The organism is Acinetobacter sp. WCHA39 (assembly GCF_002165385.1).
Taxonomy (GTDB): domain Bacteria; phylum Pseudomonadota; class Gammaproteobacteria; order Pseudomonadales; family Moraxellaceae; genus Acinetobacter.
On record NZ_NHRP01000010.1, the window covers coordinates 47,099 to 104,769 of the forward strand.

43 protein-coding genes, 4 tRNA genes and 3 pseudogenes (1 of these 50 cut by a window edge) are annotated in these 57,671 nt (G+C 40.8%); 14 read left to right on the plus strand and 36 right to left on the minus strand.

Annotated elements, in window-relative coordinates; translation table 11 throughout:
* The 14 genes from CDG56_RS16875 to CDG56_RS06985 all read right to left on the minus strand — a co-directional run.
* A partial coding sequence (locus CDG56_RS16875; RefSeq protein ID WP_143225694.1) for a prepilin-type N-terminal cleavage/methylation domain-containing protein occupies positions 1 to 86 on the minus strand: 86 nt, incomplete at its 3' end.
* A gap of 407 nt (positions 87 to 493) precedes the next feature.
* Positions 494 to 1,054 carry a TPM domain-containing protein gene (locus CDG56_RS06920; protein WP_087547372.1) on the minus strand — a complete coding sequence of 187 codons (561 nt, stop codon included), beginning with the start codon at positions 1,052 to 1,054 and terminating at the stop codon, positions 494 to 496.
* Complete coding sequence (locus CDG56_RS06925; RefSeq protein WP_413772783.1) at positions 1,048 to 2,055, minus strand: TPM domain-containing protein; 1,008 nt, start codon at positions 2,053 to 2,055, stop codon at positions 1,048 to 1,050. Before CDG56_RS06925 ends, CDG56_RS06920 begins: the two co-directional genes overlap by 7 nt.
* 85 nt (positions 2,056 to 2,140) lie before the next feature.
* Positions 2,141 to 2,731, minus strand: coding sequence for a LemA family protein (locus CDG56_RS06930; protein ID WP_087547374.1), 591 nt, complete (start codon positions 2,729 to 2,731; stop codon positions 2,141 to 2,143).
* 370 nt (positions 2,732 to 3,101) lie between these two features.
* Positions 3,102 to 4,523, minus strand: coding sequence for an FAD-dependent oxidoreductase (locus CDG56_RS06935; RefSeq protein ID WP_087547375.1), 1,422 nt, complete (start codon positions 4,521 to 4,523; stop codon positions 3,102 to 3,104).
* Positions 4,524 to 4,594: 71 nt separating this feature from the next.
* Positions 4,595 to 9,073 carry a glutamate synthase large subunit gene (gene gltB, locus CDG56_RS06940; RefSeq protein WP_171295118.1) on the minus strand — a complete coding sequence of 1,493 codons (4,479 nt, stop codon included), beginning with the start codon at positions 9,071 to 9,073 and terminating at the stop codon, positions 4,595 to 4,597.
* 463 nt (positions 9,074 to 9,536) lie between these two features.
* Complete coding sequence (locus tag CDG56_RS06950; RefSeq protein WP_087547377.1) at positions 9,537 to 10,403, minus strand: hypothetical protein; 867 nt, start codon at positions 10,401 to 10,403, stop codon at positions 9,537 to 9,539.
* Between the two features lie 19 nt (positions 10,404 to 10,422).
* Positions 10,423 to 11,505, minus strand: a complete 1,083-nt coding sequence (gene aroB, locus CDG56_RS06955; RefSeq protein WP_087547378.1) for a 3-dehydroquinate synthase — start codon at positions 11,503 to 11,505, stop codon at positions 10,423 to 10,425.
* Between the two features lie 24 nt (positions 11,506 to 11,529).
* Positions 11,530 to 12,096, minus strand: a complete 567-nt coding sequence (gene aroK / locus CDG56_RS06960) for a shikimate kinase AroK (protein ID WP_087535970.1) — start codon at positions 12,094 to 12,096, stop codon at positions 11,530 to 11,532.
* A gap of 10 nt (positions 12,097 to 12,106) precedes the next feature.
* Positions 12,107 to 14,284, minus strand: a complete 2,178-nt coding sequence (pilQ, locus tag CDG56_RS06965) for a type IV pilus secretin PilQ family protein (RefSeq protein ID WP_087547379.1) — start codon at positions 14,282 to 14,284, stop codon at positions 12,107 to 12,109.
* Positions 14,285 to 14,300: 16 nt separating this feature from the next.
* Positions 14,301 to 14,828, minus strand: coding sequence for a pilus assembly protein PilP (locus CDG56_RS06970; protein WP_087547380.1), 528 nt, complete (start codon positions 14,826 to 14,828; stop codon positions 14,301 to 14,303).
* Positions 14,828 to 15,574, minus strand: coding sequence for a type 4a pilus biogenesis protein PilO (locus CDG56_RS06975; RefSeq protein WP_087547381.1), 747 nt, complete (start codon positions 15,572 to 15,574; stop codon positions 14,828 to 14,830). The genes CDG56_RS06970 and CDG56_RS06975 overlap by 1 nt, the downstream gene beginning before the upstream one ends.
* Entirely contained in the window at positions 15,571 to 16,215 is a 645-nt protein-coding gene (locus tag CDG56_RS06980; RefSeq protein ID WP_087543715.1) for a PilN domain-containing protein, read from the minus strand. The genes CDG56_RS06975 and CDG56_RS06980 overlap by 4 nt, the downstream gene beginning before the upstream one ends.
* Entirely contained in the window at positions 16,215 to 17,273 is a 1,059-nt protein-coding gene (locus CDG56_RS06985) for a pilus assembly protein PilM (protein ID WP_087547382.1), read from the minus strand. Before CDG56_RS06985 ends, CDG56_RS06980 begins: the two co-directional genes overlap by 1 nt.
* A gap of 162 nt (positions 17,274 to 17,435) precedes the next feature.
* On the opposite strand from CDG56_RS06985, the gene ponA reads away from it, so the two are divergent.
* Positions 17,436 to 19,988, plus strand: a complete 2,553-nt coding sequence (gene ponA / locus CDG56_RS06990) for a penicillin-binding protein PBP1a (RefSeq protein WP_087547383.1) — start codon at positions 17,436 to 17,438, stop codon at positions 19,986 to 19,988.
* 19 nt (positions 19,989 to 20,007) lie between these two features.
* On the opposite strand, the gene CDG56_RS06995 is transcribed toward ponA, so the two are convergent.
* The 8 genes and pseudogenes from CDG56_RS06995 to CDG56_RS07030 all read right to left on the minus strand — a co-directional run bounded on the left by CDG56_RS06995 (position 20,008) and on the right by CDG56_RS07030 (position 29,237).
* On the minus strand, positions 20,008 to 20,826 hold the full coding sequence (locus CDG56_RS06995; RefSeq protein WP_087547384.1) for a putative RNA methyltransferase: 819 nt from the start codon (positions 20,824 to 20,826) through the stop codon (positions 20,008 to 20,010).
* 58 nt (positions 20,827 to 20,884) lie between these two features.
* Entirely contained in the window at positions 20,885 to 22,003 is a 1,119-nt protein-coding gene (mraY, locus tag CDG56_RS07000; protein ID WP_005156607.1) for a phospho-N-acetylmuramoyl-pentapeptide-transferase, read from the minus strand.
* On the minus strand, positions 22,004 to 23,413 hold the full coding sequence (locus CDG56_RS07005) for a UDP-N-acetylmuramoyl-tripeptide--D-alanyl-D-alanine ligase (RefSeq protein WP_087547385.1): 1,410 nt from the start codon (positions 23,411 to 23,413) through the stop codon (positions 22,004 to 22,006).
* Between the two features lie 22 nt (positions 23,414 to 23,435).
* Complete coding sequence (locus tag CDG56_RS07010; protein WP_087547386.1) at positions 23,436 to 24,935, minus strand: UDP-N-acetylmuramoyl-L-alanyl-D-glutamate--2,6-diaminopimelate ligase; 1,500 nt, start codon at positions 24,933 to 24,935, stop codon at positions 23,436 to 23,438.
* 3 nt (positions 24,936 to 24,938) lie between these two features.
* Positions 24,939 to 26,772, minus strand: a pseudogene (gene ftsI / locus CDG56_RS07015) (penicillin-binding protein PBP3).
* A 10-nt stretch (positions 26,773 to 26,782) separates the two neighbouring features.
* Entirely contained in the window at positions 26,783 to 27,121 is a 339-nt protein-coding gene (gene ftsL, locus CDG56_RS07020) for a cell division protein FtsL (RefSeq protein WP_004660120.1), read from the minus strand.
* Entirely contained in the window at positions 27,121 to 28,044 is a 924-nt protein-coding gene (gene rsmH / locus CDG56_RS07025; protein WP_087547387.1) for a 16S rRNA (cytosine(1402)-N(4))-methyltransferase RsmH, read from the minus strand. Before rsmH ends, ftsL begins: the two co-directional genes overlap by 1 nt.
* Before the next feature lie 197 nt (positions 28,045 to 28,241).
* Positions 28,242 to 29,237: a sulfate ABC transporter substrate-binding protein gene (locus CDG56_RS07030; RefSeq protein WP_087547388.1), complete on the minus strand. Its 996-nt coding sequence runs from the start codon at positions 29,235 to 29,237 to the stop codon at positions 28,242 to 28,244.
* A 467-nt stretch (positions 29,238 to 29,704) separates the two neighbouring features.
* Here CDG56_RS07030 and CDG56_RS07035 point away from each other — a divergent pair, with 467 nt between their 5' ends.
* The 7 genes from CDG56_RS07035 (at position 29,705) to CDG56_RS07065 (ending at position 33,723) form a co-directional block, all read left to right on the plus strand.
* Positions 29,705 to 29,950: a DUF4179 domain-containing protein gene (locus tag CDG56_RS07035; protein WP_372616323.1), complete on the plus strand. Its 246-nt coding sequence runs from the start codon at positions 29,705 to 29,707 to the stop codon at positions 29,948 to 29,950.
* A gap of 105 nt (positions 29,951 to 30,055) precedes the next feature.
* Positions 30,056 to 31,564, plus strand: coding sequence for a glutamate--tRNA ligase (gene gltX, locus CDG56_RS07040; protein ID WP_005156634.1), 1,509 nt, complete (start codon positions 30,056 to 30,058; stop codon positions 31,562 to 31,564).
* A gap of 58 nt (positions 31,565 to 31,622) precedes the next feature.
* Positions 31,623 to 31,698, plus strand: a tRNA-Ala gene (locus tag CDG56_RS07045).
* 26 nt (positions 31,699 to 31,724) lie between these two features.
* Positions 31,725 to 31,800 (plus strand) — tRNA-Glu (locus tag CDG56_RS07050).
* A gap of 117 nt (positions 31,801 to 31,917) precedes the next feature.
* Positions 31,918 to 33,324 (plus strand): amino acid permease, encoded by a 1,407-nt coding sequence (locus CDG56_RS07055; protein WP_087547389.1) that lies wholly within the window; start codon positions 31,918 to 31,920, stop codon positions 33,322 to 33,324.
* A gap of 210 nt (positions 33,325 to 33,534) precedes the next feature.
* A tRNA-Glu gene (locus CDG56_RS07060) sits at positions 33,535 to 33,610 on the plus strand.
* A 37-nt stretch (positions 33,611 to 33,647) separates the two neighbouring features.
* Positions 33,648 to 33,723, plus strand: a tRNA-Glu gene (locus tag CDG56_RS07065).
* Between the two features lie 42 nt (positions 33,724 to 33,765).
* Here the strand turns inward: CDG56_RS07065 and CDG56_RS07070 are convergent.
* Both CDG56_RS07070 and CDG56_RS07075 read right to left on the minus strand, forming a co-directional pair.
* The gene (locus CDG56_RS07070) at positions 33,766 to 34,701 is read right to left on the minus strand and encodes a hypothetical protein (RefSeq protein ID WP_087547390.1); all 936 of its coding nucleotides are present in this window, start codon (positions 34,699 to 34,701) and stop codon (positions 33,766 to 33,768) included.
* A 172-nt stretch (positions 34,702 to 34,873) separates the two neighbouring features.
* Positions 34,874 to 35,104: pseudogene (locus tag CDG56_RS07075) on the minus strand (hypothetical protein); the annotation flags it as partial.
* 224 nt (positions 35,105 to 35,328) lie between these two features.
* On the opposite strand from CDG56_RS07075, the gene CDG56_RS07080 reads away from it, so the two are divergent.
* Positions 35,329 to 35,667, plus strand: coding sequence for a hypothetical protein (locus tag CDG56_RS07080; protein ID WP_087547391.1), 339 nt, complete (start codon positions 35,329 to 35,331; stop codon positions 35,665 to 35,667).
* 31 nt (positions 35,668 to 35,698) lie between these two features.
* Here CDG56_RS07080 and CDG56_RS07085 read toward each other — a convergent pair whose 3' ends face one another.
* The 6 genes from CDG56_RS07085 to ettA all read right to left on the minus strand — a co-directional run bounded on the left by CDG56_RS07085 (position 35,699) and on the right by ettA (position 44,870).
* Positions 35,699 to 36,643, minus strand: coding sequence for a cation diffusion facilitator family transporter (locus tag CDG56_RS07085; RefSeq protein ID WP_087547392.1), 945 nt, complete (start codon positions 36,641 to 36,643; stop codon positions 35,699 to 35,701).
* A 127-nt stretch (positions 36,644 to 36,770) separates the two neighbouring features.
* Positions 36,771 to 39,938 carry an efflux RND transporter permease subunit gene (locus tag CDG56_RS07090; RefSeq protein ID WP_087547393.1) on the minus strand — a complete coding sequence of 1,056 codons (3,168 nt, stop codon included), beginning with the start codon at positions 39,936 to 39,938 and terminating at the stop codon, positions 36,771 to 36,773.
* On the minus strand, positions 39,928 to 41,154 hold the full coding sequence (locus CDG56_RS07095; RefSeq protein ID WP_087547394.1) for an efflux RND transporter periplasmic adaptor subunit: 1,227 nt from the start codon (positions 41,152 to 41,154) through the stop codon (positions 39,928 to 39,930). Before CDG56_RS07095 ends, CDG56_RS07090 begins: the two co-directional genes overlap by 11 nt.
* The gene (locus tag CDG56_RS07100) at positions 41,154 to 42,572 is read right to left on the minus strand and encodes a TolC family protein (RefSeq protein ID WP_087535954.1); all 1,419 of its coding nucleotides are present in this window, start codon (positions 42,570 to 42,572) and stop codon (positions 41,154 to 41,156) included. The genes CDG56_RS07095 and CDG56_RS07100 overlap by 1 nt, the downstream gene beginning before the upstream one ends.
* A 54-nt stretch (positions 42,573 to 42,626) precedes the next feature.
* Entirely contained in the window at positions 42,627 to 43,025 is a 399-nt protein-coding gene (locus CDG56_RS07105; protein ID WP_205666451.1) for a cation efflux protein, CzcI-like, read from the minus strand.
* A 183-nt stretch (positions 43,026 to 43,208) separates the two neighbouring features.
* Positions 43,209 to 44,870 (minus strand): energy-dependent translational throttle protein EttA, encoded by a 1,662-nt coding sequence (ettA, locus tag CDG56_RS07110; protein WP_087547395.1) that lies wholly within the window; start codon positions 44,868 to 44,870, stop codon positions 43,209 to 43,211.
* Between the two features lie 297 nt (positions 44,871 to 45,167).
* Between ettA and CDG56_RS07115 the strand changes: the two genes are divergently transcribed.
* A complete protein-coding gene (locus CDG56_RS07115; RefSeq protein WP_087547396.1) occupies positions 45,168 to 46,445 on the plus strand; it encodes an O-acetylhomoserine aminocarboxypropyltransferase/cysteine synthase family protein in 1,278 nt (425 codons plus the stop codon).
* Between the two features lie 246 nt (positions 46,446 to 46,691).
* The gene (locus tag CDG56_RS07120) at positions 46,692 to 47,579 is read left to right on the plus strand and encodes an SDR family NAD(P)-dependent oxidoreductase (RefSeq protein ID WP_087547397.1); all 888 of its coding nucleotides are present in this window, start codon (positions 46,692 to 46,694) and stop codon (positions 47,577 to 47,579) included.
* A gap of 57 nt (positions 47,580 to 47,636) precedes the next feature.
* Here the strand turns inward: CDG56_RS07120 and CDG56_RS07125 are convergent, their stop codons facing one another.
* The 4 genes from CDG56_RS07125 to CDG56_RS07140 all read right to left on the minus strand — a co-directional run bounded on the left by CDG56_RS07125 (position 47,637) and on the right by CDG56_RS07140 (position 51,607).
* The gene (locus CDG56_RS07125; protein WP_227519046.1) at positions 47,637 to 48,059 is read right to left on the minus strand and encodes a hypothetical protein; all 423 of its coding nucleotides are present in this window, start codon (positions 48,057 to 48,059) and stop codon (positions 47,637 to 47,639) included.
* A gap of 40 nt (positions 48,060 to 48,099) precedes the next feature.
* Positions 48,100 to 48,417, minus strand: coding sequence for an AzlD domain-containing protein (locus CDG56_RS07130; protein WP_087543683.1), 318 nt, complete (start codon positions 48,415 to 48,417; stop codon positions 48,100 to 48,102).
* The gene (locus CDG56_RS07135; RefSeq protein ID WP_087547398.1) at positions 48,414 to 49,121 is read right to left on the minus strand and encodes an AzlC family ABC transporter permease; all 708 of its coding nucleotides are present in this window, start codon (positions 49,119 to 49,121) and stop codon (positions 48,414 to 48,416) included. Before CDG56_RS07135 ends, CDG56_RS07130 begins: the two co-directional genes overlap by 4 nt.
* A gap of 128 nt (positions 49,122 to 49,249) precedes the next feature.
* On the minus strand, positions 49,250 to 51,607 hold the full coding sequence (locus CDG56_RS07140; protein WP_087547399.1) for a Tex family protein: 2,358 nt from the start codon (positions 51,605 to 51,607) through the stop codon (positions 49,250 to 49,252).
* A gap of 339 nt (positions 51,608 to 51,946) precedes the next feature.
* On the opposite strand from CDG56_RS07140, the gene ompR reads away from it, so the two are divergent.
* The 3 genes from ompR (at position 51,947) to CDG56_RS07155 (ending at position 55,854) form a co-directional block, all read left to right on the plus strand.
* Entirely contained in the window at positions 51,947 to 52,711 is a 765-nt protein-coding gene (gene ompR, locus CDG56_RS07145; RefSeq protein WP_004657337.1) for a two-component system response regulator OmpR, read from the plus strand.
* Between the two features lie 17 nt (positions 52,712 to 52,728).
* On the plus strand, positions 52,729 to 54,192 hold the full coding sequence (locus tag CDG56_RS07150; protein ID WP_087547400.1) for an ATP-binding protein: 1,464 nt from the start codon (positions 52,729 to 52,731) through the stop codon (positions 54,190 to 54,192).
* A gap of 147 nt (positions 54,193 to 54,339) precedes the next feature.
* A complete protein-coding gene (locus CDG56_RS07155) occupies positions 54,340 to 55,854 on the plus strand; it encodes an acetyl-CoA hydrolase/transferase family protein (RefSeq protein ID WP_087547401.1) in 1,515 nt (504 codons plus the stop codon).
* 60 nt (positions 55,855 to 55,914) lie between these two features.
* On the opposite strand, the gene CDG56_RS07160 is transcribed toward CDG56_RS07155, so the two are convergent.
* Both CDG56_RS07160 and CDG56_RS07165 read right to left on the minus strand, forming a co-directional pair.
* Positions 55,915 to 57,174: an OmpP1/FadL family transporter gene (locus CDG56_RS07160; RefSeq protein ID WP_087547402.1), complete on the minus strand. Its 1,260-nt coding sequence runs from the start codon at positions 57,172 to 57,174 to the stop codon at positions 55,915 to 55,917.
* A gap of 381 nt (positions 57,175 to 57,555) precedes the next feature.
* Positions 57,556 to 57,671 (minus strand): annotated as a pseudogene (locus CDG56_RS07165) (IS4 family transposase); its annotated part runs 24 nt beyond the window's last position; the annotation flags it as partial.

Here is a 57,671-nt window from a genome sequence, read left to right on the forward strand (position 1 = left end):
GGAAGTGCAATTGCAGCCAAAATACCAATGATCGCTACAACGATCATCAATTCGATAAGAGTAAAACCCTTTTGCATTGATTTCATAACATTTCTCCAATGTATTAAATTTTTATAAGCCTTTTTAGCTACTTTGTATTTAGCATGTTCTATGCCAATCCTTAGCTTAGCCAATTTTAACTCAAAAAAACAGAGACTTAAAAGAATATTATTATTGCTACGAAATAACTCAAACACCATATTTTTGGGGATAAAGTGACAAATATTGACAGCTTTAACACTTTATTCGTCTAAATCCTAAAACTCAACTATGATTTATATCTTATAGAATTTAGATTTCATGACACAAATCACACAAAAATAATCACTTTTACTTCTTCCATTTATCAGAAGATAAAAGGGCATATTATTACAAATGATAAATTATGAAGCTTTCTTTACGCACGAATATGATAGCAATAAGCGAATCAAAGTGGATTAGCTGATAATCATATCTAATTTAAAATAATAGGCTCATCAGGTAACTCATTTTCATGATTATTTTGATTTTTGATAAAATAATGATCTAACACTTGACCAATCTCACAAATTCCGCTTTTGATGGCTTCTAAATGTTGTTTTTGAGCAAGTTGATAAACAATACGCTGACAAATCTGATTCCAAATCTCAGTTTGAGTCGCATTTTTAAGACCACGATCAATCACAATCTCAACTTTGCGCTCACAAAGGTTCAAATAAAGCAGAACCCCACTATTCAATTCAGTATCCCATACACCTAATTCGGCAAATAGCTGCTGAGCACGTAGCCGTGTGTTTTGATGATAAGCCTGTGAACAGGGTATATGCCCTTCTATTACCACTTGAATTTCACCGACATGCCCTTTCTCGGCTTGCTGAACAGCTTGTGCAATCTCTAAGCGGTCTTTTTTATTAAAAAAACGATATGCAGAAGAAATATAGAAAAAATGTTTGAACCAACGTTTTAGACTAGGTTGTGCATATTCTTCCAGTTTCGATTGCGTAATGATTTCCGTTGTATCCGTCTTTGTCACCATGAGCCTGATGCTCCTCCCCCGCCAAAGCTGCCACCGCCGCCACTATAACCGCCTCCACTGCCGCCACCAAAACCTCCTCTACCTCGCCCCCCTCCAGATAGAAAAGCTTGAAAAATAAGCTGTGCCAATGAAGTAATCAGTAGAAAGAAAATTCCGATGCCTAATAACAGGCTCATCACAAGACCAGCACCATTGACTAGTCCCGCAACAGTTGCAGCTACTGCCGCAGTGGAGGCGCTTAAACGGTTGCCAACAATGAATGAACCGACAACACCAGCAATCAGGATGAATAGCGCCATAGTTAGCGTATTATCTTTCGCTTGTTGCTCACGTAAAGCTTGTTCATGACGGTCTTTTAATTCTTGGGCAGCCTGTTGGGCAATTTCTGGATCTTGGTTTACAATACGGCCAATTTCATCCAAACCTGATGAGATTCCTTGTGCATACTGACCTTGTTTAAAAGAGGGTGTGATCTGATTACGAATAATGCGGCTCAGTACCACATCAGGTAAAACACCTTCGAGACCATAGCCTGTTAGAATCTGAATTTTGCGATCATTGACTGCAATTGCCATCAACAAACCATTATCACGTTTAGCAGAACCTAATTGCCATTTTTCACCTGTACGTAAAGCAAAATCAAAAATAGCTTCCTGTCCTGTCGTTGGTACAATAATCACCCCAATCTGAGCTTTACCCTGCTGATACAAGGTCAGTATTTTTTGATTGAGTTGCTGTACTTCAGCCTCGTTCAATATCTTAGCCTGATCAATCACAGGTTGGTTTAAAGTCGGTAAACCACGTATGGATTCACCCTCAGCCATATCATTGGCAACTTGCGGTAAAATAGGTGCTTGTTGTGCTGTAGTGTTTGGTTGTGATTGATTTTGTTGTGGCTGCTGAATCATTTTACCTGCAACAACTAAATCAGTTTCATCCGTTGCAGTCGCAACCTCAGCCCAAACTGTATGTTGAAAAAATAGTGTTACAAAAACAATCATGAGAACAGCCGAAAGCTGCTTAAGTTTTTGTCTAATTTTTTCCAACATATGGCAACTCCAAACCCATCAAGAACAATTTCAAATCTTAATTAAATGAAACTGTTGGCGCTTGTTGCGCAGATTGCTCTGCTTTAAAGTTCTCTTTGGTTTTCATACCAATGACTTTTGCTGTCATTGCTTGTGGGAACTGACGCACATATGAATTGTAATCTTGCACGGTCGTAATATAGCGATTACGAGCAACAGCGATTCGATTTTCTGTACCTTCCAATTGTGCTTGTAAATCACGGAATTGTTCATTGGCTTTTAAATCTGGATAATTTTCAGAAACAGCAATTAAACGAGATAATGCACCTGTCAATTGACTTTGTGCTTGTTGATATTTTTCGAATAGCGCTGGGTCTTCTAAAACTTCTTTATCCACTTTTAAACCCGCAACATTCGAGCGTGCTTGAGTCACCTCTGTGAGCACTTGCTCTTCATGTTTAGCATAACCCTTAACCACATTGACAAGATTGGGAACAAGGTCAGCACGTCGTTGATACTGGTTTTGTACTTCTGACCATGAAGCACTCACAGCTTCATCTTTCACTTGCAACGTATTATAACCACAACCTGTGAACAACAAGCTGCTTGCTAATACGGTTGCTAATGCGGTTTTCTTAATAACTTTCATAAAAATTTATCCTCAGGTTTTTCTTTATATTTTTTCAATAATTCATTCTAGTGTGATTTTTTGTTCGCTGTGTAACATTTATTTGTTGAAATCTTTATATCATTGCATAGAATCATCTGAGAAGTGTAACCGTTGTACTGTAACCCCCAATGCCTTGGGAAGATTTAAATAATTTTCTCTGAATTTGCATTTACAAGAGCCATCTTTATTGCCTGCACAATTTCCTGATTGGTCTTCGAGTATCATGCTGAAAAATGATCAGCGACAGGGCAAAAAGCTTACAAGATTTGCTAAAACTACCAAAAAGATAAGATGAAAAAAATAAAGCCTGCTTGAGCAGGCTTTATCGCAATCAAACTAAAAAGATGAATTAGACACCTAAATAATCCAAAATACCTTCTGCTGCTTGGCGGCCTTCCCAAATTGCAGTCACAACAAGGTCTGAACCACGCACCATATCTCCGCCAGCGAAGATTTTTGGATTAGATGTTTGGAATTTAAATTCTTGTTGTTCTGCCGCAACAACACGACCTGAACCATCTAAACTTACGTTTGCAGAACCAAACCAATCAGCAGGACTTGGACGGAAACCAAATGCAAGTAATACCGCATCTGCTGGTAAAATTTCTTCAGAACCCGGAACAGGTTCAGGACTACGACGACCACGGCTATCAGGCTCACCCATTTGGGTAGTGACCACTTTAACACCAGTCACTTTTCCATTCTCGCCCACAATCTCGATCGGTTGGCGATTGAATAGGAATTTTACACCCTCTTCATAGGCATTCTTCACTTCGCGCGCAGAACCCGGCATGTTGCTTTCGTCACGACGGTAAGCACATGTCACATCATGCGCACCTTGGCGTAATGAAGTACGGTTACAGTCCATTGCAGTGTCACCACCACCCAGAACAATCACTTTCTTACCATCAACACTGATGTATTCGCTTGGATCTTTTTCCCAACCTTGGCAACGATTGACGTTAGCAATTAAGAAATCTAGGGCATCGTAAACACCATCAAGATCTTCGCCAGGGAAACCACCTTTCATGTAGGTATAAGTTCCCATCCCCATAAATACGGCATCGTATTCAGCAAGCAGTTGTTCAATCGTTACATCAACACCGATTTCAGTATTTAAGCGGAATTCGATACCCATCCCCGTGAAGATTTCACGACGACGTTTCATCACATCTTTTTCCATTTTAAATTCTGGAATACCAAATGTAAGTAAACCACCAATCTCAGGACGTTTATCAAATACAACTGGTTTTACACCGCCACGGGCAAGGATATCAGCACAGCCTAAACCTGCTGGACCTGCACCAATAATTGCAACTTTTTTATTGGTCCATTTCACGCCAGACATATCTGGACGCCAGCCTAAAGCGAACGCTGTATCATTGATATATTTTTCTGCATTACCAATCGTGACTGCACCAAAGCCGTCATTTAAGGTACATGCACCTTCGCATAAACGGTCTTGTGGACATACACGACCACAAACTTCTGGCAAGGTATTGGTTTGATGGCAAAGTTCAGCTGCTTGAAAAATTTGACCTTCAGCAATCAGTTTTAACCAGTTTGGAATGTAGTTATGTACAGGACATTTCCATTCACAATATGGGTTACCACACCCTAAACAACGATGAGTCTGGTTTGCAGCCACTTCCGCTGTAAAAGGTTTATAAATTTCCACAAACTCTGCTTTGCGGACAGTAATATCTTTTTTCTCTGGATCTTGACGTGGTACATCCAGAAATTGAAAGTCATTATTGAGGCGTTCTGCCATGTCTCTCTCCGTGGGTAGGCGCAGTGGTGTCCTTCACCTCTGCACCTGCCTATGTCTTTGCAGTCGTGGAATTATTGTGGATCAGCTTGGGTTGTTTTCAAAAGCGATTGCAAATTAGCAGCTTTTGGTTTTACAAGCCAGAACTTACGACTATAGAAGTCGAACTCATTACGGATTTTGTATGCCCAAGCACTTCCTGTCTCTTGAATATGTTCATCAAGAATACGGAGGAGGTTTTCTTTATGATCTTCCATCGCCTCAGTCGAGATACGATTTAGGTCAATCAACTCATGGTTATAGTAGTCAACAAAGTCGTTATCAAGGTCAAGGACATAAGCGAAACCGCCTGTCATACCCGCACCAAAGTTATGACCAACTTTACCTAAGACAGTTACCACACCACCTGTCATATATTCACAGCAGTGATCGCCAGCACCTTCAATGACTGCAAAAGCACCTGAGTTACGAACAGCGAAACGCTCACCCGCAGTACCCGCAGCAAATAACTTACCGCCAGTCGCACCATACAAACAAGTGTTACCGATGATTGCAGTATTTTGTGTTTGGAACGGTGAACCTTTTGGTGGGAAGATCGAGACACGACCACCCGCCATACCTTTACCCACGTAATCGTTTGCATCACCTTCAAGTTTGATATGCAAACCACCAGCGTTCCAAACACCAAGTGACTGACCAGCAGTACCTACAAGATTCATGACTACTGGACTGTTTTCCATACCCAAGTTGCCATAACGACGTGCAATTTCACCAGAAATACGCGCACCAATCGAACGGTCACAGTTACCGACAGTGAAGTTAAACGAACCACCTGTACCTGCTTCAATTGCTGGTAACATCTCAGCCACCATTTTCTCAGCCAATACACCTTTATCAAATGGCGCATTACCTTGAACTTGGCAATACTGAGCTTTGCCTTCAGCAGCAGGATGTGATGTCAATAATGCGCTGAGATCAAGATGCGCATGCTTTTCAGTTTCGCCTGGTAAAACCTCAAGCAAATCAACACGACCAATCAAATCTTTGAGTGATGCAACACCTAAAGCAGCCAACCATTCACGTGTTTCTTCAGCAATAAACTTGAAGAAGTTGATCAGCATTTCTGGTTCGCCAATATAATGCTCTTTACGTAAATGGTCTTGCTGTGTTGCGACACCAGTTGCACAGTTATTCAAGTGACAGATACGTAGGTATTTACAACCTAATGCGATCATTGGCGTAGAACCAAAACCAAAGCTTTCAGCACCTAAAATAGCTGCCTTGATCACGTCTAAACCAGTTTTTAAACCACCATCCGTTTGAACACGAACCTTACCACGCAAGTCATTGACACGAAGTGCTTGATGCGCTTCACTTAAACCAAGTTCCCAAGGCGAGCCCGCATGGTGAATCGATGAAAGTGGAGATGCTGCTGTACCACCGTCATAACCTGAAATGGTAATAAAGTCTGCATAGGCTTTTGCCACACCAGCCGCAATCGTTCCAACACCTGGCTCTGATACTAGTTTTACCGATACCATCGCTTGAGGATTGACTTGCTTCAAGTCAAAGATCAATTGTGACAAATCTTCAATTGAGTAAATGTCATGATGCGGAGGCGGAGAAATCAAAGTCACACCCGGTACTGAGTAACGTAAACGTGCAATTAAACCATTCACTTTACCACCTGGTAACTGACCACCCTCACCTGGTTTCGCGCCCTGTGCCACTTTAATCTGTAACACTTCAGCAGAGGTTAAGTACGCAGGAGTTACACCAAAACGACCTGATGCAATCTGTTTAATTTTCGAGTTACGAATCGTGCCGTAACGTGCAGGATCTTCACCGCCCTCACCAGAGTTCGAACGACCACCAATCGTATTCATCGCAATTGCAATTGCTTCATGTGCTTCTGGAGATAATGCACCCAAAGACATTCCCGCAGAATCAAAACGAGGTAGAATCTCTTCAATCGTTTCAACTTGATCAATCGCAATCGAATCGGTTGTTTTTAACTTGAATAAGTCACGAATCGTAGCAACTGGACGGTTGTTTACTAGCTCAGCATATTCTTTAAAGTCTTGATATTGACCTGAACGAACCGCTTTATGCAATGAGTTAATCACATCAGGGTTGAACGCATGGTACTCTTTACCGAATACGAATTTGAGTAAACCACCCTGATCAATTGGCTTGCGATTTGACCAAGCTGTGCTTGCCAATTTTTTCTGGTCATTTTCTAAATCAGCGAAAGTCGCACCTTGGATACGGCTTGGTACACCAAGGAAACATTTATCCACGACTTCAGATGACAAACCTACTGCTTCAAACAGTTGGCCGCCACGATAAGAAGCAACTGTCGAGATCCCCATTTTAGAAAGAACTTTTAATAGACCTTTCTCAATCCCTTTACGGAAGTTTGCTTGCGCATAAATCGGGTCACCCAATAATTCGCCTTTCGCAACCAAATCATTAATCACGTCATAAGCTAAATACGGGTAAATTGCTGTCGCACCAAAACCTAGCAGTACTGCAAATTGATGTGGATCACGTGCGAAACCTGTCTCAACCAAAATATTTGCATCAGTACGTAAACCAACTTGAATTAAGTAATGATGTACTGCACCAGTTACCAATACTGAGTTTGCTGGCAAGAAACCTTCGCGAATATTTTTATCGGTCAAAACGATTAAAGTTTTACCATCACGAACAGCTTGTGCAGCTTCTTCACAAATACGTGCAACTGCGGCTTGTAAACCTTCGGTTTCTGCATAATTCAGATTGATATCAGCAACAGCATAACCCGCACGTTCTTTTTCAACATCACGAAGCTGCTGCATTTTTGAATGTGACAATACAGGGCTTGAAATAATGATGCGGTCAGCGTGTTCAGGGCCCTGTTCAAACACATTTTGCTCACGACCCAAACATGTTTCCAATGACATTACGATCGATTCACGTAATGGATCGATTGGTGGGTTAGTCACTTGCGCAAACTGTTGACGGAAATAGTCTGATACATGGCGAACTTGACGAGACAAGACTGCCATTGGCGTATCATCACCCATTGAACCAACAGCTTCCTGACCACTTTCTGCGATTGGACGCAAAATCTGATCACGCTCTTCAAATGTCACCATAAACATTTTTTGAGCCGCTTTTAATGCATCACCAGTTAAACCCTGATCACTCAATTGTTCTTCAAGCTGAGGATCTGCTTTCAAACGAATCGCATGGTCACGCAACCATTCACGATACGGACGCATGTTTTTAAGGTGATTGCTGACATCTTTCGTATCAAGCACTTTGCCTGTCAAAGTATCTACAACTAAAATTTGACCAGGACCAACACGACCTTTAGACACAACATCTTCTGGTTCATAACCCCATACACCAATCTCTGATGCAAGCGTGATGTAATCATTTTTGGTGATCACCCAACGTGCAGGGCGTAAACCATTACGATCCAACATACAAATCGCGTGACGACCATCTTGGATCACAAGACCTGCTGGACCATCCCAAGCTTCCATATGCTTAGAGTTAAATTCATAGAATGCACGTAGATCAGCATCTAAAGTTTCAACATTCTGCCATGCTGGTGGAACGAGCATACGAAGTGCACGGAATAAGTCCATTCCGCCACCAACAAGAATTTCAAGCATATTGTCTAGGCTTGATGAATCCGAACCAGTACGGTTTACAATCGGATTTAACTCAGTTAAACCCGGCAGTAATGGATTTTCAAACTTCGGCGTACGAGCCAATGCCCAGTTACGGTTTGCTGTAATGGTGTTAATTTCACCATTATGCGCAAGATAACGGAATGGCTGAGCCAATGGCCAACGTGGCAAAGTATTGGTTGAGAAACGCTGATGGAATACCACAATATGCGATTTTAGACGTTCATCAGCTAAGTCGGTATAGAAGTCAGCAATTGCTGCTGGCATCATTAAGCCTTTATATGTGATAACAGTTGTTGCAAGTGTGGTCACATAGAATAATGGGTCGTTTTGTAATTGTTGTTCTGCACGGCGACGAGCTAAAAATAACTTGCGGTTAAATTCAACTTCAGTCAAACCCATTGGGCAGTTCACTAGAATTTGTTCAAATGCTGGGAGTGATTGTAATGCAATTTCACCTAAAGCATCATTATTTGTTGGTACAACACGCCATGCCGCAACCGTTAAACCTTCTGCTGCAATTTCTTTATTTAAAATGTTCTTTGCATTTTGAGCTAAAGCAGGGTCAATATTCAAAAATACTGTGCCTGCAGCAAAAATCTCCGTTAGATTACTGCCTAGCTTCTGAGCTTCTTCACGGAAAAATTGTTTTGGCATTGCCAATAACAATCCGCAACCATCTCCTGTTTTACCATCCGCGGCAATACCACCACGGTGCGTCATGCAACTTAAACTGTGAATCGCAGTTTCGACCAGATGATGGCTTGATTCACCCTTCATATGGGCAATCAGACCAAAACCACAGTTATCCTTAAACTCATCAGGCTGATATAAGCCTTGAGCGGGAGCTACAGTATTAGGCGATGGCATGTGCATAGCGTACCCTTCTTTCAACATGGCTCTTTCGAGCAACAAACAATCAATTCATTTTCTGCGATATTGCCGATCAACTCATATAAAGTTCAATGCTTCGCAAAAACATTTTTCCTGGCGGATTTGCAATATACGCCTTTCTTTAAGAAGAAACAGCGTACTCAAGCATATAAAGTGTTTTCAGTTATTACACCTTCACCAATGTTTGTAAAGCACAAAAACTTTCCATTTCACTAAATTAATTGGGTGTTTAGTGTGAAAAAGTGCAATGAGCAGATAAATTAGCACCACAAGGAAGCAAAAAACATACCAATTAATTGAAAATTTACTAAATCATTAAAAAAATTAAAATAACCTTAATTTATAATAGGCTAAAGCTATATCTTATCAGGTTTTTTTGCACCAAAATAAGTCATTTCGCCTTAAAATAGCGCCAATTATGCTCAAAATTAGTGCAACACTAATTGAATGGATCTACCACATCGCGTTTAGAAGAATCTGAATTTTCTTTCAATTTTTCAGGGTTTTGTGTTGAAGATTGGCTTTGTTTGACGTTTACCACGTTACCTTGAGCATCACGCTGTGTGACTGTTGTCTGAGTTGCTATTGCAGGATCAACTGCTGGCTTTTCTGAACTAACACCCAAACTGCCTTGTGAAACCACCGCCCCTGCAGCCAACAAACTCTCGTCCACTTTAGGTAGCGCTGCGGGTTTTAACTGAATATCATAAAGCTGATTTGTCGCTGTTTTTAATTCATCAAACCCTAAATCATTCACAAACTCTGCATATTTTGATAATTGCTGGGCTTTAGGTTGCACGGATTGCGGAAGTACCAAATTCAATTGAGCAAACTGATGATTTGCTTCCTCCATATTCGGTGACATACCATAAACAAGAACATATTGTTCTGCCTGATCTTCCCCAGTTAAGCGGAAATAAATAAACTTTTTCCGATCTAATCGACTCAACAAAAAATTTTTAACAATTGCTTCATCTGAACTACGAAAGATTTCCATCGTCCATTTTTGCTGATTTTCTTTAATAAATTTAGTGCCACGAAATTCTGGTGCATGCTCATTAGAAACAACAACTCTGGTTGTTAAATCTAGCGGCTTCACCTCATTAGAAAAGGCACCTAGATGAGCAGTTGCAGTCACTTTTTCAGGTTGAATTTGAACTTCAGTTTTAGCTGGTTGATCTACCTCAACCAAAGCATCTCCATCAGTAATTCCCCAAAAGACCAATGCAGCAATCAAGCATACAATTGCAAGCGTGAGCCAGCTGTATTGTTGAATATTTTGCCAGATTGATCTAGAAATAAGCATATTTTTCTCAATATATTGATTATGAAGATTGGTTCGCAAGAATCGTTTGCTTCATTAAATCCACATCAAAATCTTTGGTAATTATCGCTTGGCCTAACTTTTTAAGTAAAACCAAACGTAATTGACCATTGAGCACTTTTTTATCATGCGACATATAAGCCAAAAATTCGTCGAGTGGAATCTGTGGACATGATATCGGTAAATGGGCACGTAGAATAATTCTTTTTGTACGCTCAACATCTTCAGCAGATATCCAACCTAGACGGTGTGACAAATCTGCCGCCATGACCATACCTGTTGCAACCGCTTCACCATGTAACCATACCCCATAACCTAGATAGGATTCGATTGCATGCCCAAAAGTATGCCCTAAATTTAGAAGTGCACGCTCACCCTGCTCTTTTTCATCATTAGCCACAATTCTAGCTTTATGTGCGCATGAGCGATAGACTGCTTCTGCGAGTAAATTCGCATCACGTGCAACAAGCGCATCCATGTTCTGTTCTAACCATACCAGAAAATCCACATCGCCTAGTAATGCATATTTAATCACTTCAGCCAAACCAGCAGAAAGTTCACGGTCTGGTAAAGTATCAAGCTGTGCCATATCCGCTAATACAACTTGAGGTTGCTGAAACGCACCCAACATGTTTTTACCTAAAGGATGATTGATTCCTGTCTTCCCACCCACACTTGAATCAACTTGAGATAATAATGTAGTTGGTACTTGAATAAAATTCACTCCGCGCTGGAAACAAGCTGATGCAAAACCAGCCATATCACCAATGACTCCACCACCTAATGCAAGCACTGTGCAATCACGATTAAAACCTGATTCCAAAAGCGCATCAAAAATTAAATTCAAATGTTCAATGTCTTTAAATTGCTCACCGTCGGGTAAGATACATTGTGCAATCTGTTTATCTAACTGGCGTAATCCATCAGCATAATGTTGCAAATATAATGGTGCGACGGTTGTATTGGAAACCAACATCACTTGTCGACCATGAATATATGGCGCTAGCAAATCTCTGGGATTTAAATTACTTCCAATAAAAATAGGATAGCGACGATCACCCAATTCAACATGTAGTGTTTGCATAAAATTAGACCAACAAGAAAATTACTAAATTTGTTTAGATAAAATAAGCTGTAGAATTTTTTGCGCTAAATCTCGCGCTGCACCCTGATTTGTTTCAACAATGAAATGCGCAACCTCACGATAAAGTGGATCTCGCACAGTTAACAAATCCCTTAATTTCTTTTCTGGGTTTTCTACTTGCAACAATGGACGATTCTTATCGCGATGAGTTCGCTGTAGCTGAAGCTCTACAGGAGTATATAGATAAACAACGATACCTCGCTGTTTTAAAAACTTTCGATTTTCCGATTGTGTTACCGCACCACCACCAGTCGCCAAAACAAGGGCAGAACGTGCAGTTAGGTCATTTAACACATTAGTTTCACGTGCTCGAAAACCAGATTCACCCTCTTTTTCAAAAATCCAAGGGATTGTAGCACCTGTTTTACGCTCAATTTCATGATCACTATCAATGAATTCACGCCCCAACAATTCTGCTAAATGTCGACCAACTGTTGTTTTCCCTGCCCCCATTGGCCCTACCAAATAAATATTTGGTAGGGTTTCAAACGCTTTGCCTTGCAACGCGCCACCTATATTAATTGCGATTATTCAAAATATATTAATGATTTCTCGTCAAAGTGTCATTAACAATTCTCGGTGTCACAAAAATAAGTAGTTCACGTTTCTTATCTGTTTTTGAATCACGACGGAATAATTTCCCAACATAGGGTAAATCTCCCAAGAAAGGCACTTTGGTCTGATTAGTAAGGTTTTCCTGTTCAAAAATTCCGCCTAATACTACAGTTTCACCATTATCAACCAATACATTGGTATCAATTGAATTTTTATTAATTGTTAATTGACCTGTAGGTGTTGGTGTGCTTGGTGCATCTTTAGTGATATTTAATTTCATCATCACTTTACCATCTGGCGTAATACTAGGCGTTACATCCAAACTTAATGTCGCATCGATAAACTCAGTTTTAGGCACTGCATTTGCACCACTACCACTTGAAGAAGCATATGGAATTTTTGTACCTGATTCTATTTTTGCTGATTGCTTATCCGCAGTCATTACTTTTGGTGTTGAAATTACTTCACCATAACCATCAGCTTGAACAGCAGACAACTCTAAATCTAGCATAAAATCAGACAGGCTAATCAAACCAAATGCAATCCGACTTGCGCCAGGTGTTACCGCTCCCAAATCAACATTTAGGTTATCAGGACGTTCAATTTCATATTTCCATCCCCCTGTATCACTATCTTTAGTAGGCTTTCTTAAGTTCCATAAAGTAGTATCACTACCACCTACTAACAAATCATTATTACTAGTAATACCTTGCGATAGAATCCCCCATTTAACACCCATTTCTTTCGTAAAATCGGTACTTGCACTGACAATACGCGCCTCTATCATAACTTGTTTTACTGACACATCTAACAAATCAATCAATTTTCGAATTTTGTCAATATTAAGTGCAGTATCATTAATGATTAAAGTATTTGTACGAGTATCTGCCACAGCACTGCCACGAGAACTTAATAGACTTTCTAAAGCTAATGAGTCAGAGTTAGCTGTTCTATTTGATGTTCCACCTTTACCATCACGAGATTCTTCAATTAATTTGAGTACATCTGCAGCTTTTGCATAACTCAACTTAATATATTCTGTTTGTATTGGAGAAAGCTTAATACTTTGTGCAATAGCTTTTGCCTCCTCTTCTTCAGATTTTATTAATTCTGAGACTGGGGCAATCCACATTACATTGCCATTACGACGTTTATCTAAATTCTTGGTCTTAAGAACAATATCTAAAGCTTGATCCCAAGGTACATCTTTCAGACGTAAAGTAATATTGCCTTGAACCGTATCGGCTGCGACCATATTTATACTAGTGAAATCTGCCAGTAACTGCAGAACTCGACGTACTTCGATATCCTGAAAGTCTAAGGATATTTTATTTCCAGTATAGACTTGCGCTTTAGCCTTCGCAGGAGACTTATCTTCAGGACGCTTAAGACTAATCGTTAATTTATTTTCCGCTTGGTAAGCCATATATTCATAACTACCAGCAGACTGAATGGTGATAACACCGTTACCTTTATCATTATAAGCATCTACACTTGCGACAGGTGTAGCAAAATCGTTGGTATTTAAACGACGAGCTAAATGCGTTGGAATTTTATTTCCCATCGTTCTAATAACAATTTTACTTCCCTGTTGCTGCACATCTACAGGTGTATTACTACCCAATAGATCAACAACAACTAATCCTTCACCTTGAGCACCGCGCTGGAAACCAATATTTGATACACCTTGCTGTGGTTGTCTGACAACCGTAGCATTACGAACAGCGTTTACTGGTTGAACTGCATTTATTTTAAGAATAAACGTGTTCCCTTCAACACGTGTCGTAAATGCTCCTGCCTCTTTTAAATTGACCACTAAACGTGAACGTTGATCATCTGCTGCAAGGTCTATAGATGATGCTTCAGCAGTTGATACAGAGATCGATTTTTGTTTTAGATTTTGTTGTGCCTTATCAAAATCTAAAATCAATCTTGAGGGTTGCTCTAATTGATATGCCTGTGGTTGTGGTGGCAGACCATCAAACATCACACGGATTTCTGTACCTTGGTCAGCCAAACTCATTGGAACAATATTCGTCATACTCACCTGTGCAGATGCAACTTGCATAATTGCAATTGCGACTGCACCCATTGAAAATTGACGGAATGCATGGCTCATAGTCTTGACTTCCCCAAATAAAGAATTTTTAAACTGTTTTTTCATTGTTATTCCCTTAATCCTAAGATATTGGCCCAATTAAAACGAGCGTCCGTGGTCTTTCAACATAACCCTCTCGCCCATCTGGCACAATCTCCACTAAATCAATTTGAGTCGGGTTGATCTTAATGATTCGCCCTTGGTTCATACCCAAATAACTACCAACCTGTACACGCTCAATCTGACCATCTGGTGTTTGAATCAAGGCGATCGTGTCATTATGCTTACCACGCATACTACCTTTCATATTCAAGGCCTCAAGAGCATAACTCTCTAAAGGTTGTGACTGCCGGTTAAGGTTAGGATAAACACGCTTACCTGCCATAATTTTTAATTCAGCAGCTAATGAACTTGGCATAAACGGACTTTTCAACTGGTGCGATGCGTAATTAAATAATGGTACTGGAGCAAATACAGGAGCAGGTTCGATAGGTAACGGTTGTTGATTACGAATATCAGCCATCTGTTGATTTACAGCATCAATACGAGAATCACAACCAACCAAGCTAATTGTAATAAATAGAGCAGATATTATTTTATAATTATTCATCAGTGCTGCCCTCCTTGAACTGCTGGAGTTGTCGTTGTAGCTGGTTGAGTCATAGATTCTTTCTCAACTTGCTCTTCAGGACTAATATAACGATATGTTTTTGCTTTAATTGAGTAGTTTACGACAGGAATGTCTGAAGCCTTTAACGAATCTGCTTTTCCAGCTTCAACAACAAAATCATGCAACGTTACGATGCGCGGCAATGCAGCAATCCCTGTAACAAAAGCACCAAAGGCGTGATAATCACCTGTAGCTTCGATACTAATTGGCTGCTCAATAAAAAACTCTTGCTTTACTTCATTTTCTAAGCGGATATTTTTAAACTTTAATCCAGAGTTCACACCAGTTAAATTAATATCTTCAACTAAACTTGGAATTTCAGTTTCTTTCGGTAGTTGTTCTAATTGTTGATTGAAATTTGCTTCCATTTCTTGTAATTGAGCTTGATATTGCTGCAAATTACGTAATTTAGAATCTTTTTCTTTAAATTCATTTAATAAATTTTGCTCTTGTGCTTGCGCGCTGGTTATATTGTCAAGTTGTTTTTTAATGACAATAAAATATCCTAGAGCAATAACTGCTAGAAAAACGAAAATCCAACAAGTGATTTTTACAGATAGAGGCCACCCCCCATAATTATTCATATCCAACGTATTAAACTGTTGGAAAAATTGCTCGAACGTCATCTTCTTTTTCTTTACAACAGCGACTTCCTGATTTAAATCATCCGATTTTTCTAAGTTCATTTTGTCACCCCTGCTGTCCCTGATGCTGCTGCTTCTAAAGTTGAGTCAGCTTCAGCTGTTGTCCCTATCTCCCCCAAATCGACAGTAACCAGAAAACTACCATAATTTTCTTCGATTCGAGGAACTAAAGAGCTTGTTGTTTTATCTTTTTTATCATCTGCCGCCAAGAAAGAATTCATAAACGCGTTACGATACCAAGGTGAAGCTTCTAGATTTCTCAAAAGCTCAGCAACGGTATTTGGACTTTCTGCTTTACCCTCAATGGTAAATTTATCACCTGTACGGGTAAATTTTGTCAAATACATTGTAGGTGGTGTTACTCGCACTAGCTCATCAACCAAACGCACTGTAATAGGACGCTGTCCTTGTAAGCCTTGAATCAACTTCATACGCTCAATGATTGCATTACGTTGTTCTTGCAAACCATCTAATGACTTAAGTTGAGTATCTAAATTCTGATTAGTACTTACAATTAGCTGATTTGCCTGCTCCTGATCATTCAGTTTATGGTCAAAGTACATCCACCCAGAAAAAACTGATACTACGCCTAATGCTGCTACCCCAGCACAAAATGCAACGAACTGTTTCTTTTTTTGTTCTCTTAGCTCATCACGCCAAGGGAGTAAGTTAATCTTTGCCATTAATCAAAACTCCTCAATGCTAAACCACATGCAACCATCAATGAGGAAGCATCATTTTCAATTTTTTTAATATCAATCTGCGGAGAAAAGCCCATTTGTAAGAATGGATTAGCAATGGTGACGCGATAACCTAGTTTTTGTTGTAACAACTTGGCTAAACCAGGAATATTGGCATTACCACCTGCCAATAAAATATGGTCAATCTCATTGAACTGTGATGATGAAAAGAAAAACTGAAGTGAGCGAGCTGCCTGTTGAACTACGGCATCTAAAAAAGGTTCGAGCACTTCCGTATCATAGTCGTCAGGCAGTGTTCTTTCTTTTTTCGCACGCCCAGCCTCTTCAAAAGACAAACCGTAACGGCTCTGAACATCCTGGGTTAGCTGTCGACCACCAAATACCTGTTCACGTGTATAGATAATTTTACCTTTCTGCATGACAGATAAGGTGGTCATAGTATGACCAATATCTAAAATACCAACTGTGTTTGCACCGATTGGCAAAGTATCTGCGAATACACTGAAAGCACGTTCCATGGCATAACTTTCAACATCAGCAATTTTTGCAGATAAATTAGCCAGCTCAAGAACTTCTACACGTGTGTCAACATTTTCTGTACGCGTTGCCACTAACAATACATTTACACGATTTGGGTTTGCTAATTTGTCAGATAAGACTTCAAAATCTAGACTTACTTCATCCAATGGGAACGGAATGTATTGCTCAGCATCCATACGAATTTGAACTTCTCGTTCATCGGCTGTCATATCTGCATCCATTTCAATGATTTTATTAATCACCATTGAAGTTGGCACAGCTATAGCCACATTCGTCGTATGCGGATTCGCAAGGTTAACGACTCTTTCAAGCGCGTCACCAACTGCTTCTGGATTGATGATGCTTTTTTCTACGACACTGTTTTCAGGCAGTGGCATCACAGCATAGCTTTCAACCCAATATCTACCGTTCTTTACAGAGAGCTCCAATAACTTAACAGTTGTCGAACTAATATCGACACCCACTAACCCCTTATTTGGTTTACGATATAACCTGAGCACAGTACATTCCTATTTATTTTTTTATCCCCAAAAATACAACTCACTAATTTGTTTTGGTCTTTAATTGATACGGATACAATATCTCATCTAACAATCCGTATGTCTAAAGGATATACTGACCATAATTAGTTTGCCATTCGCTCTTATTAAAACTTACTTATTATGAAAAAGCTATCCAGTTCTGGTATTGTTCGTCCATTTTTTTTGATGCTTATTATTATATTAGTCTCACTTCCAATGGGATTTTATGGCATGTATCTCTATCTAGCACCCTCTTTGCCTGATATGAGTTCATTAAAAAAGGCACCTTTACTAAAACCATTGCAAGTTTACACGGCAGATAATAAGTTAATTGCAGAATATGGCGGCAAACTTTCCATTCCAGTGAAATACGAACAGATTCCACCAGCGTTTATCCATGCATTTCTAGCAGCAGAAGATTCGTCATTTTTTGAACATAATGGGATTAGTTTTAAGGGCTTAGGGCGAGCACTAACAGAATCTATTACAGGGTCAGATGTACAAACTGGTGGTTCAACCATTACCATGCAGGTGGCAAAAAATTATTATTTGAGCCCAGAACGAACGCTAAAACGCAAACTAACTGAAGTTTTTCTTGCTCGCAAAATTGAGCAAAATCTTACCAAACAAGAAATTCTAAGCTCATACGTCAATAAGATCTTCTTAGGCAAAAATGCTTACGGAATTGCTGCAGCTGCACAAATCTATTACAACAAAAATATTAATCAACTTACCATTGCGCAAATGGCAATGATTGCAGGATTACCAAAAGCACCATCAAAATACAACCCTGTCGTCAATCCTGAACGCGCGCTTGAACGCCGGAATTGGATTTTAGGGCGTATGCTACAACTTGGCTATATTAATCAGAGTCAATATCAAAAAGCTGTTGCTGAGCCAATCAACCTGAATATGATTAATCGCTCTGTCAATAATGTTTTCCCGTACGTTGGCGAAATGGTTCGTTCAGAATTGGTTGAAAACTTTGGCGAGCAAGCAATTGATTCAGGATATAAGGTATATACGACGATTGATAGTAACCGTCAACGTTACGCTGAAGAATCAATTCAAGACGGTTTAGAAGCCTATGATCGCCGCCATGGTTGGCGTGGACCAGAAGCACATGACAAACCTCTTAACCAGTTTGTCCCATATGCAAATACCTATCCAGCACAAGTCATAAAAGTGAATAACAATTCTTTTGATGCTTTGATGCAAGATGGCTCAACAGTTACGGTAAATTGGGCAGGAATGTCATGGGTTCGCCCTTATCGGAATGCGAACAGCGTAGGCGGCGCTATGTCCAATGCTTCACAAATCGTTAAAGTGAAAGATATTATTCGATTACGCCCCAATGAAAACAAAACCGTTTGGTCTTTAGTACAGGTTCCTAAAGTTCAAGGTCAATTGATTGCATTGAATCCAAATGATGGCTCCATAGAAGCTGTTGTTGGCGGCTATAGTTTTTATCAATCTAAGTTTAACCGTGCGTTACAAGGGTGGAGACAACCAGGTTCAACTATTAAACCATTTGTTTATGCATTGGCACTTGAACGTGGTATGACACCTTATAGCATGGTGAACGATAGCCCCATCAGTATTGGTAAATGGTCTCCAAAAAACTCCGATGGGCGTTACTTAGGCATGATTCCTTTACGTCGTGCATTATATTTGTCAAGGAATACGGTTTCTGTCCGTTTATTACAAACTGTGGGAATTGAACGCACACGCCAACTATTTATGGATTTTGGATTACAAGAAGATCAAATTCCTCGTAATTACACAATCGCATTAGGAACACCTCAAGTACTCCCTGTGCAAATGGCTACAGGCTATGCCACTTTTGCAAATGGCGGTTATCGCATTCAGCCCCATTTTATTAAACGAATAGAAGATGCATCAGGCAAAGTAATTTATGAAGCAAATCCAGAATACGCTTGTATCCCTTGTATTAGTGATCCAAATGCCTATGCAACAGCCGATGCTATTCAAGAGCAAGATGCTGTAAATGAAATCACCAATGAAACTTTAGATGATGTATCTGCCGCATCTGAAACTGTTACATCTAACTCTCAAACAGCCGCAACGACAAATAGTAATTATCGCCAAGCGCAACGCATTTTAAAATCTAGCTCAGCTTATGATATGGCTAATATTTTACGCGATGTGATTCAGCATGGTACTGGACGAGCAGCACTTAAAATCGGTCGTAACGATTTAGGTGGAAAAACAGGAACAACCAATGATGCCAAAGATGCATGGTTTGCAGGTTTTAATGGAAAATTAGTTGCAATCGCCTGGGTTGGTTTTGATCAACCTCGTACACTCGGTCGACGTGAATATGGCGGAGTTGCTGCTTTACCAATTTGGACGAATTTCATGGCGAATTCGCTTAAAGATACGCCATCAGCTTGGGTACATTTCGATAAAGACGCGAAAGATCCAATTTCATTCGACAAATTACAACTGGAGAAAAATGAAGGGCAAAAAGAATATCGCGCTTCCCCACCGTTGGCACGCCCACTTTATCGTCCTGCTCCTGTTGCACCAACTCGCTCCGCGCAAACTGACTTCTCAGATTTACCAGATACAGCACCATCTGATGAAGAGCAAATTATTGTTCCAGCGATGGAAACAGCATCACCCCAAAAAGAACATGATGGTATTGAAAATTTAATTAATAATATTCAATAAGTAAATTTAAAAGAAGCCATCAAATTGATGGCTTCTTTCTTTTTTGGAATACATAAATTTGAAAAGCGGCTGTCACTAAGAAGTGCTGTTCTTGTTCTAAAATCATTCTTCGTTCAGGATTCGCTTTATAAGCATAAGGTGTCATAGCAATCAAATTTTTTAGCGCTTGTTGATCTAACTCGATTGCACTCTCGACAAGTTGTTGTTGCTGTAATTCAAATTGACCATCTAGCTGTTCTAAAAATTTTTCTGGTTCGTGTAAATTTACTTGCTCAAATAAAGCTTCACGCAACCTATAGAGATGTCGAGGTGCAGGTGTCACCACAATCAGATGACCATTCTCTTGAAGAACACGTGTGATCTCTTCTTGTGGAATTGGACTAAATAAACTAGTACATACGTCGATTGAATGATCCTGTACGGGCAATGTTGCACCCGTCCCAACAACCCAAGTGACTTTGGAGTTGAGTTTTGCAGCTCGTTGTACAGCTGTTTTAGCAATATCCACACCTATACAGTGTTGAGTATGCGCTTGCATCGCACTGGTGTAATAACCTTCACCACAGCCAATATCTAAAATAGTTTTCGGCCTGAGCCACTGCAACAGTTCAACAATCGCCTGCTGTAACGGCTGATAAGCACCTGTTTGCAAAAATTCACGACGAGCCAATACCGACTCTGCAGTATCCCCTGGTGTCTTACTATGCTTATGTTGTACGACATGCAGATTGACATAACCTTGTTTAGCGACATCATAATGATGGCCTTTTTCACAACGCCAAGAACGCTCAACCAAATTCAATGATTGGCGACAAACAGGACACATCAATAAATTCATCTATTTTCTCCAAACATAAAAAAAGCTGGTGATCACCAGCTTCTTTTTGAATCATGGTTTAACGCAACTTTAAGGTCATTAAGCCTAACACAACAAGGAAAATGGTAATAATCCAAAAACGAATAACAACCTGTGTTTCCTTCCAACCTTGTTTTTCATAATGATGGTGTAAAGGTGCCATCAAGAAAACGCGCTTATTCCGCATTCGTAATGAACCAATTTGTAAAAACACAGAAACGGCTTCCATTACAAAGACACCACCCATAATCGCAAAAACGATTTCTTGGCGGACCATAACAGCAATTGTACCTAGCATCGCACCAAGTGCCAAAGCCCCGACATCACCCATGAATACTTGAGCAGGATGCGCATTATACCAAAGGAAAGCCAAACCTGCGCCAACCATGGCTGAACACACCACCACCAGTTCAGAGGTATATTTTACATAGGAAATATGCAAATAATTGGCAAACCGAATATCACCTGATAAATAGGCAAATACACCCAAACCTGCTGCAACCATGACAATTGGCATAATTGCCAATCCATCCAATCCATCCGTCAGATTGACTGCATTTGACGCCCCATTAATCACTAAATAAGTGAAAACAATAAATGCTAAACCAAACGGCACCGCTGAAAGTGGAATGGAGAGATTCTTAAAGAATGGAATCAGCAAATCTAGCATATTTGCAGTATTGATTGGATTATCTTGTTGTTTTGCAATTAGATATAAAGCAATACCAGCACCTAATGATGCTACAGAAGTCCAAAAGAATTTTTTACGTGCAGGTAAACCAGCATTATCTTTATAACGAACTTTAATCCAGTCATCTGCCCAACCAACAGCACCAAAGACCACCATAACACCCAATACAATCCAAACATAAGGGTTTGATAAATCAGCCCATAATAAGGTACTAATACCAATTGAGAGCAGAATTAAGATCCCACCCATCGTTGGTGTTCCCATCTTCTTCGCATGATTTTCAGGAGCAAATGAGCTTACTGCCTGACCATATTTTAAGGCTTGTAATTTACGGATCATCACAGGCCCCAAAGCCAAGCCAATGGTCAAAGCAGTTAATACACTCAACAAAGAGCGTAATGTTAAATAACGAACCACTTGGAAAGAGCTGTTATAGCCTGCCAATTGTTCAAATAACCATAACAACATTTAAATCTTCTCCATCAAGTCAGCCATCAACGTTTCCATATGGGTATAGCGAGAACCTTTAAATAGGAAACTCATGTGCTGGGGTTGATGTGTCTCTACTAAACTCATTAAAAATGACAAAGCTTGCCCCTGATTCAGAAAAGCTTGTAATTTTTTACCGTATTGTGTGCTTCTTGCACCTTCTTGAGTGGCAGGTGAGAATTCACCCACTGCAACTACAAAATGAATACCTTGCATCGAAACCAAATCTCGGCCCAACAAATAATGTTGTTGCGCTGCTGTACTTCCAAGCTCACCAATATCCCCGATTACCATCACTTTAATGCCCGTTTGTTGAGCAAGAACTTCTGCTGCTGCACGCATTGAAGTTGGATTGGCATTATAAGTATCATCAATGAATAAGTGATTTTGGTGTTGAATAAAATTCAGACGCCCTTTGGCACCCTGTGCTTGTTCTAAGCCTTGTACAATATCATCAAGCGCAATCCCAATTGCCAAGGCAAATGCTGTTGCAGCAGTTGCATTTTGCACATTATGTGCACCTGCAAACGGTAGATCTACTGTACGGATACCCTGTGGAGTATGTAAATTGAATTTTGCTGATTGAGGATGTAATTCAACCTCTGTCGCAAACACATCGCCACCATCACCAAAACTCAACATTGAATGAGCTTGAGCATTTTCACGAATAGTCGCTGTAAAATCATCATCAGCGGGAACAACCGATATTCCGTCAGGCAAAATATGCGAATAGATTTCTGATTTAGCGCGACAAATGCCCTCACGGCCACCAAATTCACCCAAATGCGCTGTACCAATATTCAAAATCCCCGCCACATGTGGCTGCACCAGATTCGAGGTGTAATCAATTTCACCTTGGTGACTGGCACCCAACTCCATCACAGCATATTGATGCTCCTGACGCAGTTCCAGCAACATCATCGGCACACCCAAATCATTATTCAGGTTGCCACGCGTGATCAAGGTTGGTGCTAAACGGGATAAAATACTACCCAACATTTCTTTCGTGGTGGTTTTACCACTACTGCCTGTTAAAGCAATCACTTTCAACTGTGGATTTTGCTGACGGCGATACGCTCCAAGATGCCCTAAAGCCAAACGTGTATCTTTAACGACGAGTTGTGCAATATCTGCATCAATTGGGCGCTCTACGATGGCAATCTCACAACCTTGCGTCGCCACTTGTGCTACAAAATTATGAGCATCAAAGCGCTCACCTTTTAAAGCAAGAAAAACATCTCCAGCTTCAGCATGACGAGAGTCAGTCAAAATACGTTTAATTTCGCTTTGTGGAATCTTATGATTATGCCATTCACCTTGAGTCGCTTGTTGTAATTGCTCTGCTGTCCAAGGTTCTAGTGGAACGGTGCTGGTTGTTGAAGTATGCATACGCTTTATTTACCTTTTAACCTTAGTGTGCAGGATAAGCTAAATCTACAGAATGTGGCTGAGCATTAATCGCGGATTGCACTTCGACTACATCATCAAACCAGTGACGAACGCCATCTACTTCCTGATAGTTTTCATGACCTTTGCCAGCAATCACGACAATATCTCCAGCTTGAGCTTGAGCGACCACAAATTTAATCGCTTCACGGCGATCATGAATTTCATGTACGCTGTGTTCTGCAAAATCAATTCCCTGCTTCATATCAGCAAAAATCTGTTCAGGGTTTTCAGTTCGTGGATTATCCGAGGTGAGAACTACTGGATTAGCATGATCAAGCGCAGCCTGAGTCATTAAAGGACGCTTACCGCGATCGCGATCACCACCGCAGCCAAATACCGCCCATAATTGTCCAGTGACATGACGTTTCAACGTGGTTAACACCTGAATCAATGCATCAGGTGTATGTGCATAATCAACGACAAATAGACGATCCGCATCTTGAATGACTTGCATTCGTCCTGGTGCACCCTTAAGTTGCGGAACAAACTGCACTAAATCAGCAAGCGAAAAACCAGCATATTCTGCTGCAATCAAGCTCGCTAATAAATTTTCTACATTAAAATGTCCAAGCAATGGGCTTTGCACAGCAAATCTACCTGTTGGACTAATCAATGTAAAACTTGCACCACTCAAGCGATATTGCAAATGATCAATATAATAATCCGCAGAAGTTTGAGTCAAAGAATAAGTCAAAACTTTCGGTTTTGATGGATTTTCTTTCGCAGCAGCCAGCATCACGTTTGCATGTGCATCGTCGATGTTAATCACAACAACTTTTAATGTAGTAAATTTAAATAATAGCGCCTTAGCTTCTGCATAAGCCTCTAAAGTACCGTGATAATCCAAATGATCACGACTTAAATTACTATAAACCGCTATCTCAAGATCACAACCATTCAGACGACCTTGTTCCAGACCATGCGAACTCGCCTCAAGTGCAACAAAACTAGCCCCTTGTTTAGCGTAATCATGCAATGCCTGCTGTAATTGCAGCGCATCTAAAGTGGTGTGGGTTGAGGGGGTCAAGTTTGGCAAGATACCATTGCCTGTTGTCCCCATCACTGCGCAGCCTTGCCCTTGCGAACTAATTAACTCTGCAATTAATCGTGAAATCGTGGTTTTACCATTGGTACCTGTGACTGCAATACCACGTAATGACTCTACAGGATCGACCGCTTGTAAATATTGCTGCTGCAATTCACCCATAAGAAAACGTACTTCAGGGCAAACCCATTCGTTCGCAAGCCCCAAACTTGTTTCACTAATGACCGCCAATGCCCCTGCATTCAGCGCATTTTGTGCAAATTGACGGGTTTTTTCAGGTTGGCTATAACTACTTAAAGCAATAAAAATCTGCCCAACTTCAATCTTACGGCTGTCTAGACAAAAGCCTTGAAAAGGCTGAGTGAACCAAGCCGCATCGATATGAATCGGATATATCTGCTGAAAACTAATCGACATAATCTACCTACGGATTGGATTTTATAGAGGTATCAAGTGGTTTATCTAAAGGTACATTCAGTAATCGTAGCGATTCTTGCATAATTCTCGCAAAAACGGGCGCTGCAACGAGACCACCATAATAACGACCTTGAGGATTTTCAACGACGACAATCATCGCCAGACGAGGATCACTCACTGGAGCAACCCCAGCAAATAAGGCACGATATTCATTACTCGAATAACCTTTACGGTCAGCTCGTAATTTATGTGCCGTACCTGTTTTACCACCCACACGATAACCAGGAATATTGGCCTGTGTAGCTGTACCACCTGGCATAGTAACTTGCTCAAGCATCAATAACACTTGATCTGCAATCTTAGGATCAAGAACTTGCTTACCTTGGGGTGCTTGATCTAATTTTCTAAGACTTAATGGCATTTCCACACCATGGTTTGCGAGCATCGCATAACCTTGTGCAACTTGGAGAATGGTTGCGTTTAAGCCATAACCATACGCCATCGTACCCAACTGAGAGGGGTTCAACTTATCACCCGAATACAACAGCCCTGCGCTCTCGCCTGGAAATTTCACATCAGAACGATGCCCAAAACCGACACGACGGAAGAATGATGGAATCGCATCTTTAGGTAACGATAACGCAAGTTTGGCTGAACCCACGTTAGATGATTTAACAATAATACCTGTCAGGGTTAATGCACCATAGTTGTGTGTATCACGAATGGTATGCCATCCCAACTTCATTGAACCTGGTGAGGTATTCACGATTGTGTTTGGCGTGTATTTGCCACTTTCTAAGGCAGCTGCAACAGTAAATGGCTTCATCGTCGAACCCGGTTCGAACATATCGATTGCACCACGGTTACGCATTGCATCTTTGTTGGCTAAACCATTTTTATCATTTGGGTTATATGACGGCCAACTGGTCATTGCTAAAATTTCACCAGTTTTTACATCTACAGCAATAGCGGTTGCCGAACGAGCATTATTTGCAACACCAGCAGCGGTCAATTCACGATACATAATATATTGCAAACGTGAGTCGATACTGAGTGTGACATTTTCACCTGACTCGACTTCTTTAATCACTTCTGAGACTTTAAGACGATTACCTTTTTTATCCCGAATAATTTTTTGTTCACCATCGACGCCTGACAACTGTTTATTCAGTTGCATTTCTAAACCTTCAACCCCAACACCTTCACTATTGGTTAAACCAATAATTTGTGCATTCGGCTGTGGTTGCGGATAGTAACGCTTATACGTCTTTTCAGCATAAACCCCTTGAAAGTTTCGCTTGGTAATGAGGTCAGCTTGCTGCGGTGGAATTTCTTTTTGTAGTACCAAATAACGTGAGCGTGGACGAGCTTCCATTTGCTTTTTGAGATCAGCACGGTCTACACCAACCGCATCTGCCAACTCATCCAAATTCAAGTTTTTATCAGGTAATTGACGTTTTAATTTTCGGTTATGTGGATCTTTTTTTAATTCGGCTGTGATTTCATCAAATTGCTGTTTCGTTTCCCAATAGTCTCTGGGATCAATCACAATTTTCATGATCGGTGTACTAATCGCTAAAGGCACTCCGTGGCGATCACTAATCACACCACGCATTGCTTCTAGGCGTTCCGTACGCAAAATATTGGCATTCGCTTTATTTTGTAAAAAATCTTTATTGACCACTTGCACATAAAATGCACGTGCAATCAACACAATAAAGCACAGTAACACCGTGCCCCAAAGCAAATAAAATCGCCACATGTCTAAAGCAAGTGTTGGTCTTTCAGAAATGGACTGCTGTTTTTTTCGTATTGGTTTACTTCGCTTATCTGCCATACAGCATGCCTTATTTGTCTTGCTTTGAAGTCATAGGTAAAGAAATCACAACCGTTTGTGCTGCGGGTGGTGAAAACATCCGCAATTGTGTAACAGCACGAGAGCCAATCTGCGCAGTTGCACCAAACGTTTGTTGTTCAATCAGCAAGCGCCCCCATTCTGCATTCAGATCGTCTCTTTCACGCATATAAGCACTTAAATCACGATAATCATGACGATATTCAAACACTTGAAAGACCACCATCATTGCGCTTGTGAATACCATCGCAATCAGCACAGCATACACTACAACTTTTTTCAGTCCTTTCTTGCTGCTAGATATGATCTCATCATCATTCTTTTTATTCATTATCTGCCTTTCTGCTCTAAACGCTCTGCTACACGTAACCATGCACTACGTGAACGAGGATTTGCTTTTACTTCTGCTTCACTCGCACGAATACGAGACACTTTCTTTAAACGTCGCGTATCGATCTGTGCTTGAGGCATTCCCCAACCATGATCTTCCGCTAAAGTTGATTCTTTTTGAATAAATTGTTTAATCAAACGATCTTCCAAAGAGTGGAAGCTAATCACAGCCAACTGTCCTTGTACTTTCAACAATTCTACAGCTTGCGGTAAAAACGTTTCAATATCATCAAGCTCTTTGTTAATTGCAATACGAATCGCTTGGAAAGTACGCGTTGCGGGATGTTTATGCTTTTCCCACTTTGGATGCGCAACCTTAACAATTTCAGCCAATTGCGCTGTTGTGATGATTTCGCCTGCCGATTTAATCGCTTTGGCAATACGGCGACTATAACGCTCTTCGCCATATTGGAAAATAATATTGGCTAATTTTTCTTCTTCGATTTCAAGTAACCATTCCGCCGCAGTTAAACCTTGAGAATTATCCATACGCATGTCTAGTGGGCCATCTTGCATAAAGCTAAACCCACGTTCTGCTTGATCAAGTTGTGGTGAAGACACACCCAAATCGGCCATAATGCCGTCAACTTCGGTAATACCAATATTTATTAATTCCGCCTGAATATCGGCAAAACTGGCATGAATAATTTTAAACCGCGAATCTTCTTGTTCTAATTGCGCGGCAACTTCAAGTGCCTGAGGATCTTTATCAAAGGCGTAAACACGCGCATTTTGATCCAATTTGGAAAGTAAGAGCTTGGTATGCCCTCCTCGACCAAACGTTGCATCGACAAAAATACCAGTATCGCGACCTGCCAATACGCCATCAACGGTTTCATGAAGTAAGACAGAAATATGCGACATAACAATAGGATCAATAGCTAAAAATGTAACTGCACATTATCACCTTGTTTTATCCCAGTACCAAATGACTTTTTGTAGAGAATTCTTAACTTTTCATAAATAAAACCGTTTTCTTATCATTTTTTATGCAACAAAAAAGCAAATACTCCGTGTATTTGCTTTCCCATATTCAATCACAAATTTTACATATAATTTATTTACTGTTTGTCTGTATAAATTTGATCAAAAATCGCACCATTCACAAAGTGGGTTTTTTGCGCTTTTGCCCATCCACCAAATACATCGTTAATGCTGAATAGTTTGATCTTTGGAAATTGTTTCGCATATTTTGCTGCAACTTGCGGATTACGTGGACGGAAATAATGTTTTGCCGCAAGTTCCTGCCCTAAAGGTGAATAAAGAAAATTTAAATAACCGCGCGCTAAATTGCGATTACCATCTTTATCCACGGTTTTATCTACAATCGCAACTGAAGGCTCAGCCAAAATCGAAATTGATGGATAAACAATATCGTATTTATCTTTACCTAAACCTTGGGTCGCCAATAAAGCTTCATTTTCCCATGACAGTAACACATCGCCTATACCTCGCTCAGCGAATGTAGTTAAAGAACCTCGCGCTCCCGAATCAAGTACCTTGACATTTTGGTATAACTTTTTCACTAAATCACGAGCTTTAGTCTCATTACCACCGGGTTGTTTCAACGCATAGCCCCATGCCGATAAATAAATCCAACGCGGTGCACCCCCTGTTTTCGGATTTGGGGTAATAATTTCGACACCCTCTTTGGTGAGATCATTCCAATCACGGATATTTTTCGGATTTCCTTTGCGGACAAGGAAGACAACCGTTGATGTATAAGGTGCAGAATTATTTTTAAATTGTTTTTGCCAATCTTTACGAATGAGACCTGCATTCGCAATTTCATCAATATCATTCGCCAAAGCCAATGTCACAACATCAGCCTGTAAACCATCAATTACCGATCTTGCCTGTTTACCTGAACCACCATGCGATTGTTTAAAATCGACCTCTTGACCTGTACGCTGTTTCCAATATTGACCAAATGCTTGGTTATATTCTTGATAAAACTCTCGTGTTGGATCATAAGATACATTTAAGAACGTTGTAGCTGCCTGCGCTATGCTACTTAAACCCAAAGCAAGCAATGCTGCGGCGATCACTGTTTTCATTTATTATTCACTCATTTTCTGTATATCTGTGACCACTATATTTATTTAAAAATAATTTACAATCAAATAGTTATATCAATAATTTAGAAATTATTCTTTTTTTTATATATCGCAATATTAAGGATGTATTGCAGTTAAAATGCTAAGTGTTTATTCATGTTATTTTTATTTTGAGAAAAATTATCATTCTCCACTTTTTCTACACATTTGCTTGTTAGATTTGATTTGCACATATTCTAGCCATCAGGCTTACAATACCCAAAAGTGTGTTTGTTTGTTTATTATTTTTTGTAAAAAGTGTGACGTAGTTATGCTTTTTATTAAAATTTATGTTTGAATCGTATGATTAAAGCAATACTATAGTCATTTAGTTAGTCTTGTAGACTCGAAGTCATGAAGGGGATGTTACCGTGCAAGCATCAAAACTTAAAAAAACACTATGCTTAAGCTTATTTTTGGTGTTTTCTATTCAAGTTGGACATGCAGCCGCAATTAAAGAAAACAATAATATTAAAATGATAGACAAATCGTCTTCGTTAATTGTGAAAGCGCTTGATCAACAAAAACGTAATACAGCCATGTTGCCTTCAACAGATGACGAATTAAAAATGTTGAATACGATCCGTACAACGCCAACGCAAACGTTCTTTGCAAGCCAACACGAACGTTTTTCACGCTTTGTTCAGACTATTTTTCAACCGCACACATCTTGATCTTTTAAATATGTAACGCTCTACATGTTTAAATAAGCCTAGTCATGCTGTGACTAGGCTTTTTCGTTATAATAGTTTCAATTTTAATTTAAGCTTCGATAATTTATGAAAGTTCGTACCCGTATTGCGCCTTCTCCTACAGGTTTCCCTCATGTAGGTACTGCTTATATTGCGTTATTTAATTTATGTTTTGCTAAACAGCACGGCGGTGAATTTATTTTACGTATTGAGGATACAGATCAACTCCGTTCAACACCTGAATCAGAAAAGATGATTTTAGATTCTTTACGTTGGTTAGGATTGAACTGGTCAGAAGGTCCAGATGTGGGCGGCCCTCATGCGCCGTATCGTCAATCGGAACGTATGGGGATTTACAAACAATATGCCTTAGATTTGGTTGAAAAAGGACATGCTTTCTATTGTTTCGCAACAGCAGAAGACCTAGACCAAATGCGTGCAGAGCAGCAAGCACGTGGTGAAACGCCAAAATATGATGGGCGTGGCTTAAAACTTTCACAAGAAGAAGTACAACAACGCCTTGCTGCGGGTGAACCACATGTCATTCGAATGAAAGTACCTGAAGATGGTATTTGTAAGATTAATGATTTGCTTCGTGGTGAAGTGGAGATTCCTTGGGCACAAGTTGACATGCAAGTGTTGCTAAAAACGGATGGTTTACCAACTTACCATCTTGCTAATGTCGTGGATGATCATTTGATGGAAATTACCCATGTATTACGTGGGGAAGAATGGCTGCCTTCAGCGCCTAAGCATCAGTTGCTTTACCAATATTTTGGTTGGGAAATGCCAACTTTATGTCATATGCCATTGTTACGTAACCCAGATAAATCAAAACTGTCTAAACGTAAGAACCCAACTTCTATTAACTATTATCGCGACATCGGTGTATTACCAGAAGCATTATTGAATTATTTAGGTCGCATGGGTTGGTCAATGCCTGATGAGCGTGAAGTATTCACGTTACAGGACATGGTTGAAAACTTTGATGTACAGCGTGTTTCATTGGGCGGCCCAATCTTTGATGTTGAAAAACTTAATTGGCTGAACGGTCAATGGATCAAAGGCCTAACACCGGGACAACTTCTAGATCGCCTATTAACATGGAAAAGTGACCGTCAAACACTTGAAGACATTGCGGCTGCGATTCAACCTCGTATCAATCTACTCTCAGAAGCTGTGAATTGGGCTGGTTTCTATTTCAATCACATGCCACAAATCAGTAAAGAACAGTTTGAAAGCAAAAAATTGACCGAAGAACAAGTTCGTCAAAGCTTACAATTTGCAATTTGGCGCTTAGAAAGTCAGTTTACATGGAATAATGATACTGTCAGCCAAACACTGATGGATTTAGCCACTCAAATGGAAGTTAAACTTCGTGACTTTATGCCAGCATTCTTTATTGCGATTGCGGGTTCAACGAGTTCAACGCCTGTGATGCAATCTATGGTAACACTAGGTCCTGATTTGACTTTTGCACGTTTACGTCATGCCTTAGAAATCGTAGGTGGGCCAAGCAAGAAAGAACTTAAAGTTTGGGAAAAATTAAACGAATCACTCAAACTGCCGAAAAATGATGCAAATAGTGAGAATTAATTCAGTTTAATCATTGACGTGTGAGCGCATTCGCCCTAATATTGCGCTCACACAGACTGGGGTCATAGCTCAGTTGGTAGAGCGCTACAATGGCATTGTAGAGGTCAGCAGTTCGATCCTGCTTGGCTCCACCAAACTTCAATTTGTGTTGCCTCAATAAGTCCCTATCGTCTAGAGGCCTAGGACATCGCCCTTTCACGGCGGTAACCGGGGTTCGAATCCCCGTAGGGACGCCATATTTTATGCAAAATAATTAAAATTATAATTTTCAACTAAACATTCATTCATTCAGATTGCACATTTCAAAATTTTACATAAAATACCCGCTTCTCCACGCTTGGACAAATTGTGGTATGCAATCTTCCAACTCAAATGCTACCTCTGAATCAAAAACATTAAAACGTGCAATGAGCACCCGTCACCTAGTGATGCTTTCATTGGGCGGTGCAATTGGTACAGGTTTATTTTTAGGTTCTGGCGAGGTCATCGCTCAAACAGGTCCTATCGGCGCAATTATTGCCTACTTTTTAGGTGGTTTAATTGCCTATATGGTCATGCTCTGTTTAGGTGAGCTCGCAGTACATATGCCTGTGGCTGGATCTTTTGGCGCATACGCTCAAAAATATATTGGCCCAGGAACGGGTTATATGATTTCTTGGCTGTATTGGCTGACATGGACCGCAACGCTTGGTACAGAATTTACTGCCGCAGCCTTACTCATGCAAGAATGGTTCCCTCATATTTCAATGTGGATTTGGACCATTATTTTTGCAATTACAATTTTAGGATTAAATTTAAGTTCAACCCGCATTTTTGCTGAATCAGAATTTTGGCTTGCATTAGTCAAAGTCATTACCGTTATTGTCTTTATCCTTTTAGGTTTATGCGCAATTTTTGGTTTCATTCCATTCCAAGGCACTGAATCAGCACCGTTATTTCATAACTTAACGGCACATGGTTGGTTTCCACAAGGTCTTTTTCCAATTTTCACCACGATGTTAATTGTTAACTTTGCCTTTTCTGGAACTGAACTCATTGGTGTTGCCGCAGGTGAAACCAAAAATCCAGCTGAAAATGTTCCGAAAGCAATTAATGCAGCAATTTGGCGACTATTAATTTTCTTTGTGGGTACGATTGTTGTTATTAGTGCCTTACTTCCTTTCCATATAACTGGCCTAGGCGGTGATGGAGTGAGTAGCAGCCCTTTCGTAACAGTATTTAAATACATCGGTATTCCATATGCCGACGATATTATTCGCTTCGTGATTATTACTGCCTTATTATCCGCTGCAAACTCAGGTCTCTATGCGGCTTCTCGCATGATGTGGTCTTTATCTGATCAACGCCAACTACCAAGCATATTCTCAAAATTGTCTAAGAGTGGTACGCCTATCATTGCGCTAGTGGTAACCATGTTTGGCGCAATTCCCGGATTGCTATCTGAACATTTTGCCCCAGAGACAATTTTCAAGAATTTACTAGGTGTTGCTGCATTTACCATGGTCATCGTATGGATGAGTATTTGTTGGAGTCAGTTTAACTTTAGACGCCAATGGTACAAGGCTGGACATTCAGCAAAAGATTTAAAATTTGCTGCACCACTTTATCCAATCGTTCCCATCTTAGGTTTTGTTTTCTGTTTAATTACAGGCCTCAGCATGGCATATGATCCTGAAATGCAGGCTGGTTTTATTGGATGCTTACTGTTTATTGCCGCTTGTTATTTAAGTTACTACATTTTCTACCGTGATCGTAAATAAAATGACAATAGATAAAAATGCAGCTTAGGCTGCATTTTTTATTTAACTTAAATTAACTTGCTTGATAATTTTACTTTAACTTCTTTATTTTGATTATTTATTCTACGATATGTTTTATTTTTAGACACTCACAAGATTTTTTTAGATTTTCTTTGGAAAAGTGTTTGACACCCTATCCAATTCACCCTAATATACGCCCACCTCTGAAACGTCCCTATCGTCTAGAGGCCTAGGACATCGCCCTTTCACGGCGGTAACCGGGGTTCGAATCCCCGTAGGGACGCCAATATTTATTATTGTTTTCAGATGTATGCCTCATATAAGTCCCTATCGTCTAGAGGCCTAGGACATCGCCCTTTCACGGCGGTAACCGGGGTTCGAATCCCCGTAGGGACGCCAAATTCTAAAAAGCCACTGCATTGACAGTGGCTTTTTTATTGCTTACTCACTTCCAATTCCAACTTGGACTTCTAAACGCCCAGACTGAACACGTAAGCCTCGGATCTCAAATTGATCAACTAATTGTTGTACCAATTCGCGACTCTCTTGCAAAATATTAAGTCCTGGCAAAATACTAAAATCAGTCAAGCTTAATAGCTTATCGACCATCCATGAGCGGTTATTAATGAAATCAATAAAACCCGCTTCTTCAAGGTCGATATACCATAAACGATGCCCTTCTTTTTGAATCCCTGGCACATCACGAATGAGGTGATTAATCAAAAATGGGATCGGTAAGGAATTAATCACTTCAAAGCTGATATTACCAACACGTCTTGCTGCCCAATTTGTTAAAGTACCACCATGACGAATTTGTAAATCCAGATGCTCATCGACCTGACAAAGACGTAAATATTTTTCCTGCCCAATACGACATTCTAAAACATTGAATTCTAAAGACAGACGATATAGGAAACGGCGATAGTGGCCATCTAATTCAATATGAAAGCGATCATTGCCACATTCAATTTTAATATCATCAATTTCAGAACGATCCATACGTTTCCGAATTTGATTATTGAGCAGCATTTCAGGCAAATATAAGGTGAGGCTACTTTTCCCTAACGATGCACGTGCCATTGCCAAAGCCACCTGACGTGCCGCCTCACTGGTCTCGGAAACCATGTCACGTACTGAATTACGCATTCCCTCCACACCCCGTTTGGTATGGTGAGTCACATGGTCCAGAGCATCCAGGGCAGCGTCTGCAACGCCTGCTATGTTACGGGATGTGTCAGTGGCAAACTCAACCGCATCCTGCGCGTGTTGCAGGGTCTTGTTGATCAGCCGACGTGATAAAGACGGTTTTTCATGTGATGATTCTATATCTGCAGGCATAATATCGAACATTGCCTTTTTGTCATCTTGTCGATTCAAGATGTTCTCCCTCTTCCCTTTCTCAGCAACTCAATTTTGATATGAGCAACAATCTGTTTTATCAACTTATTGGCTGTTTTTATGTAGATTAGCATGCTATTTAGCGCAATTTGCGTCTTTTTGTTGCACACTTTTAAATTAATTTAATCATCCATTTTCTAAATATGTTTCATTGGTTTTCAATTAATTTGATGAGTTGTGATGTATATAGAATATCTTCATCTGTCTCATGCTGGAATTTCCATTGCTTGGGTAACGAGACTTTAAACAATCTTAAAAAGAAATTTGCACTTAAATCAGGACTCTCCATGCTAACCAACATTAGCTTGTCTTGGGTCGAAAGATGACCTTCTCCCTTTTCGATGCGAGCTAATCGTAATTTTAGAAGTTTAGTAGGCAGCATGCGATTCCTTACGCATTATTCAACATATTCAGTTCACAAATTAGCATGACTGATATTATTTTAGCGAACAGGTTTAGACGAGCTGCGACCGATATGGATTGCTCGAATCAACTTAATATTTTAAAGATAGTACAAAATAAGTAAGTTTATGTATTTGAACAACGTAGGATTTTAGCTTTTGCATAATTTTCGCTAAAATAAGCAAAATACTATAGGAAATCTTTATGCAATATCGTTGCCCTAAATGCCAAAGCGTGAAAATTATGCCTGTCAGTCAGGGCGCCAACAGCCCTCGCCCTAATGTGCCTAAAAGCTTGGTGCTTTTAGTTCCTGCTATTTTTATTTTACTGGTGTTGGTGTTAATTAGTGTTGCAATGTGGATTTTTGGGCATGGCGCTGGTCAAGGCCTGCAAATTGCGACCGTTGCAGTATTTATTGTCTGTATCATCGCGGGCATCTTATTTTGGCGAGATTTGCCTGATTTCAAAATTTCAATGCAAGCTTTTATGCAAGCGCAAAAGCATTGGAAATGCCGTGACTGTAATCACGAATGGCAAAACTAACATGTTGCTCTAAATTACAATTCACATCAGCTTAGTGCTGATGTGAATGAGTGCGTTGTTCATCTTCAACATGTTGATGAGTATGCTGACAATTCATTTCAGCATCATCTTCGATCTGCAAAGTCACTTCGGCAATACCATGTTCATGCGATAACATTTCAATCGCAGCACGATGTAGCTGATTACGATCAACATTCGGTGCAAACAAATGTACGGTAAGATGAATATTCTTCGATGTAATTGCCCAAACCTTTAATTGGTGGATACTTTCAACACCATCTAAACCCAACAGATCAGTGCGTAACTTTTCAATATCAACCTCTTCAGGTACACCTTCTAATAAAATATTGATACTTTGTCTGAGCAAAATCCATGTTCTTGGTAAGACCCAAAAACCGATCGCGACCGCAATAATAGTATCAACCCAATACCAGTTGGTGTAATAAATAATCACAGCACCAATAATGACGCCCACAGAACCTAATGCATCACTCAGCACTTCTAAATAAGCACCTTTCATGTTCAAACTTTCAGTCGCACTGGACATCAAAATTTTCATTGAAATCAAATTAATGATTAATCCAATTGATGCGACCACCAACATGCCTATACTTTGAATTTCGGGCGGTTGGGTAAATCGTTGATAGGCTTCGTAAAGAATATACATCGCCACAAAAAATAACATAGATGCATTAAATAATGCCGCCAAAATCTCAAAACGCTGATAACCGAAGGTACGCTTATCATCAGCAGGGCGTTTGGCAATTTTAATCGCAGCTAAAGCAATCGCTAATGCAGCGGCATCAGTAAACATATGTGCAGCATCGGAAAGTAATGCCAAACTCTGTGTGATGATACCTGCAATAAATTCGATGACTAAAAAAGTCGTGGTCAGTATTAGCGCAATCGTTAGTTTTTTTGCATTGCCTTCTGTAACAGCAGCATGACTATGATCATGCCCTTGATGTCCACTCATGTTGGACTCCTTATCATTATCAAAGTAAGACTGTTCAGCCCCACAGTCGACCAAAGCATGAATCATGCTTTGATCGGTTCAGATTCTTCTTAATAAAATGCTTAATTAAGAAGATAACATAAATGGATTAGATTGCGGTTTCCTGACTTTTTGCCTCTTTACCTTCATTCATCCAACGATAGACCACAGGCAAAATCAGCAATGTCAGTAAAGTGGAAGAAATAATCCCACCAATCACCACTGTTGCCAATGGACGTTGTACCTCCGCGCCTGTACCTGTGGCAATCGCCATCGGAATAAAGCCCAGTGATGCCACAAAGGCCGTCATCAGAACGGGGCGTAGTCGGAGAATCGCACCCTGCCATGTCGCTTTATGTACATTAAACTGCTCACGCAGCTCTTTGATGAAACTCAGCATCACTAAACCGTTGAGTACTGCGACACCAGAGAGCGCAATGAACCCAACACCTGCTGACATCGACAATGGGATATCTCGCAACCAAAGTGCGACTAATCCACCTGACAACGCAAATGGCACGCCACTAAATACCAGCAAGCTTTCTTTAAAGTTATTAAACACCGCCATCAACAGAACAAAGATCATCAGCAATGCCAATGGCACCACAATCTGCATTCTGGCTTTTGCCGAGGCCAGATTTTCAAACTGACCGCCATAACCAAGCCAATAACCGCTTGGTAATTTTTGCTGAGATAATTTCTGCTGCATTTCACCCACAAATGAGCCCAAATCACGGTCGCGTACGTTGGTGGTGACTACAACACGGCGCTTGCCATTTTCACGGCTGACTTGCGCCAAGCCTAAAATATTCTCCACTTTTGCCACGTCTTGCAGTTTGATCAAACCACCATTCGGTAGTTGAATCGGTAACATCGCCAATTGCTGCGGCGTACGCATCCCATCATCCAAACGCACCACAAAATCAAAACGACGGTCACCCTGTAAAATCTGCCCAACACTTTGTCCACCAATACTGGCAGCAACCAAATCCTGAATGGATTTCACCGATAAACCATATTGTGCAGCCAGTGCGTGATCGATATCGACATTGAGCAAAGGTAAGCCATCAGTCTGCTCGACTTTGACTTCACTTGCACCAGTAATCGTTCTCAAGGTTTGCGCGACTTTTTCTGCTTCTTGGTTCAGAACCTGCATATCATCACCAAAAATTTTCACCCCAATATCACTACGTACGCCTGAAATCAGTTCGTTGAAACGTAATTCAATCGGCTGAGAAAACTCACTGTTGTTGCCTGGAATTTTCTCAACATAGGCCAACATTTTGGTTCGAAGCTCGTCAATGGTTTCCGATTTATCTGGCCATTGATCACGCGGCTTTAACAAAACGATTGCATCAGAAATATTAGGGGGCATCACATCCGTTGCCACTTCGGCCGTACCTGTACGGGCAAAGATCGCCTTGATTTCTGGAAACTCTGCGAGTAATTGCTTCTCAACACTTTCCTGAATCTTCAGTGATTCTTCAATTCCTGTACTTGGTGCACGCATCAACTGTAAAGCAAAGTCACCTTCACTCAGTTGTGGCGCAAACTCACTACCGACACGCGAACCAATCGCAGCGGTGAGTATCAAAATAGTCACTGCACCGGCCACCACCACATAGCGGAAAGCATAGGCTTTATCCAGCAAGGATTTATAACCGCTTTTTAATGCCGCCATCCAACGGCTTTCTTTCTCTTTGACCTCACCGGTAACAAATAATGCCACCGCAGCAGGGACGAAAGTCACCGATAAAATAATGGCACCGATCAAGGCCAAGACCACGGTCATTGCCATTGGATGGAACATTTTCGCTTCTACACCTGCCAGTGCAAAGATTGGCAAATACACCACCATAATGATGATTTGTCCAAAAATCAGCGGACGTCTTGCCTGTTTTGCCGCCAAGAAGACTTCGGTAAAGCGTTCAGAACGGGTCAGGAGTCGACCTTTATGGTGTTGAGCCTCTGCCAGCCGTCGGATACAGTTTTCGACAATCACCACCGCACCATCGACGATAATCCCAAAGTCCAATGCGCCTAAACTCATCAGGTTGGCACTGATTTTTTGCTCCGCCATCCCTGTCAGGGTAAACAGCATAGATAAAGGAATAATACAGGCAGTAATCAATGCCGCACGGAAGTTACCTAAGAACACAAACAGGATCACAATCACCAAGATTGCACCTTCGATCAGGTTTTTCGCCACCGTCTTAATGGCTTTATCAACCAAGTTACTGCGGTTATATACCGTTTCGACCACCACCCCTTCAGGTAATGAACGTTTGATTTCCTGCATTTTGCTGTCGAGTGCTTGAGCGATGGATTTACTGTTCTCACCCATCATCATCATCGCGATACCCAGTACGGTTTCTTCACCGTTATAGGTGGCAGCACCTGTACGCAGATCATGTCCAATCGAAACTGTTGCAACATCGGCAACACGGATCGGCAAACCATTCTTGGTGCTGACCGTGACATTCTCAATGTCTTGTACGGTTTTCATCATCCCTGGAATACGTACCGTCAGCTGTTGTCCATTTTCTTCAATAAAACCCGCACCGCGGTTTTCATTATTTTCAGTGAGTACAGTTTGCAAATCGGTTAACGGAATTTGCAGTTGTTGCAAACGTTTCAGGTCTGGAGAAACCACATAGGTCTTGTTATATCCCCCAATGGTATTGATTTCAGCAACACCCGGCACACGTTGTAATTGAGGACGAACAATCCAGTCCTGAATTTCACGCAGGTCCATGGCCTGATAAGGCGTACCATCGGCCTTTTTGGCATTCGGTTCAGCTTTGATCACCCATTGATAGATCTCGCCTAGACCAGTTGAAATCGGTGACATTTGTGGATCAATATCATCAGGCAAAGCACTCTTGGCTTCCTGTAAGCGCTGGTTAATCAGCTGACGCGCCCAATAGATATCGGTACCATCTTTAAAGATCACCGTGACTTGGGACAAGCCGTAACGGGAGATGGAACGGGTTTGTTCCAAGTTCGGAATACCCGACATGGCATTTTCAATCGGATAAGTAATCCGTTGTTCAACCTCAGGGGCAGTGAATCCTCCCGCCTGACTGTTAATCTGCACCTGCACGTTAGTAATGTCAGGTACGGCATCAATCGACAGTTTTTGGTAGCTATAAATACCGACCCCGATCCATGCCACCACAAACAGCATGACCCAAATCGCATTGCAGATTGAAAACTGAATAATCCGATCAAACAGACCTTCCGCGGGAGGAAGCTGCAACTTATCTTTAGTGTCCATGCTCAGCCTCTCCCTTCTCGATCTCAGATTTCAAAAGGAAACTGCCTTGACTGACATATTGTTGCTTTTCAGTCAGACCCGATTGGATTTCCACCCACTGCCCATCACTTGAGTAATTACCCAGTTGTACAGGTGTTGGAGTGAAATGCATTTGGTCTTTCTCTTGCTTAGCGACAAAAACCGTGGCTTTACCCTCGATCTGCTGAATCGCTGCTTTGGCAACACGAAGCACAGGTTTTTTATCCGTGCCATCTAACAATACATTCACCATCAGATTAGGTCGTAATTCTTTGGCAGGTGTCAGTACTTTGGCACGAACCTGTAAACGACCTGTCTGCGTATCTGCCTCAGTCGTTAACGTTTGGATTTGTGCTTTAAAGCTATTATTGGTTTGCAGCGACTTAAACTCGATCTGCTGATCTGGTTGGACATTGATGTTATTGACGCTTGGTAAAATAAACTCAATCCAGAGTTGGTCCAGCTGATCAATCACAAATAACTGCTTATCGGCGGTAATTTGCTCTCCCACCACAATATCTTTCAGACTCACCACACCGCTTAAAGGTGCAGTCAAGACATAGCGACCCTGACTACCACTAGATGCACCCAAGGCAGATAAGCGGCTACGTGCAGCTTGTACCTGAATCTGTGCCTGACGATAGGCATTGTAGGCACGTTGATAATCCTGACGTGCAGAAACCCCTTGTTCCCAAAGTTGTTTTTCACGTTGATAATCTTGCTGTGCAAGGGTTAAAGCTTCTTGTGCAATACTTAAATTAGCCTGCTGATCTACCAGATCAGGGATAAATAGAGTGGCTAAAACTTGCCCTTTCTTGACTTGTTGGCCAAGTACCGCATTAACACTTTCCACACGCCCAGCAAAGGTTGCTGAAACATGCGCTTGCTGATCAGTATTGGTCACCAGTTTTGCTGGGTAAGCAAATTGCTGTCCGACTTCACCCACACCAACCTGAGCCAGCTTAACCCCATATTCAGTCATCTGTTTTGGGCTGAGATTTAAGCTACCTTCCTCACTTTCCGCCTGCCCAGCCTCACCTTCTGTATGTCCTTCCTCACCTTCGCCATGACTATCAGCTGCTGCATCACTGCTGGCTTTGTTCTTGCCCGTGAAAAATAATAACGCGCTCAGGACTAAGCCAACGGCAATAACCAGAATGACCCAGAACCACTGCTTTTTAGATTTATTTGTCGACATTATTCTGCTCCTACTACAGCGGGAAGGTTATTGGTATCTTTCCAGAGGGTTTGATTAATCTGATTTAAGGCATCACTTGAACTCACCATACTCAGCTCAATTCCTAGTGCTAAACTTTCTGCATCAATTTGCTTTTGCCATGCACTCTTGAGTAACTGCACTTTATTTAAACGTTGATCCTGCAATTGCATGGTGGCTTGCTGCACATCGGTAATGGCATATTTACCGACTTTGAAACCGAGCAACATTTTCTCTTGTACCGTTTCAGACAATGGAATTTGTCGTTGATTGACGAGATCGAACTGTTGTTTCAATCCCGCCAACTCTGCTGTTAAGGTCTGAATCGCATTCAAGTTCTGCTGCTTGTAAAACTGTTGCTGTTTGACCAGTAAATCTTGTTTGGCATTGGCAATTCGCAATGAATACTGTTGACGATTAAAAATATTCAACGGGATATCGATACCCACTCGGAACTTGTTATCGGTCGAATTGGTTTCTGCGCTTTTACTTTGCACCATGCCTAAATTGACGGTTGGATTTGGTCGGTTGGATACTTTTAAATAATCGATATTGGCTTTTTGACGCACGATATCGAGTTGAATAGCACGCTCAAATAAATTGTTCTGCAAATAATCTTGCAAATCATTTTGTTGTGGCCAGACATTGCTTGCCTGAGTAGAGAAGCGGTTATCGGTACTGCCCCACAGATTTGCCAATTGACGCTTTGCAGTGGCTAAAGAGAGTTCGGTTTGTTGAAACAACCGTTGATTTTCAATATGCGCCATCAAGGTACGATCTAAATCGACCTGCGCAATGCTGCCCGCTTTGAGTCTTAAGCGAGTTGCATCCAAAGTGTCCTGACTGGTTTTTAACTGTGCCTGAACCACATCATGTTCCAGCTCTAGCACCACGACTTGCGACCATAGATATTTAACTGCTAACTCAAGTTGCGCATTGTAGAGTTCCTGATTAAGGCCCACTTGAGATGCTTGTACATCGGCAAGCTTAACCGCAGCACGACGTTGACCAAAAATGTCTAATTTTTGTGAAACACCAAATTCCAACTCTTTGTCTTTGCCTGACCTAAAGTCGGTTTGCTGAATAGAAATACTTGGATTCGACCATAACCCGGCTTGTTTCACATTGGCCTCAGCGATTCCTTGCTGCGTTTGCCACACCCCTGTGCCTGCCTGATATTGTTTCACATCCTGCAAGATTTGCTCAAAATTCAGATTACGTTGTGCAGCCTTGGTTGCAGGCTGATTTGCATCAAGTAAAGATTCTGCGGCAATGGATGGACTCAAAATAGCAGTGCTTAAGGCAAGTGCCAACACTGACCACTTCAATGACAATTGAGTACGATTTTTTCGCGTATGCTGCTCAACTGCATGAATACGCTGATTTAAACTAGAAGACATATAAAGCCCCGCAAAGTAATAAGAATGCGGTGGGCTATTTTTCGGCTACCCCACCTATAGCGGGGTTGATAAAGGCGGCGGATTTAGCCCTGAAAGATGTGGAGACTGATAGAAGTTGGACCAGTAATATTTTTGTTCTACGTCCTGACTGTGCAACATCGGTTCATTTACACGTTGCTGAACTTCAGCCACCACCACATGAAAACAAGATGGCAGATGGTCATGATGATCTTGCAAGCTTAACGGCATGGGTAAATCAGAAGCATCTTGATCTGCAACTACTGCATGTTTTTCAGAAACATCTAAATTTTCAGGGATATGATGCCCAAAATGATTCAACGTACGATATTCAGTCGGCTGTTCATGCGCACAAAAAGCCGCCGCCACATTCCAAAAACTTTGGAACATGAACAAACTCAGCAAGAGTGTCATAAATACAGCAGAACGTTGCACGTTACACCAACTGTTCAAAATTTGCGTCACTATAGCAAATAAAGTACATGTAATAAAATTACATTAAACGAACTAAAACAAGATCGTCCTGAAATTTAGCTTTATCGCACAATCCTTGATTTGTATTTATAATTTCTGAAAATAAAAAAACCAGCTCGAAAGCTGGTTTTTTTAGACAGGAAATTAACCTGTAATCTTTTTATACTTTGTACGTTTAGTTGCTGCTGCATCCCCTAAACGAGACTGACGGTATGCTTCGTATTCTGCATAGTTACCTGTGTAGAATTCTGGCTGTTCATTCTCAAATGACAAGATATGCGTTGCGATACGGTCAAGGAACCAACGGTCATGCGATACTACCATTACCGTACCAGGGAATACTAAAATCGCATCCTCAAGCGCACGTAAGGTTTCAATATCCAAGTCGTTCGATGGTTCATCTAGTAAGATCACGTTGGCGCCCATCTGTAAGATTTTCGCCAGTTGTAAACGGTTCCGCTCACCACCCGACAACTCACCAACACGTTTTTGCTGATCTTGACCTTTAAAGTTAAAGCGACCGATATATGCACGTGATGCAATTTCGTAATCACCAATTTTTAAGATATCTAAACCACCAGAAACTTCTTCCCAAACGGTTTTGTTGTTATCCAAGGTGTCACGGATCTGGCCCACATAAGCCACTTTAACTGACTCACCCAAAGTCACCGTACCTGTATCAGGTTGCTGTTCGCCAGTCATCATACGGAATAGCGTGGTTTTACCCGCACCGTTTGGACCAACGATACCCACAATCGCTGTAGGAGGTACAGTAAACGTTAAGTTTTCGTACAATAGACGGCCATCGAATGACTTGCTGATGCCTTCTACTTCCACAACCTTGTTGCCCAAACGTGGACCAGGTGGAATATAAATTTCAGAGGTTTCATTACGCTGCTGGAATTCTTTGGAGTTCAACTCTTCAAAACGCTCCATACGCGCCTTGTTTTTCTTTTGCTGACCTTTGGCATTTGAACGAACCCATTCAAGTTCTTTTTTCAATGCTTTAGCAAAAGATTCTTCTTGCTTCTGTTCTTGCTCTAGGCGGGCATTCTTTTGTTCCAACCAAGAAGAGTAGTTACCTTGATAAGGAATCCCCATGCCACGGTCAAGTTCAAGAATCCACTCAGCCACGTTATCCAAGAAATAACGGTCATGCGTAATCGCAACGATCGTACCAGGGAAATCTTTCAAGAAACGCTCTAACCAAGATACTGATTCAGCATCTAAATGGTTCGTCGGTTCATCAAGAAGTAACATGTCTGGCTTAGACAGCAACAAACGACATAATGCAACACGACGGCGCTCACCACCTGAAAGCAATGATACATCTGCATCCCAAGCTGGAAGATTCAATGCATCCGCAGCAATTTCAAGCTGATTATTCAGGTTATGTGCATCCCAAGCATGGATGATCGATTCTAATTTTTCTTGCTCTTTTGCAAGCGCATCGAAATCTGCATCAGGCTCAGCATATTCTGCAAAAACCTGATCAAGACGCGCTAAAGCATCAAGTGCTTCACGTACACCATCTTCAACGTTTCCGCGAACATCTTTAGTAGGATCAAGTGGTGGTTCTTGTTCTAAGTAACCGATTTTGATTCCAGGTTGTGCACGAGCTTCACCAGAGAAATCTTTATCTACGCCCGCCATAATACGGAGCAAGGTAGACTTACCTGCACCGTTTAAACCAAGCACACCAATTTTTGCACCTGGGAAAAATGATAAAGAGATGTCTTTTAAGATTTCGCGCTTCGGCGGAACCATCTTCGACACTCGGTTCATCGTATAAATATATTGGGCCACGCAGGACTCCTCAATTGAAAAACCAATAAATCGCAAAAAGCGAAAAATAATCGCACGTATTATACGCTGAAAACGGGATTAACATGAAGTTAAGATCATCTTTGTTTCATCCAATCAAAGGATTTTCTTTTTCAAGACATTACACAATTTTGTCTTCAAAACAGAATCATGGCTTTCAATCGCTTATTATTTTGTTTATATGAATAAAAACGCAATAAATCGCATAAATTATGCACCATTTTGGATAGCTTTTCGGCTACACTCGATCAGTATTTAACTCACGTAGATGATGTAATCATGACCTATAAAGATGAAACTTTAGCCATTCATGCGGGATATTCACCAGAAGCCACTACAAAGGCTGTCGCTGTACCTATTTATCAAACCACGTCTTATGCATTTGATAATACACAACATGGTGCTGACTTATTCGATTTAAAAGTTCAGGGCAATATTTACACCCGTATTATGAATCCAACCACCGCCGTACTCGAACAACGCCTCGCAGCGCTTGAAGGTGGTATTGGTGCATTGGCTCTAGCCTCAGGTATGGCAGCGATCACCTATTCGATTCAAACGATTGCTGAAGCCGGTGACAATATTGCATCTGTATCCACTTTATACGGTGGTACTTATAACCTATTTGCGCATACATTGCCGAAACAAGGGATTGAAGTTCGTTTCTTTGATTATCAGAATCCCGAAGCTTTACGTTCTATTATTGATGATAAGACCAAACTGGTCTTTGTTGAGTCGATCGGAAACCCTCTTGGGAATATCATCGACCTAGAAGCAATCTCTAAAATTGCGCATGAATATGGTGTCCCTGTTATTGTAGATAATACTGTTGCAACTCCTGCTTTATTGAAACCATTTGAATTTGGTGCAGATATTGTGGTTCATTCTCTGACGAAATACATTGGCGGACATGGCAACAGTATTGGTGGTGTCATTATTGATAGTGGCAAATTCCCTTGGGGCAAATATCCTGAACGTTTTAAAGCGTTGAATACACCAGATCCAAGCTATCACGGCGTGAATTATGTTGAAGTTCTAGGTGAAGCTGCTTATATCGCACGTGCACGCGTTGTTCCGCTACGCAATACAGGGGCTGCGATTAGTCCGCTGAGTGTGTTTTTGATCTTACAAGGCTTAGAAACTTTAAGCCTTCGTATGGAGCGCCATACGGAGAATGCTCTGAAAGTTGCAAATTATTTGAAACAACATCCAAAAGTAAAATGGGTCAATTATGCAGGTTTAAATGACCATCCACAGCATCATTTGGCACAAAAGTATGTGAAAGGTAAACCTTCAGCGATTCTTTCTTTTGGCGTACAAGATGGCTTAGAAGGCGGTACTCGTTTTATCGATGCATTACAACTGTTTACACGTTTGGTCAATATTGGTGATGCCAAAAGCTTGGCATGTCACCCTGCTACCACAACCCATCGCCAACTTAATTCTGAAGAACTTAAATCGGCAGGGGTCAGTGAAGACCTTGTGCGCTTGTCTATTGGCATTGAGCATATTGATGACCTGATTGCTGACCTTGAACAGGCGCTTGCTCAGGTTTAAATTCAATGAAATCAATGAGCCCTTAACATAGGGCTTTTTTTCTATGCAAAATTCGAAAAATATAATATCATTTTCAACTATAGGTTTATTTTTTTAGAGTTTTTACTCTAAAAAAGTATTAAATTTCAAACATTTACACTAGACAAACAAAAAATATCGGTTAATATTAATACAAAATAAAGTGCAATGTTTAATCGCAATAAAAAAGCATTGCAAACAACAGCTTGATTAATGTAGGTAACTTACATGAACGCAAAACTCAAAAAACTTTTTCAACAAAAAGTCGACGGGAAAACAATCATTGTCACTGGTGCATCAAGTGGTATTGGTTTAACAGTTTCAAAATATCTTGCTCAAGCTGGCGCTCATGTATTGTTGCTTGCACGTACTAAAGAAAAGCTGGATGAAGTCAAAGCGGAGATTGAGGCAGAGGGTGGCAAGGCATCAGTCTTTCCATGCGATCTAAACGATATGGAATCAATTGATGCCGTGTCAAAAGAAATTTTGGCGAGCGTGGATCACATTGATATTTTGATCAACAATGCAGGACGTTCAATTCGCCGTGCTGTACATGAATCTGTTGATCGCTTCCATGATTTTGAACGTACCATGCAACTTAACTACTTTGGTGCAGTACGTTTGGTTCTTAACTTGTTGCCACACATGATGCAGCGCAAGGATGGCCAGATCATCAACATCAGTTCGATTGGTGTACTTGCAAATGCAACCCGCTTCTCTGCTTATGTAGCGTCTAAAGCGGCACTGGATGCATTTAGCCGTTGTTTATCTGCTGAAGTTCACTCACACAAAATTGCAATCACTTCGATTTACATGCCGTTAGTGCGTACCCCAATGATTGCACCAACTAAAATCTATAAATATGTACCGACGCTTTCTCCTGAACAAGCAGCAGACTTGATTGCTTATGCGATTGTGAAACGTCCGAAAAAGATCGCAACCAACTTAGGTCGTCTCGCATCAATTACTTATGCGATTGCACCAGATGTAAATAATATTTTGATGTCGATCGGCTTTAACTTATTCCCAAGCTCTACGGCATCTATCGGTGAGCAAGAGAAATTAAATCTTGTACAACGTGCCTATGCGCGTTTGTTCCCAGGTGAACACTGGTAATCTTGTGATTCCGATTTTAAAAACAGCGTATCTCTAGATACGCTGTTTTTTTATGATTTAAATAATTTGTGTGGATGTTGTTTGTTTCATCCAATCTGTTGTTTTTGTAATGGCACCAGCTAAATCCCCTGTCTGTATATCCCAACACTGTCTAAATTGTTTAAGCGGTTCTAAGTCCAGTTGTTCAGTCCTCAAAAAACTTAACATCTCAGCCGACATTTCTAATTGATTTGCCAACCATGTCCAATTCGAAATTAATCGTAAAATAGTCAGCGGCACATGTTGTTTCGGTGCAGAGACATTGAATTGTTGAGCAATCATTTTCGTCAATTCAGACAAAAGAATGTTCTGCTCTGGGGCAACTAATAAGGACTGGCCCACTAAACCTGAATCTGTTGCAGCTCGCACCATCACTTTGCATAGATCATCTACGCTCACCAAAGGCAGATAATGTTTTGGTGTTGCAGGAATTGCTCTCATTTTAGAGCATAATCTATATGCTCCCAATCTTTTAATTTAACTAATTCAACCAGAACACCAATCCATAAAAACACGCCAAACTCAGAATAATCGTCAACAAGGTATGTCGCACTTTATAAGCAATTACAATCGTTAAAATCGTGGCGAGAAAATACGGATTCAGTAAAGTCGAACGAAATGCCCCCTGCTCATCCATAAACACAATCGGAGTCGCAATTGCCGTCAGTAAACACGGTGCAGAATATTGCAAAGACTGCTGAAACCATTTGGGTAAACGCAAAGGAAGATTAGGTTCAAGCAAGATATAGCGATTCGTAAACACCACAATTGCCAGAATAATCAGGAGAAACCAACTCATGCTGTACGCTCCAGAATATTCTGTAGGCAGGTTGCGGTCAACATACCAATTACTCCTGCCATGATCGCTGCACTTTTAAAACCTAAGCTTAGAAAAACAACGGTTAAAAGCACCGAAACCAAGACACCCACCAACGTATTCAGGTTTTTAATAAAGGGAATCACAATGGCAACAAAGGTTGCAACAATGGAAAAATCGAGATGATATTGATCTAAATTTGGCAGAGAGGAAGCCAACACAATACCGCCAATACTAAACAATACCCAAGCCAAATAGAAAAAACTGCCAGCCCCAAGCAAAAAATAAATATAATATTCACGCTTATGAATACCAACAGCAAACAATTCATCAGTCAGCAAAAAACCAAATAACAAACGCTGTTTTAATGGCAGTCTGGCAATTTCTTCACGAAAATATAGAGCATACAAATAATGCTGTGTGGTAATCAAAAATACTGAAATGATAATGGTGAGTGCAGGTGTACCCGCCATAACCAAACCCAGTGTCATCAACTGCGCTGCACCAGCAAAAACCAATGCAGACATTCCTATGGCTTGCCCAGTGGTCAGGCCAGCCTGAATCGCCATTGAGCCTGCCAGCAAGCCCCACGGCAATACCGCGAAACATAGCGGCAGTATTTTGATCACTCCTTGTAAAAAAGCATGCTGGAGGGAAGAAAGATTTTCAGTAGAATCTGGGGACATAAGAACAACAAGTTTGCGTTGGGAACTGAGGAATTATAATAAAGTTCAACATAAAAAGCGGAAAAATCATCTATTTTGAATGTAAAAAACCTCCCCGAAGGAAGGTTTTGTAAGTAGATTAAATTAGGTTATTTAGAACCTTTAATCCCTGCTTGTAATAACAAAGCACCTAAACCACCGATTTTTTGCTCTTGTGGTTTTTCAGTTTTTGGCTTGTTATTTTGTGGACGCTTAAAGTCACCTTCTTTACGTGGCGGACGTTGACCTTGAGGCTTACGTTCTGAACGTTCAGTACGCTCTTGCTGTGGACGCTGCTGCTGACGTGGTGCTTTAGCAGGCGCAGAACCTTCAGCACGCATACTCAAGTTCACACGATTACGTTCAACATCAACTTGCATCACACGAACTTGCACAATTTGACCTGGTTTCACCACTTTATGTGGATCAGAAACAAATTCATTTGCAAGTTCAGAGATATGCACTAAACCATCTTGATGTACACCCACATCCACGAACGCGCCAAAGTTGGTCACATTGGTCACTACACCTTCAAGCTGCATGCCTTCAGTGAGTTGAGCAACTTCAGTAATATCTTCACGGAACTTGGCAGTACGAAACTCTGGACGCGGATCACGAGCAGGCTTTTCAAGTTCAGCTAAAATATCTTGAATCGTTGGCAAACCAAACTTGTCATCAACAAACTCTTCTGCTTTTACTTGGCGAATAATTTCAGTATTACCAATAATGTCTTTTACTGTTGTGGCTTTTGCTGCAACAATCTTTTCAACCACGTCATAACTTTCTGGATGAACCGCTGATGCATCCAATGGCTCAGAACCATTTTGAACACGTAAGAAGCCTGCTGATTGCTCAAAAGTACGCTCACCTAAACGTGGCACTTTTTTCAAGGCTTGACGGTTATCGAAACGACCATGTTCTTTACGATATTCAACGATTTGCTGTGCAATCGATTTATTTAAACCTGCAATATATGCCAAGATCGCTGGAGATGCGGTATTTACATCTACGCCAACTGCATTCACACAGTCTTCAACCACAGCATCCAGTGTTTTTGCCAGACCAGTTTGATTCACATCATGCTGATATTGACCCACACCAATGGATTTTGGATCAATCTTCACAAGTTCAGCCAATGGATCTTGTAAACGGCGCGCAATTGAAACCGCGCCACGAATTGAAACATCAAGCTCTGGTAATTCTTGAGAAGCAAGTTCACTTGCCGAATAAACCGATGCACCTGCTTCACTGACTGTGATACGTGTGAGTTTTAAATCAGTATTTGCAGCCATCATCTCAGCAACAACGGCTTCAGTTTCACGACTTGCTGTACCATTACCAATCGCAATAAGTTCCACGTGGAACTCTCGGCATAAACGAGCTAACTCAGCAATTGAACCTTGTTTATCTTCTTTCGGTGCAAACGGGTAAATCGTACTATGTGCTAGAACATCGCCTGCATCACTCACAACCGCAAGCTTTACACCTGTACGGATACCAGGATCAACACCTAAAGTGGTACGACCACCTGCAGGTGCAGAAAGGAGTAAATGACGTAAATTTTCAGCAAACACATCCATTGCTTCAGCTTCAGCAGCTAAGCGCTTATCAGTCAATAACGAATGTTCGATTTGCGGACGAATCTTACCAAGCCAAAATAATTTTGCAGTTTGTTTTAAATAATCTTGACGGCTTTGAGGCTGAATTTGATCAAGATTATATTCAGTTTCAATACGAGCTAACGGCGTATCATCTTCGCCGTCTACTTTTAAACCCAATACATTTTCTTGACGACCACGTAACATCGCCAATAAACGATGCGAAGGTAATTTATTTAGGTTTTCAGAAAACTCAAAATAATCACGGAATTTTTTACCGACTTCTTTTTTCTCTTCAGAAGCAACTGCGCTCTTAAGAACTGCTGTTTTAGAGAAAATTTGTTTTAATTCAGTAGTTAATCCAATATTTTGTGCCCAGTCATCAATCAAGATGTGCTGAATTGCATCAAGTTGGCTTTCGACATCTGGATAATCTTCATGACTAAAACCTGCCAATGCCTCAGTTGGATCAACTTGATCGGCAATAATTTTTTCAACTATTGGACCTAAACCAGCTTCTTTTGCCTTAAATGATTTACTGGTACGTTTTGGACGGTACGGTGCATAAATTTCTTCTAATGCATTTTTAGTTTCTGCTGCATTCACACGCGCCAATAAATCATCACTTAATTTATCTTGTTCTTGTAAAGATTGAATCACCTTTTCACGACGCTCGTATAAATCACGTAGATAAGTTAAACGCGTGTCGAGTTGGCGTAATTGCGTATCGTCTAAGCCCTGCGTGACTTCTTTACGGTAACGTGCAATAAAAGGAACGCTAGCGCCTTCATCAATTAAACGAATAGCAGCTTCTACTTGGTTTGGACGTACGGCAAGTTCATTTGCCAACTGCTGAACTAAGTCAGTCATCGTGATTGATTCCACAAGGGTTAAGTCTAAAAGCACTGATTATAAAGTCCGTGACTATAAAATCCACTATTGTTTTTTTGAATATTTTTAGAGTAGATTATGCTAATTGATAAATACTTATAAAATACTAAGAATTTTTCGCCTAAATATTGAAAAATAGATCGATTGTCATAATTTTACCTGTATACATTTGGTATCTATCTCTTGATTTTATTGGCAATATTTGTTGCTTTATAACATAGCCAAAACTGTGCAATGAATCGTATACTCAAAGGTCTATTGATATTTCACAATCGCATTGCATAAAGACGATGACAATAAACGATAAAGGAGCACATCATGAGTTTAGTTGTACCTGCCGAATCGACGGAAACTGTACACCATGAGACAGACCGGGTCGAACGCATCTTAGTGGTCGATGATGATGTGCGTCTGCGTACCCTATTACAACGCTTTTTAGAAGATAAAGGCTTTGTGGTAAAAACTGCCCATGATGCAACCCAAATGGACCGTTTACTGCAACGTGAATTGTTCTCGCTGATCGTGCTCGATTTTATGCTCCCAGTAGAAGATGGTTTAAGTATTTGCCGTCGTTTACGTCAATCTAATATCGATACACCCATTATTATGCTGACAGCGCGTGGTAGCGATTCTGACCGTATTGCGGGCCTTGAAGCGGGTGCAGATGATTATTTACCAAAACCATTCAACCCAAATGAGCTATTAGCACGAATTCGTGCCGTTTTACGTCGCCAAGTCCGTGAAGTACCAGGTGCGCCAAGCCAACAAGTGGAAGTGGTGAGCTTTGGTCCTTGGTCGCTCGACCTTTCTACACGCACTTTAACGCGTGAAGGTCAGGTGGTCACGTTAACGACAGGTGAATTTGCAGTATTAAAAGCTTTGGTTCAGCACCCTCGCGAACCTTTAACTCGTGATAAATTGATGAATTTGGCACGTGGTCGTGAATGGGGTGCTATGGAGCGCTCGATTGATGTCCAAGTCTCTCGTTTACGTCGTTTAATCGAAGATAATCCTGCGCGTGCCCGTTATATTCAAACGGTTTGGGGTGTAGGTTACGTATTTGTTCCAGATGGTGCAGAGTAATCTTAGGAAATTCTTCATTGAAACTTGAACCAATTGATCCACAAGCATTTACAGATTTCGCGACCTATTCAGAAAGACCGCGAACAAAATGGGAACGTTTTTTAGATAAAATTAAACCACGTTCTGCGGCCATGCGTACCACGATCTTGGTATTGTTCACGGTCGTTTTTAGCTTGTTTATGTCCTTGTGGTTCTTTTGGCGAACTTTATATTTACCAGAATTACAACAACATGCGCGTTATCTCGCCATTGAGCTGGAACTGGTCAACAATCCTGACATTCGCATCCTACACCGCGATACCGAAGTCGATATCGACACATGGCTTAAAAACCGTATTGGTATTGAATACATCACTGACCCCAAAGAATTTCCAAAAATTGAAGATAAATTCTTAGCCGAGTTATTTACCAACCAAATCGAAACCAAACTTGCGAAAGAACTAGGAGTCGATAACGCTGATAACGTTACTGTATATTTTAAATTCAAACCGATACCACGTATTTGGATTCAAACGCCTGAGATGCATGGCAACTGGGTCAGGGAACCCCTCAAGACCTACACCAACTACAGTGTTGAACTGATTGCAGCATGGCTATTTGGTGTGCCGATCCTGTCCTCCATTATTATCCTGATTCTGGTGCGGCAGATGAACCGTCCCTTGCGCCGCCTACAGAATGCCGCCAACAACTACAGTAAAACGGGCAAGGCCCCCTATCTGGACACCAACCACGGGCCACTGGAAATCCGTCAGGTCAATCAAGCCTTTAACCATATGGTGTATACACTGGAACAAACCGAACGTGATCGCCAAATCATGTTGGCAGGTATTTCACACGACTTACGCACGCCACTGACGCGTATCCGCCTGACCGCAGAAATGCTCCCAGATGAGTTTTTCCGCGAAGGTCTAATTTATGATGTGGATGATATGGATGCGATCCTGAATCAATTTATTTCGTATATGCGAGATGGATCTGACGAAGAACTATCACAAACCAATATCAATACATTGCTTCAAGAAGTCGCTGTACAATTTAAGCCCTTAGATATTCGTTTTGAAGCACAAGAGTTACCTATTATTCCTGCCCGAAGCCTATCTTTAAAACGTTTGATTGCAAATTTAGTCAACAACGCCAAACGTTATGGCGCAGAACCAATTGAATTATCGGCAAGCCATGTTGATGATCATATTCTGATTAGCGTCGCTGATCATGGTGAAGGTATTCCACCAGATCAAGTTGAAGAACTCATGCAACCCTTTGTTCGTGGTAATTCAGCACGCACGATTCAAGGAAGTGGCCTCGGCTTAGCCATTGTAAAACGTATTGTTGACATTCATCAGGGACAAATTAGCATTCGCAATCGCGAGCAAGGTGGTTTAGAAGTGGTGATTTCACTTCCACTCAACCATGAAAATCTTGAAGAATCTCAAACGAATGCAATTGATAAAATTAAACAGAGCATAACTGAACATTTTTAGAACAATTCATACTGGAAAAATAACTCTTTTTATCTCTGAAAAAGTATCACGCATTTCACATATTAGACCTTAGCCGTAGTCCAATTCCCTTTTCAAGTTTTAACGCTAAAATCCATATCTAACTAAGAAGTATATTGAGAATGGATCATGTCTTTAAGTCGTATTCGCCTTGCTACCCTACATGACAAAGTGATGAGCGCTGAACAGGCTGCTCGCTTTATTGAAAATGATATGACGGTTGGTATGAGTGGTTTTACTCGTGCTGGAGAAGCGAAAGCTGTGCCACAAGCATTGGTCGAACAAGCTAAAAAAAATCCGTTAAAAATCACATTAATTACAGGTGCAAGCCTAGGGAATGACTTAGACAAACAATTGACGGAAGCAGGTGTACTTGCTCGTCGTATGCCATTCCAAGTTGATAATACTTTACGTCGCGCCATTAATAATGGTGAAGTAATGTTTATCGACCAACATTTGTCTGAAACTGTTGAGCAAATGCGTAATCAACAGCTTAAACGTCCAGATATTGCTGTGATTGAAGCTGTTGCGATTACAGAAGATGGTCATATCGTACCGACAACCTCTGTAGGCAACTCTGCAAGTTTCGCAATTTTTGCTGAAAAAGTGATCGTTGAAATTAATACCTCATTGAGCGAAAACTTTGAGGGCTTACACGATATTTATATTCCAACATATCGTCCAACACGTACCCCACTTCCATTAACTCAAGTCGATGATCGTATTGGTTCAACTGCAATCCAAATTGACCCAGCAAAAATCGTAGGTATCGTTTTTAATAATACAGCCGACTCACCTTCAACTGTGACTGCGCCTGACGATGAAACTCAAGGGATTGCAAATCACCTCATCGCTTTCTTTGAAAAAGAAGTTGCTGCAGGTCGTTTAGCGAAAAATCTAGGTCCTTTACAGGCAGGTATTGGTTCAATTGCAAATGCAGTTTTGACTGGTCTTAAAGATTCTAACTTTGAAGATTTGGTCATGTATTCTGAAGTATTACAAGACTGTACTTTTGAATTGATTGATGCTGGAAAAATGAAATTTGCTTCTGGTAGCTCAATTACGCTATCTGCACAATGTGGTGAGCGCGTATTTGGCAATCTTGAACACTACAAAGATAAATTAGTATTACGCCCACAAGAAATTTCTAACCACCCTGAAATCGTACGTCGTTTGGGTATTATTGGGATTAATACAGCACTCGAGTTCGATATTTACGGCAACGTGAATTCTACGCATGTTTGCGGTACAAAAATGATGAATGGTATCGGCGGTTCAGGTGATTTTGCGCGTAATGCTCACCTTGCAATCTTTGTTACCAAGTCAATCGCAAAAGGTGGTGATATTTCATCAATCGTACCTATGGTAAGCCACGTTGATCATAATGAGCATGATGTTGACATTCTGGTAACTGAAGTTGGTTTAGCAGATTTACGTGGCTTAGCACCTCGTGAGCGCGCACGTGTGATTATTGACAACTGCGTACACCCGCTTTATCAAGCTGCCTTAAATGACTATTTTGATCGTGCCTGCGAGCACGGTGGCCATACACCTCATATTCTTCGTGAAGCACTGTCATGGCATGCGAACTTCGAAGAAACAGGTCATATGTTAGCAAACGAAAAATTAGCAAAAACTGCTTAATTTTTTGCTGCACATCTTGAAAAAGGCTGAATCTATTTGATTCAGCCTTTTTCGTTTTGATCAGAATTTCAGACCATATGAAACACCTAAAATATGCTGATCCATTTCAAGGTTAGCTTCACCACCGCCAAAGTTCAAAGGAATAGATTGACTTCCTTTTACGGTTTCTTTCAAACCATAGGTATATGCAACACTAAGCTCCTGTGCACGATCAATATTCCACGTCGCCCCCACGCTGAGATGATCTTGAATTACACCAGGTGCAAGAATATTCAAGAAGGTTTGATCTTGAGGAATTGGCTGATCATTATGGCTATATCCAGCTCTTATCGTCACTTGTGGACTAACTTGATATGCCGCACCAATCTTGTAAACGTTGATATCTTTCCAACCAAAACCCTGACCTTTTTCTGAACCAAAACCATTACCCGCCATCACCGAAGCTAGACTAAAAGGATTTCCAACTGAATCTACATCCGAATAATTAATACGCGCTATATCGGTTAATACAGTTAATGCAGGCGTCAATTGAAAAGCGGCTCCTACGCCGTAGCTCTCCGGTACATCAAAACCTCCTGCTTGAGCAAATAAACCGCGATATTGATCAAATTTGTCCGATTTAATTTTTGAAGAATAATTTGCACCAACAGTTACGACATCATTTAGCTTGGCACTCCAGCCGACTTTAACACCTATGCCTGTAGCAGAGTCCTTACCATTATTACTCAGTTTTTGCCCATCAACAGAAAATGGTGCAAAACCTGAAATTCCTTTAGCTTCAAATCGTTGATAAAGAATGTTGGTTGCAATACCGATGGATTGGTTTTCGCTATAACGCCAAGCCACAGATGGAGAAATAAAAATCTGCGCTAAATCCACCCCTGCTTCACCTGTATTCCCAAAAGCTGCATACGGATTTTTCTTGTAGGAGGTATTCATACCGCCGTTACCATAAATCGCTAAACCCAAAGCAACCGTATCATTTACTTTCTTATTGACCGCAAATTCAGGTAGAACAAAATATTCACGACCATTGCCACTGTAATGACCGTTGGCACCTGCCAAATTCCCCTCAATTTCACCAGAACGCTTAGGGTTAAATATAGTCGCGCCAATATCGACACGACTGTCTAACCAAGCCAATCCAGAAGGATTATTCGCAATGGTCAGAGCATCATTAAATGCCGCAATAGAAGCTCCAGCAGCGCCTTGGGCTTTAACCCCATAGCCATGCATAAAATAGCCTGTAGTTGCGAAACTATGCTGAGATAGCGTAGATAAAATGAGAACTGGTAAAACAACCCCGAGAGACTTTTGCATAGTTTATCTGCATTAAAAATAATATATATACAAGTATATTGTTTTTCTTTTATTCAGATAACTAAGTTAATTTGAGAAGCATATTCTTTTTATTCATAAACAGATTTTTTGATCAAAACACATCCCATTTTGCTTCATGCATAAAAAAAGCCCTAAACTTGAGTTTAGGGCTTTTTGAATATGGTGGCGGGACCCACCATCGAACATAAACATAAGTAACTAATTTAAAATAATAAATATACTTATAAAAACACCATGATACACCACATGATACAAAAATTTGCTTGCTGGAAATATAATCATGCTTAAGCTCTCTGTTCTAGGCCCATGAAATATGTAAATTTGAAGAAAATTATGAATTTACTTTGTACACGACAAATTTCATAGGGCCCTTGTCCTATCAGGCTTTTTCTTCCTTAAAATTGCGAGCACTTTCTTAAATTCTTCTTTTTTTCCAAAACCAATCAAACGTAGAATAGCCATTTGAACATAGTCCA

Coding starts and splice junctions, on each gene's coding strand:
- CDG56_RS06920 (WP_087547372.1), bottom strand. CDS start 1,054: ATGGTGACAAAGACGGATACAACGGAAATCATTACGCAATCGAAACTG.
- CDG56_RS06925 (WP_413772783.1), bottom strand. CDS start 2,055: ATGATTGTTTTTGTAACACTATTTTTTCAACATACAGTTTGGGCTGAG.
- CDG56_RS06930 (WP_087547374.1), bottom strand. CDS start 2,731: ATGAAAGTTATTAAGAAAACCGCATTAGCAACCGTATTAGCAAGCAGC.
- CDG56_RS06935 (WP_087547375.1), bottom strand. CDS start 4,523: ATGGCAGAACGCCTCAATAATGACTTTCAATTTCTGGATGTACCACGT.
- gltB (WP_171295118.1), bottom strand. CDS start 9,073: ATGCCATCGCCTAATACTGTAGCTCCCGCTCAAGGCTTATATCAGCCT.
- CDG56_RS06950 (WP_087547377.1), bottom strand. CDS start 10,403: ATGCTTATTTCTAGATCAATCTGGCAAAATATTCAACAATACAGCTGG.
- aroB (WP_087547378.1), bottom strand. CDS start 11,505: ATGCAAACACTACATGTTGAATTGGGTGATCGTCGCTATCCTATTTTT.
- pilQ (WP_087547379.1), bottom strand. CDS start 14,284: ATGAAAAAACAGTTTAAAAATTCTTTATTTGGGGAAGTCAAGACTATG.
- CDG56_RS06970 (WP_087547380.1), bottom strand. CDS start 14,828: ATGAATAATTATAAAATAATATCTGCTCTATTTATTACAATTAGCTTG.
- CDG56_RS06975 (WP_087547381.1), bottom strand. CDS start 15,574: ATGAACTTAGAAAAATCGGATGATTTAAATCAGGAAGTCGCTGTTGTA.
- CDG56_RS06980 (WP_087543715.1), bottom strand. CDS start 16,215: ATGGCAAAGATTAACTTACTCCCTTGGCGTGATGAGCTAAGAGAACAA.
- ponA (WP_087547383.1), top strand. CDS start 17,436: ATGAAAAAGCTATCCAGTTCTGGTATTGTTCGTCCATTTTTTTTGATG.
- CDG56_RS06995 (WP_087547384.1), bottom strand. CDS start 20,826: ATGAATTTATTGATGTGTCCTGTTTGTCGCCAATCATTGAATTTGGTT.
- mraY (WP_005156607.1), bottom strand. CDS start 22,003: ATGTTGTTATGGTTATTTGAACAATTGGCAGGCTATAACAGCTCTTTC.
- CDG56_RS07005 (WP_087547385.1), bottom strand. CDS start 23,413: ATGCATACTTCAACAACCAGCACCGTTCCACTAGAACCTTGGACAGCA.
- CDG56_RS07010 (WP_087547386.1), bottom strand. CDS start 24,935: ATGTCGATTAGTTTTCAGCAGATATATCCGATTCATATCGATGCGGCT.
- ftsL (WP_004660120.1), bottom strand. CDS start 27,121: ATGAATAAAAAGAATGATGATGAGATCATATCTAGCAGCAAGAAAGGA.
- rsmH (WP_087547387.1), bottom strand. CDS start 28,044: ATGTCGCATATTTCTGTCTTACTTCATGAAACCGTTGATGGCGTATTG.
- CDG56_RS07030 (WP_087547388.1), bottom strand. CDS start 29,237: ATGAAAACAGTGATCGCCGCAGCATTGCTTGCTTTGGGTTTAAGTAGC.
- gltX (WP_005156634.1), top strand. CDS start 30,056: ATGAAAGTTCGTACCCGTATTGCGCCTTCTCCTACAGGTTTCCCTCAT.
- CDG56_RS07055 (WP_087547389.1), top strand. CDS start 31,918: ATGCAATCTTCCAACTCAAATGCTACCTCTGAATCAAAAACATTAAAA.
- CDG56_RS07080 (WP_087547391.1), top strand. CDS start 35,329: ATGCAATATCGTTGCCCTAAATGCCAAAGCGTGAAAATTATGCCTGTC.
- CDG56_RS07085 (WP_087547392.1), bottom strand. CDS start 36,643: ATGAGTGGACATCAAGGGCATGATCATAGTCATGCTGCTGTTACAGAA.
- CDG56_RS07090 (WP_087547393.1), bottom strand. CDS start 39,938: ATGGACACTAAAGATAAGTTGCAGCTTCCTCCCGCGGAAGGTCTGTTT.
- CDG56_RS07095 (WP_087547394.1), bottom strand. CDS start 41,154: ATGTCGACAAATAAATCTAAAAAGCAGTGGTTCTGGGTCATTCTGGTT.
- CDG56_RS07100 (WP_087535954.1), bottom strand. CDS start 42,572: ATGTCTTCTAGTTTAAATCAGCGTATTCATGCAGTTGAGCAGCATACG.
- CDG56_RS07115 (WP_087547396.1), top strand. CDS start 45,168: ATGACCTATAAAGATGAAACTTTAGCCATTCATGCGGGATATTCACCA.
- CDG56_RS07120 (WP_087547397.1), top strand. CDS start 46,692: ATGAACGCAAAACTCAAAAAACTTTTTCAACAAAAAGTCGACGGGAAA.
- CDG56_RS07125 (WP_227519046.1), bottom strand. CDS start 48,059: ATGAGAGCAATTCCTGCAACACCAAAACATTATCTGCCTTTGGTGAGC.
- CDG56_RS07130 (WP_087543683.1), bottom strand. CDS start 48,417: ATGAGTTGGTTTCTCCTGATTATTCTGGCAATTGTGGTGTTTACGAAT.
- CDG56_RS07135 (WP_087547398.1), bottom strand. CDS start 49,121: ATGTCCCCAGATTCTACTGAAAATCTTTCTTCCCTCCAGCATGCTTTT.
- CDG56_RS07140 (WP_087547399.1), bottom strand. CDS start 51,607: ATGACTGACTTAGTTCAGCAGTTGGCAAATGAACTTGCCGTACGTCCA.
- ompR (WP_004657337.1), top strand. CDS start 51,947: ATGAGTTTAGTTGTACCTGCCGAATCGACGGAAACTGTACACCATGAG.
- CDG56_RS07155 (WP_087547401.1), top strand. CDS start 54,340: ATGTCTTTAAGTCGTATTCGCCTTGCTACCCTACATGACAAAGTGATG.
- CDG56_RS07160 (WP_087547402.1), bottom strand. CDS start 57,174: ATGCAAAAGTCTCTCGGGGTTGTTTTACCAGTTCTCATTTTATCTACG.